Source organism: Undibacterium sp. Di26W (assembly GCF_049340265.1).
Lineage (GTDB): Bacteria > Pseudomonadota > Gammaproteobacteria > Burkholderiales > Burkholderiaceae_D > Undibacterium.
The window spans coordinates 1-53,056 of the sequence record NZ_JBMPOR010000032.1 but is presented as its reverse complement, the minus strand read 5'-3'; the positions used below and the strand labels follow the sequence as shown (position 1 = coordinate 53,056).

Below are 53,056 nucleotides of genomic sequence, written 5' to 3'. Positions count from 1 at the left end.
TTTCGGACTCCTCGCCTCAAGTAGTTGGTCATACTTCTACTTTGGCACATTGATGCCGTCGGCGCTGGAGTCCCTCTCTATTTCCAGCAGCCTCGAAGGCGGCGTCCATACCATTTGTTTACGATCTTACTGCGCGAGCGCAATCGTAATCTACGCGGGACTCATGCGCTGCTCAAAATGCTCATGTACTTAAGTACATTCCGCTTTTTGTGCTGCTCTTCATCCCGCTGACGCTCGCTCGCTACAGATCGTAAACAGGTTCTGAAACCGTTTCTGGCTACCGCGATGTTTTTATCTGCCTTTTTCAGGCACGCAGCCACAACATACTAGGCGCAAAAAAACTGGTCAACTGGTTTTATATTTATAATGCCACTTAAGTGCCAGTGCATCGTTGTCAACGCCGCGTCAGCTTTGTTTGAAGGGGGGAAAGTAAGCCTTTTTGTACAGAATTTTTTATGTCACATGCAAGTAATGAAGCTCTGTCTTGTTTGAATCCTCGGTCAATACCACTTTGTTTTATTTTAACACTGGTATTATCGCTACCGTTTTGCAGGACGGGGTTTTTCTACAAGATAGCAAGCTGGAAAAGCGAAATTGGTATGTTGGGACTGGTCTTGAGGGATATGGGTTTCTGCCGAAAATTCATTGATCGTCATTTGCCGGAAACCCATCCCCACCCTAAGCCGTCCACTGCGCCGCTTGCAAGCGGCTTAGATTCTGTCGGCACAAAGCATGCTTTGTGAAACCCCGACGCCATTCCCTTGAAAGGGAGGGGATTTGTCAGTCCTTTTTTGTCAGGCACATTCCGGACAGCAGCGTCGTAGTAGGAGATTGCATTCATCACAGTGCGTGCGCTGCCGCTGTAGTGGGGACGCAAATGAAAAAGCGTCAGCAAGCTGATAGCTGCTGACGCCTGGGATGGTGCGATGCCGGGTAATGCCCGACGCTGTTTACAGCATCAGGGCTGCGGTCAGCGAATCGATCTGTTCTTCCGAATCAGACATCACATCCTGAAAGTTGCCGTCTTCAAATTCAAAGTTGATGCGACGTGAAAAGCGGGCAATTTTGTCGCCTTCGCTATTATGCAAGGGCGACAGTACCGGTGCTATGTCATTCGCCAGGATCAAGGTATCACCCAAAGATTCAGGCGGGAAAGAACAGACACCATGCCACAAGGCTTCGACGGCCTGCATGACACTTTCGGGTATGCTCAGCCGGCGCATGATGCCGCGTCCGATCAGGCGTTCGCCATATTCTATCCAGGTAGCCGGTTCGCCATCGAGCAGGCCAGGGAATTCTTCAGCGCGCGATATCAGGTAAAAACCACCGACCTCATGCACGATGCCGGCAAAAATCGCGGTTTCAGGATCAACCTTGGTCACCTGCCTGGCAATCACTTGCGCTAGCGAGGATACATGGGCTGAATGTTCCCACAATTGTGCTGCTTTGGCCTTCAGTGCCGGGTCTTTGACCTGGCTGTTCAACTGCCGCACGATGACCGATGCCAGCATGGCTTTCAATGTACGAAAACCCAGGCGATTGACGGCCAGGCGTACATTGGTCACTTCATTGCCAGAGCGGTTATACGCAACAGAATTGGCCAGGGCCACGGTACGCGCCGACAACAGCGGGTCTGCTGCGATCATTTTGGCTGCCGCATCGACGTGGCAGTCAGGGTCATCCAGTGCCTTTTGCAGACGCAGCGATGAATCGACGCTGGTCGGGAAGACCAGGTCACCCCGGTTAACCTCGGCGGCGATGGTTTTAAATATTTCCAGCTTGTCCATGAATATCTCCCAATATGGATACGGTGATTCCTCAATGGGCTTGTAGGGGTTGAAGCCAGCAACACCCGACATTCTGTTCAAGCCACAGCCTACTTATGCGTCTTTAAGAAATTGCTGTGTGGAATCATCTGCAATCTGTATCTTAGACATAAAATTCTCAAAAGCAACTCTTAATTTAACTTTTTTTAATAATTTTACTGAGGGCTGATAACAAAACCAAGATTCAATAAAAATCCTTGTCACCCTGCCATTTCATTATGTTCAGTCTAGCAGCGCTCATGCCAAAACATAGTAAATATTACAATGTCTTTCAGATTACATAAGGCAGGATTATACCCATCAGTCCGTCGCAGAAATTGTGAACAAGGATTAACTGGAACTCATTTCAAAGCTGAGGATGAAATGAGCTCCAGATGGGTTCTGAATGCGCTGTATACGGCAAATATGTCGGTATTCAGCCTGTGCTAATTGACGGTTCAGTCATCCAGATAAGTGACATTGATATCCAGCGTGACGAACAGGTTAGGGTAATCATCCCTTCTGACCACGACATGGAATATCCCGGATTTTTGTGGTGACGTGTACATGCCCAGCAGGCTGATGGTGCCGCCATCGGGTTCCACTACGCTCCAGGTCACGGGCTGCCTGATGTTAGCGAGGTAAGTGACATTCGGCGGGTAATTAATGTTTGCCTGTAGTGTCATGCTGCTGCCTGGCATCATGGTGATCAGGCGGCCGGGCACACTCAGTACCGGTACGAAGCCGGGCGAACTGTTGTCTACCACTATCGTGGCATTCACTGAGACCGTCGGGTAATCTTCCCTTTGTGCCTGCACATGGTAGGTGCCAGCCTTGGTGGGTGCTGTGTATTCCCCATTGATGGTGATGCTGCCCCCATCGGTTTCCAGTACTACCCATTTCACGGGTTGGCGCACATAGTTGACGTTCGGCGGGTAATTCATTTCTGCGCTGAAATTCAGTTTGCCGCCAGGGGCCAGCAAGACCGCGCCGGGGGTGATATTGATCTTCGGTGCACTGGTCCAGACACCAGGTGTGCTGCATGACAGGGGCAGGCCATTCAGGTCGGTCAGCACGCAGCCAGGCTGGCCCAGGACGACGATATCTTTGCTGGTAGCGGCCTTGGTCAGCATCAGCAGGAAGGGGTCAAACAATTTGCCATCCATGTTCAGCTTCAGGTTATCCAGCGCCTTGTCGTGCGTGTCGCCAGTGCCTGCGCTGCCGGGTATGGCGGCCTTCAGTGGCGTAGTGATGAAATCGTCGATCTTGCTGGTGTCCGCCATCATGATCAGGGACTGCGTGATCTCGGTCTGCGCGGCCTTGCTGCTGTTCACGGTGACCGCCCTGGCAATGGCATCCGCATCCGGGCTGGTGAACACCGTGTTCATACTGGTGCGCATCAATCTGGTCGACAACATCTCGGTCAATGGCGTGAGATTGACGACCCCACCATTAATGCTGATGGCATGCAGTTTTCTGCTGTCGGCTGCGTTGGTGACTTCCAGTACGCAAGGCAGGGCCGCTGCTGTGCTGTTGCCGGTGCTGACAGTTAAATCAAAACTGCCGTCGGCAGCGGTCTTGGCAGTGCCGTTGCCGCTGCGGCACTTCGCGCTGACAGTGGCACCTGAAATGCCCATGCCGGTTGCCGCTGTACCACGCAAAGCCAGGCTGGCACCTGGGGTGCTGATTGCCGTACCGACACTGCCACTGCCACCACATGCCGCCAGCATGCCCGCCATCGTGCACAGGCCGAGTAGATATTGAGGTTTCATTTTGCTCCCGCTTTTTATGATGAATTGACACCATCATAGAAGCTGATGAGAAAAAAATACCGCCCGAAATGTCTGCAAATTGTCATCAATTTGTAGCGGGTGACTTGCCGGGAATAATTTCCAGTGTTCTTTTAAATACTGGACCGGACTGGCCCCAGGTTGCCATAAGAAAATCTGATGCCAGATTTTCCTGGGATGGATTCCAGTGTGGGAATTTTATTGGGTAAGCCACTTTCATTGCCGTTATCGTGCTCGTCATTATTTAATATTGACATTAATTAATTAAGCAATTAACATATTAGTTAATTACTGAATTATTGTTAAACCTTGAAGGAGTATGAAATGAGCATGGAACTTAGCTATCTGGTTTATTTAATTGTTTCCGTCGTCATGACAATATGGGTGGCAAGAACATTGTCAAAAAACGGTGAGGTATTCTTGGTAAAATGTTTTGGCCAGGATGAAGTGCTGGCAAAATCTACTAATCACTTACTGGTTGTTGGGTTTTATCTGATCAATGTTGGGTTGATTGCAATCCGTCTGGATGGCTGGCAAATCTCGCCTGGCGGAATGATCCCGTATGTTGGTAGTAAAATAGGTGTGTCAGTACTTTGTCTGGGTGCCATGCATTTTTTCAACATGGTCATGATTGCCAAGTTTGGCAGGACTGTTACAGGCTGGGTGAGAGTCAATGATATGCGGGGAGCTGAAAAATTTTCTGCACCTGCTTAATATCTTGCAGCTCGTTAAGCTGAATATTTGAAATAAAACCCTATGCCGCGCATTGCGCGGCTATGGTCTTTTGAAAATGAATAATGTCTTCTGATAAGATTTTTGAAGCTTTGGCATCGTCACCGCGCAGGCAGATTCTTGCTTATTTATCGGAGCAGGAATTGACCGCAGGGGATATTGCTGCGCGCTTTAAAATGAGTGCGCCGGCAATTTCCCGTCATTTGTCGGTACTGGAAAATGCTGGACTGATCACTGGTGAACGTCAGGGACAGTTTGTGATGTATAAATTAAATGGTGATAGTCTGGTCAATACCTTGACGCAGTTTGCCTTTTCCATCTGCCCTGTGGGGGCGCCGCTCAAGCGAGAAAGCAAGAAAGGCGCGAAGGCTGAGACTGGTAAAATCAAAGCCGTAATCAAAGCCGTAATCAAAGCCGAAAACAAGACCTGATCATCTCTTTAGCTTATTGCCTGTCCGTATGTTGTTCAACATAAATGGTTTGGACGGGTCTGCTCTTCGGTTTGGCCCTGGCTGGACTCTGGCCCATGCTCATGAGTACCACGGCCAGCAAAAGTTTCAGTAACACAAAAACGATAAACAGCGTAATGACCAGAGGGATGATGGCGATCAGCAGGGCGATGCCTACGCAGATCATCAGCACTTTTGGCAAAGGCGTACGCAACAGGCGTTCGCCGACTTTTTGTCCAATCTGACGAAATTCCTGTGCTACTTGCCTGAAAACAGAATACAGGTATTGGCGGGCGCTACTTTTCATGAGGTACTCCTGAGATGGTGCTTGCTTGGAATTAAGCGGTGTTGTCATTATCAGTATGCGGTCGCGTATAGTCTACGGTAATTTTCATTGGGAATTGCCGATAACTGATGCAGATACTTCAAGTCTGGAAGCTTATTGCGTGAGTCTGGATTCATAAAACTTCAGCGATTGCGCAAATTGCATGCAGGTTTTATGCGTGCGTCTGTCTGCCAGCCTGCGTCTGTCTATGTCATCCATTTTTTTCCATACCTCAACCATGGCCAGTTTGACTTCCGGTTTTGACAAGCCTTTGTCGTTCATCAGATGATGCTCGATGGCATTGATGGATCGATTGAGCACGCTGGCATTCTCGCGCTGCCATTTTTTCAGCGCAGGCAGGGCCTGGATGTTGAGTTTGTTTTCACAGAATTCCCCCTCATTGGCGGCTGCCTGAAAAAATATCAGATTATTGTAAGCTTCCTTTTCGGTCATCGCATGGGCATTGCCATGCAGGCCGACTGTCATCAGCAATATGATGCCTGGTATCAGATAGGGTTTCATGTTTGAACAGTCAACTAAGGGTTGATAGGGGTTGAGGGCAGATCGTATTATCTGAATTCAGGCAGATATGATCTACGGTAATCTTTGCAAAACATTACCACGGCTATAGATAATAAAAAAGCGGCTGAGTAGTTACCACTCAGCCGCTTTTTTCTGCCTATTTACCTGATGTTTACTTTATTTAGCCTTGCCCAAATGCTGCAGGAAGAAAGCTTCATATTTCTTGTGCAGGGCCTTGGGTTTGACCGCGCCGCCCAGGCCATGTTCACCGTCCGGATCAAGGAACAGGTCCACCAGGGTTTCCTTGCCGTTTTCCAGCAGTGCGCGATAAACGTTGACCGTATCCTGGTACAACACATTCGGATCTTGCATGCCGTGTACCAGCATCAGCGGCTTTTTCAGGCCGGCTGTCAAAGGCAGCAGTGAGTATTTGCGCAGGTTAGGCTTGCTGCGTTCAGTCTTGCCTATGGTGCGTCCACTGTACCAGCTATTGTAGTTTTCCCATTCTGTCGGACCAGCACCGGCGATACCGGCGGCGAAGGTGTCAGGGCTGGTATACATCGCGTACTGGGTCTGGAAGCCACCAAAGCTCCAGCCGGTCAGGCCTATGCGTTTGCCATCGACCCCCAGGTTTTTTTGCATGTACTTGGCCAGGTCTTCCAGGTCTTCTGTCTGTGGTTTGCCCGCCTGTTCCCAGTTGGCATCGCTGAACTTGCGGCCATAATTGGAATGACCGCGCGGGTCCACGGCCACTGTCACATAACCGTGCTTGGCGGCCATATACATGCCGAACATATAGGCGGTTTGCTGGAAGCTGTCTGTCTCGACGATATGTCTGTCATTCAAGGGGCCGCCATAGGTGTAGATGATGGCAGGACGGTGGTCGGAAGCGCTCAGGTTGGCCGGTTTGAAGACATACGCCTGGATTTTGTCGCCATGGCGGTTGGTGAAGCTGAAGCGTTCAGGACGTTGCAGGTCTACCGCATTCCATTGCGGGTCATGGCTTTGTGTCAGCGTAGTGGATTTGGCTTTGCTGATGTCGATGAGTTTCAATTCAGGACGGCTGGCCCATTGACCGGCCATGCTGGCCAGCTTGTCGCCGCTGTCGGTGACGGTGCTGGCGCGATGGAAATCACCAGGCTGGCCCACTGCCTTCATGTCACCCGTTGCCAGGTCCACCTTATAGGCATTCATGGCAGCGAAATCATCCCTGTTGGCGAGTACAAACATGGCTTTGCTGTCGTCACTGAAGCCGATGATGCTGTGCGCTTCAAAATCACCTTTCAGTAGCGGTTTGGCGCTGCCATTGCTGACATCAATCACATACGGCTGGCGATAGCCCTGCTCATCCAGCACGGCAATCAGTTGCTGACTGTCTGGCGTAAAGCGGGGTGCCAGCACGTTCACGACTTCGTGACCGACATTGCCGCGTCTTTCCAAAACCATTTGTGGCTTGACGCCTTCTTCTGCTTTGCCAACGTAGATGCGCAGCAAGTCTTTTTCACGTTCCCAGGTAGAGAAGGTGTAGCGGCTGCCATCCTTGGCCCAATTAATCGCACTCATTTCAAACCAGACATCACCGCCATCATTGGTGAAGACCGGTTGTGGCTGGCGTGCAGAGGCATCGCCAACGCGGCGTATGTACAGGGCAGTGGCTAGTATTTTGCGTTTGTCATCCGACACTTCACGCGGCACTTTTTTGGCAGTGGCGAAGCGTTCGCTGTAGTTCATGATTTCGACCTGGCGTTCGGTCGGTGGTGCCGGCTTGCCGTTTTCTGGCTTGGCATCTGGTGCCTCGGCAGAGATGGCCATCCATTGCTTGTCTTCACTCAGCACGGTATTGACGATGCGGTATTTTTTGTCGGCATCGTCAGGGTGTATCAGTTCACGGTTTAACTGACGGATGGCGCTGTTGTCAAAGCTGGCGCTGAACAGGCGTTTTTCATCCATGTAGATATAGCCGTTGTCATCTGCCTGGTAGGCGATGATGCGTTCTGGCTTGTCGGTCTGGGTCAGGCGTTCGATTTTTGCATCCGCCATATTCAGGCGGAACAGGTCGCCACGGTATTGGAAGATCAGTTCATTCTTTTTATTCGCCCAGACCAGGCCATCGACACCGGGGTAGAGATCGGTGGGTTTGAGTTTTTCTTTTTCCAGTTTCTTTTTCAGTTCGTCACGTAGTTCCCAGACTTCCTTGACTTTGTTGTCGTCTTTGACTTCCTTCTTTTCATCTTTCTTGTCCTTGTCGCTGTCGACCCTGGTTACACTGGCTGTGCCGGTTTTAGCGGCGGCAGCGGCGGCTTTTTCCTTGGCTGCTTCGGCATCTGTTTCTGCTTTTTTAGCGGCGTCCCTGGCTTTTTTCTCAGCCAGTTCACGCTTGACTTCTTCCAATGCTGCTTCTTCCCACTGCATCAGGTTAACTTTTTCACCGCGTAGATAAGCGGCCTGGGCTTCGGCCTTGGCCTGGCGTTCGGCTTCTTCTTTTTCTTTTTGCGCCGCTTTTTTGTCGAAGCGTTCCCAGTCTTCGGGCGCGTCGTAGGTTTTCATCAGGGCTGGTGAAGTAATGCGTTTGGTTTCACCGGTCTGGGTGTCATACACATATAAATCAAAACCATTTTCACCGAAAGGGTTCCAGGTGTAGGCCAAATAACGGCCATCCTTGCTGAACAGCATATGGCGTGCGGCCTGGCCTGCATAGCCTTTGGCGCGATATACCTGTTCCAGCGTCAGGTCGGCTGGCTTGATCTTGGCGACATTGGCAACATTGTTAATAGCCAGTGCAGCTTGCGCTGTTTCTTGTGGCAACAGCAGGCTGGCCGCAGTGCTAAAAGCAAGCGCGATACTGACGGTGAGAATTTTCGGGGACATAGTGAAAACCTTGGTTTTAGTTTAATTAGCAGGTATGGGGTGGATATAAGTGTGATGCGTACTTGCCGATTTTATTACTCGATAACAGGAATTAACGCATTTTCCATAGACAAATGCCTGTGGAAACAGTTCCTTGAGAAAATGTTTTTGATGAAAATCGGTAGAAAATTTGCTTTTGCTTTGTCTGAACGCGGATCGGTTCAGTTTTTTGCTTACATCAACGCTGATTTGCGGTATTGCTGGGGGCTTACACCCAGGCTGGATTGGAAGTGGCTGCCGAGATGGGATTGATGCGCAAAACCACAATCCATTGCGATATTAGCTATGGACAAATTGCTATTCCTGAGTAAGCGCCGGGCTCTTTGCAGCCTGCGTTCAGTGATGTAGGTATGGGGTGTGCTACCGGTGGCATGGGTAAAGCTGCGCAAGAAACGCAGTAAAGGCATGTGCGCCAGGGATGCCAGTTCGTCCAGATGGATTTGGGTATCAAGCTGATCTTCGATGTAATCCAGTATGCGCCCATGCAATGCGCGATCGGTGGCATAGGCACTGCCAGCGGTGTTGTGCATGTTTGCCAGGTTTGCCAGGTTTGCCAGGTTTGACAAGTCGAGACCGCGTTGTAAAAACAATCCTGCTTTTTCTTGCAGCAGCAGGGGATCCGGGTTTGCTTGTATTAGCAGGCGGCGTAATTGCCAGGCCAGCATGACAGCCTGTTTGTCGCCATGAAATATCTGGCGCGGCAGCCTGGTAGGCATTGCTGTCAGCAGCGCTGGCATGGTGATGTGCATGAGCAGATATTCACCCCCATGTGCAGATTCTGAAAATAGTGGCAAACCGGCCATACCAAGGGCGAGCTCACCCGGCCAGGCATCAAAGTCCTGGCGCACATCGCTGCCTATGGCATGCACCCCCGTCTGGCGTGCAAATGCCAGACCCAGGCTGGGGCAGGAGGATAGTCCGCTCACCGAGTACGGGGAGGCGGGCAATAGTTCCAGTGTGGCCCAGTTTGTTTCCATCTTCATGGTGAAAGCGTCCGGCTGAAATTTCCTGATAGCGTAGAAAAAATGCTCTGCCTATTATAGGGGCTGAATCAACCATAAGGGTTGATTCAAACTACAGGAGTTGCAATGAAAACCATAGGCCTGATCGGTGGCATGAGCTGGGAATCCACCATTCCTTATTACCGCCTGATTAATGAAACCATCAAAGAGAAACTGGGTGGTCTGCATTCCGGCAAGATCATTCTGTACAGCGTGGATTTTCACGAGATAGAAAAACTGCAAACGGCGGGTGACTGGGATGCTGCTGGTGTCATCCTGGCGCAGGTCGCCCGCTCACTGGAACTGGCGGGTGCAGATTTTCTGGTGCTGTGTACCAATACCATGCACAAGCGTGCAGCCAGTATCGAGTCTGCGGTGACGATCCCGCTGTTTCATATTGCTGACCCGACTGCACATGCCGTCAAGAAGGCAGGCTTTGGCAAGGTGGGCTTGCTGGGTACGCGCTTTACTATGGAGCAGGATTTTTATCGTGAACGCCTGCATAGTCAGCATGGCCTGGAAGTGCTGGTGCCAGCGTTGCCCGACCGTGACATCGTGCATCAGATCATCTATGAAGAACTGTGCCTGGGTAAAATCAATGCGGCATCGCGTCAACACTACCGCCGCATCATGGCAGGGCTGATAGAAAACGGTGCCGAAGCGATCATCCTTGGCTGCACCGAGATCTGTCTGCTGGTTAGTCAGGAAGATGCCGGTGTGCCCTTGTTTGATACCACGGCCATTCATGCACGCGGTGCTGCTGAATGGGCCTTGTTATGAGCGGAAGGGTGTTTTAATTTACTTTGCGCAGCGCTTCCCGCAAAGCTGGTAAGAAATTTTCTTTCATTACCGGGTCGGTGTTCTCTCTGACAGAAAAATACAGGGGCAGCAAAAAGGCGCTGACATTATGTCTTTGTGCCAGCCTTGCCATTGTATATTGGGTATTGGGGCCAGCCTGTATGCTGTTTTCCATCAATTTATTGAACCATACATTCCAGTCACGCACGCCGAAGCTGGGTGTCTTTGCCAGGAAAAACACGGCCGTCATCAAGCGCACGCCTTCGCCATATTGGTAAAAATGCGTGGATGGCGCAACCTGCGAGGCAATCGCCGCCAGCATGGTTTCATGCTGCGGTTTTTCTATTGCAGGATTCATCGCCAGTTGCAGCATCAGGTCGGCGCTATGGGCAATGCCATGACGCCAGCCGTCTTTTTCATCAAAGCCACGATAGTCGCGCAGGTGAGTCAGGTAATGGCTGCCGGCATTGACGATATCTATGCGTTCTTCGGCTGTCAGATAGGGTTTGCGTCTGTCCACGCGCACCAGTTCAGCCAGTGTCAGGATGGCAAACGGGCGCAGGAAACTGGTTTCTTCTGCGGCGGGCGCCTGCACGGCATTCAGCATCCTGATGCGCAAAGCCGTCAGGGTAGTCACCGTCAGCTTCTCGGCCCGCATCCAGGCTGACAGCGCATCAAAGGCCAGTTCATCGCGCAGTTCCGGGTTGCTCACACCCAGGCAATCTGCTGCCGACAGCGCCAGTTGCTGGCGTTTGTCATCATCGGCCAGTTTCCAGCCATCCGCTTTCAGGGCTTTCAACTCATTGTGCAGAGGTGAGTTCGGCTGACAATCGGCATAGGCGGTTGCAATTACTGCCAATAGTGTCCACAGGCAGAGCAATGACTTCAGGTGACGCATGGTGAATGTCCGTATCAAAGATGGCAGGAAAATGAGCAAGTTTGCCACGCCAAACAAGTCTTGTCATAAGCCCACAAAAAAACTTGTACATAACGATTGAGTTGGTGTTATAGTTAACTACAACACTAATCAACAAGTGATGAAGCATGGAATAAAGCGGGATTTGTGTTGCCTCGCTTGGTACATAAAGGAAGGTGTAAGCATGAGTGTTAACTGGAACGACCAGACGCCGATTTATCGGCAATTGAAACAGCGTGTGCTGGGCATGATGCTGGATGGCTTGTTGAAGCCGGGGGATGCCTTGCCCTCGGTAAGACAGGTCGCGGCAGAGTATCAGCTCAATCCGATTACCGTCTTGAAGGCATATCAGGAATTGGTAGATGAAGAATTGGTCGAAAAACGAAGAGGGGTGGGCATGTATATGACAGCAACAGCGCTCGATAAATTACTGGCGAATGAACGCCAGCGTTTCATTGACGAAGAATGGCCAGCCATGCTGGAACGCATACGCAGACTGGGGCTGGATGTGCAGCAATTACCGGGCTTGCAGGATAAGGGAGAAATGAAATGACCAGTTCAGTGAATAGCTCTGAGAACAGCACAGTAAATAGCACCGTAAATAGCACAGTAAATAGCACCGTAAATAGCACAGTAAATAGCGTCATTTCAGCCCGTGGCATTAGCAAGCACTATGGCAAGAAGCCTGTGCTTGATGGCCTGAACTTCGAGATCGCGCCAGGTCGCATCGTCGGCCTGATAGGGCCAAATGGTTCCGGCAAGACCACCACCCTCAATGCGATACTGGGTTTGGGTGATTTTGACGGCGACATGCAGGTGCTGGGTCTGGACCCGCGCACCCAGCGTGATGCGCTGATGAATGATGTCTGCTTCATCGCCGATGTCGCCATTTTACCGCGCTGGCTCAAGGTCAAAGACGCGATTGCCTTTGTCGAAGGCGTACACCCCAGGTTCAACCGTGCCAAAGCCGAGCAGTATATCGCCAATACCAAACTGAAACCGGACATGAAGGTCAAGGCCATGTCCAAGGGCATGGTGGCGCAACTGCATCTGGCCCTGATCATGGCCATCGACGCGAAAGTGCTGGTGCTGGACGAGCCGACTCTAGGTCTGGATATTTTGTACCGCAAGCAGTTTTATCAAAATCTGCTGGAAGATTATTTTGATGAAAACAAGAGCATCATCATCACCACGCATCAGGTGGAAGAGGTGGAGCATATCCTCAGTGACGTGATCTTTATCAATGAAGGAAAAATCGTGCTCGATACCAGCATGGAGCAATTGGGTACGCGGTTTGTCGAGGTCAGTTTGAATCCTGAGTCTTTGGAGCAAGCAAAGTCCCTTAGCCCCGTTGATCAGCGTTCTGTATTTGGTAGATCCATTATGTTGTTTGACGGTATTGGAAAAGACGTTTTGTGTAAACTTGGTGATTTGCGACAACCTGGAATCGCCGATATTTATGTAGCCATGATGAGGGGAGCGCGATGATTAAGAAAGTTTATTGGTTACTACGCCGTGAGTATTGGGAAAATAAAACCATGCTCGTGTGGGTGAATGCAATTCTGGCGCTGCTTGTAATTCTGGTTTTTGCATTTTCAAATCTAGGTAATTTTCGGGCTTATGGAAAAGTTGTCATTCCTGCAGATATGGATAGCGCAGAATTCCGGTATATGTTGACTATTTTGACCGAAACTTTTTCTTTATCTGCGACCTGTTTTAGTTTTGTGCTACCGCTGTTAATTGGCGCCTATTGTCTAAGTTCGCTCTATAACGACAGGCATGACAAAAGTATTTTGTTTTGGCAATCCATGCCCATTTCTGCTACCAGTACCGTCGTATCCAAATTGATTTTTGCTTTGTTAGTGCTACCGCTGGCTTCGTTTTTGTATGCCTTGTTGGCGTCGGTGTTCCTTGTCATCATCCTGGTTGTGAAGTTGAAATTCGGTGGATTACATGCAGATATTTTTACTGCTCTGCTGACCGATCCAAGAACATATTTACTACCTTTAAAGACCCTGGCACTGCTACCCATTTATGTCTTGTGGGCCTTGCCAGGTGTAGGCTGGCTAATGCTGACGTCATCTTGGGCCAGGGTGAAACCTGCATTATGGGCGATAGGGATACCAGTGGTGACCGTCATGTTGCCTACTATCATGAAGAATAGTTTAGGTATGGATTTGAATGTGCGCTGGCTACAGTTCAATCTGCTCGGACGAAGCCTGCTAAGCATCATTCCCGCTTCATGGTTTGCCTATGAAAAAGTGAGTGACGAGAAAGTAAACTTCATACATTCTTTTGCTGGCTGGCCAAATGATATGATCAGCGGCTCATGGGAGTTGCTTTACAAGTCAGAACTCTGGTATGGCGTAGTTCTTGGCGCAGGCATGATATGCATGGCAATTTACCTGCGCCAGAGGCGTGCGATGAGCTGAAATACATATTAAAGAAGTCAATCGTAGAAGTGCGGGACCCGCACTTCTATCTTCAAAAGATTTTATCTTGCTGGCCTGACCACCAGCGCCACACCAGCCAGAGCGACCACCATGCCCAGTATGGCCGTCATCGTCAGTTTTTCACCAAACATCAGCCAGGCCATGGCGGCGGTGACTGCCGGTACCAGGTACATATAGCTGGTGACCTTGGTGGCTTCGCCATGCCGTATCATGATGAACAGCACCGAGATACCAACGCCGGACAGAACAAATACCGACCAGGCCATGGCGGCAAAAAACTGTGGTGTCCAGATGATGGTCTGGGTTTCCAGCATCAGTGCAAATGGCAGGGTGACGATGAGGGAAGCGGCAAACTGTATGACCTGCCCGGTCCTGACATCAAAGTTGGGGCAGGTTTTTTTCTGGTACAGGGTGCCTATGGTCATGGCAGTCAGCGCCATGACGGCTAGTGCCACGCTGCTGCCGGATAAACCGATGACAGAAATCTTGTTGGCCACCACCAGTGCCACGCCACAAATGCCCAGTGCCAAACCAGCCCATTGTTTGCCGTAAATGCGCTCACCGATGATGGGGCCCAGCAAGGCTGTGAAAATCGGTTGGGTATTGGCGATCAACGCTGCCACACCTGCTGGCATACCCAGCTTGACGGCGCACCAGATACCACCCAGATACATGGCCTGCATCATGACGCCGGCAATCGCAATCGGCAGCCAGGCACGACGTTCTGGCCACGGCGCACGCATGGCCAGCGCCAGCACCAGCATGAAGATGATCACACCCAGATAGCGCAGACATAAAAACGTCAGCGGCTCGGCATAGGGCAGGCCATATTTGGCGACTACGTAACCGGATGCCCAGATGAAAATGAAAATGGCGGGAAGGAAGCGCAATAAGGGTGAGGCTTTGGTGTGCATGGATGTGAGTAATGAGGCGAAGAGTTGTTCAGAATGATTATCCGTCAACCCATGAAGAGGTATGATCTTCGCACAGGCACATTCAACGATGGGTGAAAAAAAACCTGCGATGCTTGTGCAAGCGCAGGTTTTTTTTCATCTGTCATGCATATGTCACGATGCTGGCATCATGACAAGTTGGCTCAGCCCAGGTTTGCTGTCGCAAATTCCCAGTTGACCAGTGCCCAGAATGCTTCCAGGTATTTTGGACGCGCATTGCGGTAGTCGATGTAGTAAGCATGTTCCCACAGATCGCAAGTCAGCAGCGGTGTGTCGGCTGTAGTCAGTGGCGTGGCTGCATTGGATGTGTTGACGATATCCAGTGTGCCATCGGCTTTTTTGACCAGCCATGTCCAGGAAGAACCGAAGTTACCTACGCAGGATTTGGTGAACGCTTCTTTGAATGCATCGAAAGAACCCCATTTGGCATTGATGGCATCTGCCAGTTTGCCGCTAGGTGCGCCACCGCCGTTAGGTTTCAGGCCATTCCAGTAGAAAGTGTGGTTCCAGATCTGGGCTGAGTTATTGAACACGCCGCCAGAAGATTTCTTGACGATTTCTTCCAGTGTAGAGTTTTCAAATTCTGTACCCTTGATCAGGTTGTTCAGATTGGTCACATAGGTCTGGTGATGCTTGCCATAGTGGTATTCCAGCGTTTCTTTGGAAATATGTGGCGCCAGAGCGTCCAGTGCATAGGGCAGTGCCGGTAAGGTATGTTCCATATCGCGTCCTTTTATCGTGAGTCTATCCATTTCCGGCAATCCGGAAAAGCCAGACCAGCATTGTATGCTTTTGTACAAAAGCTTGCACGCAGACTGATACAAAGTGCTCTGCCGTTTGGCAAAACGATCAATCTGGTGAGTTTCAATATAGCTGGAGCATTTTTTTGTCAGCCCACCCTCAGTCGAGACTGGCTTGCACGCTGCTGATACCTATATCTGCGGTGCCCTCTGCCAGCCTGACCTGTAGCAGGGTTTGCGGTTTTAGTTCAGCAGTGTTGCGCAAAACCTTGCCCTTATGGTCGCTGAGAATGGCGTAACCGCGTTCCAGCGTGCGCTGGGGGTTCAGCATTTCCAGTTGGGCTTGCAGGGTCTGCAATTGCTGGCGATGGGCATCCTGGCTGCGTTTGGCAGCGTTTTGCAGGCGTCTTTGCCATTCGGCCAGTATCAGCCTGGGGGTGGCGACGCCGGGGCGCTGTGCCTGCCAGGCTTGCCGCAGTTGTGCCAGCTCATGCCTGGCCTGGTTCAGGCTGGTGCTGGCGGTGTAACTGAGTGAACGTGCCAGTTGCGTGACTTGCAGGCGGCGGGCGGCAATCGCGGATTTGGGACTGATCAGACGGCGGCTTTGCCAGTCCAGGGTCTGGGCATGGTGATCCAGGCGACGATGCATGCTGCGATTGAGCAACTGTGCGTGGCGCTGTAATAGCTGCATCCATTCGCTTCGTGGTGTGGCTGCCAGTTCCGCTGCTGCCGTGGGGGTGGCGGCGCGGATGTCGGCGGCAAAATCGGCGATGGTAAAGTCGGTTTCATGGCCGATGCCGGCAATGACTGGCATCGGGCAGTTGACGATGGTGCGGGCGACCACTTCTTCATTGAAAGCCCACAGGTCTTCCATGCTGCCACCACCACGGCAGACCAGCAGCACATCGCATTCTTCCCGCGCAGCAGCAGAGGCGATGGCTTGCGCAATTTTGGAACCGGCACCGTCACCCTGCACCGGGGTCGGGTACAGGATCACATTCACATGCGGTGCACGCCGTTGCAAAGTCGTCAATACGTCACGCAAGGCAGCGGCCTGCGGGCTGGTGACTATGCCTATGGTCCGGACAAATGTGGGCAGGGGGCGTTTGCGGTCAGCGTCAAACAGGCCTTCCTGTGTCAGTTGCGCCTTCAGGCGCAAGAAGGCTTCATACAGATTGCCGACACCGGCACGGCGTATGGCTTCCACGCTGAGCTGGTAATCGCCACGCGGTGCATATAGGGTAACCAGGGCGCGTACTTCCACCTTGTCGCCTTCTTTGGGCTGGAAGTCGGCATATTGGGCTCGGCCACGAAACATGACGGCCCGGACTTGGGCCGCATTGTCTTTCAGCGTGAAATACCAATGTCCAGAAGCGGCGCGGGTAAAGTTGGATATTTCGCCGGAAACCCACGTCAGCGGCAGGTTGCGTTCCAAAAGCTGCGCCACAGCTTGGTTCAGCGCCGAAACTGTCATCACAGATGGCGTGTTTACTGGGTTTGCAAAACGAGAATCAGTGTTCATAAAGCTTGGCGGCGTAAATTCTGTCCACAGAAGCGTGGATTGGTCATCAGCATGTCATTTTGCCTCTGCAATGTCAAAACAAATGAAAGTTTAGCTTCTAAGTCATTGATTTTTAATATGAATTAATCTGCAAAAGAAAAAGGCAATATGAAAATTCTCTTTCAAATCAAAGACCTTGGCTTGATTTGCCAAGCTTGTACACAAACTTATCCACAGAAATTGTGATTAAGCTGTTGAAAACTTTTTGCCAGCGGCCAGTCCTGCCTTTGCTCAAAATACGGGCACTGAAGTAATGTTGAATAAAATCAATGACTTGCCCTGATTCCCTATGCTTTTACACAAACTTGTCCACATATTTTGTGCAGAAAGCAGCTTTGTGCTCATGAAAAATGTTGAAAAAGACAATTAAATAATTGTTTTCCACTGTTTATACCTCTTGCCACTTTTTTAGGCGTGGCAATTTTATGATTATAAATCAATGACTTGATCACATCTCCAAGGCTTTTGCACAATCTTGTCCACATAAATTGTGCAAAACATGGGGTTTTTCCCCAGAGCACTGTTTCGCTCTTGTTGTTTTACACACTTTTACATGGTCTATGGATTAAAACACGGTGTAAAACCTGATAATGAGCGATTTGCCTGTTTTTCTGGCAGGGGGTAATCCTGTATATAAATCATGGATTTAACTCTTTTCCCCCGGGTAATGCACAATCTTGTCCACAATTTTTGTGTAAAACAAACGGGTTTTCCCCAGGGATTTTTGAACTGCTGAAAACTTGTGCAGAACAGCGCCAAATAGGCGCCATGCCTAAATTATTGGCATGGCGATAATCTTCTTTGAAATCATGGGCTTGGCAATCTGTACCCGGCTTTTGCACAAACTTGTCCACAAATTATGTGCAGAACCACGCCCGGAAACTGGCTGGAAAATACCAATTTATCCACAGATTGGCTGTGCCTAATTCTTTGGCAGCGATGAAAAATCCATACAAATCATGGGTTTAGTCAGATTGCACAGACTTATCCACAAGCTTGCACACAGATTTTGTGCAAAACAGTTGTGGGAGGTGATAAATTTTGTGTAGAGTTTTTTGCTGCCTGCTATTGCCCGCAGGCAGACAACGCGCTACATTGCGGGCTTGGATTTAGGAACCTTCAAGGAGTTAATTTGTTCGCCATCATTCAAGCCGCAGGCTGGCCAATTTATTTGTTGCTGATTGCCTCAGTTATTGCGCTGACATTAATCATCGAACGCAGTCTGTCTTTGCGTCGTAGTCGTATCTTGCCACCGACACTGCTGGCTGAAGTTATCCGCGTGTACCAGGCCGGCAAGGTCAAACCCGAAGTGATACAACAACTGGCGGGCAATTCACCGCTGGGCAAGGTGCTGGCTGCGGGTTTGCGCAATGTCAATGCACCACGCGATGTCATGAAAGAGTCGATAGAAGAAGCCGGCAGTGCCGTTGCGCATGACCTCGAACGTTTCCTGACGACCCTGGGTACGATCGCTTCACTCGCTCCTTTGATGGGCCTGTTTGGTACCGTTGTCGGTATGATAGAAATTTTCGGTTCACAAAATGCATCTGGTGCCAACCCGGCGCAACTGGCGCACGGTATTTCCGTGGCTCTGTACAACACCGGCTTTGGCTTGATGATTGCGATGCCTGCGATGGTGTTCTGGCGTCATTTCCGTGCCCTGGTGGACAGTATCGTGGTGGACATGGAACAGCAGGCCATCAAGTTTGTTGACGTTGTCCACAGCGCCAGGAAGTAGTCATGAATTTTCGTAAAGGAAAGGGTAGGGAAGAGCCGGAAATCAACCTGATCCCGTTTATTGACGTCTTGCTGGTCATCCTGATTTTCCTGATGGTGACCACGACCTACAGCCGCTTTACCGAATTGCAGATCACCTTGCCGACGGCAGATGCCGAAAAGGCGCAGGACAAGCCTAACCAGATCGATATCGGTATTGATGCGCAGGGGCGCTACAAAATCAATAACCAGGCAGTGTCTTTCCTCGACACCCTGACTCTGGCAGAAGATTTGAAAAAAGCCGCAGCGGCACTCGACCCGGCGGCAACCGGCAACCAGCCTGATCCGGTCATCATCATCAATGCTGATCGTGCGGCCACGCACCAGTCAGTGATTGATGTGCTGGAAGCAGCGCGGCTGGCAGGGATGTCCAAGGTCACTTTTGCAGCGCAGGCATCGGCCAGGTCCAAGTAAGGACTAGTACCGACAGTGTCTGTATCGTTGATAGTCGTATAGTCGCATTGTCAGATAGCCGGGGAGTGTGTATCGCTCCCCGGTTTCTTTTTTTGAACATGGCATAGGAACCCGCATGGAAAGCCTGTTGTTGAAAGCCTGGCAAAAGCGTGGCGTGCTGGCCTGCCTGCTGTGGCCACTGTCAAAACTGTTCCAATTGCTGGTGATGTTTCGTTTTGGCCTGTTTGTCATGGGCTACAAGCCGCAGACCCGGCTGGCGGTGCCGGTGGTGGTGGCTGGCAATATCTTTGTTGGAGGTACCGGCAAGACACCGCTGGTGATCTGGCTGGTGCAGGAATTGCGCAAGGCAGGCTGGCATCCTGGCGTGATTTCACGCGGTTATGGTGCTGACGCTGATAGCGTCAACCTGGTCGGCCCGCATTCAAGTGCACAAGTGGTGGGGGATGAACCACTGCTGATTGCCGAACGCAGCCAGTGCCCGGTGGCAGTAGGGCGCAATCGGGTGATGGCAGGCCAGGCATTGCTGGCAGCCCATCCGCAAGTGGATGTGATCGTGGCTGATGACGGCTTGCAGCACTATGCGCTGGCACGCGATGTCGAAATCATTTTGTTTGATCAGCGTGGTGTCGGCAATGGCTGGCTGCTTCCTGCCGGTCCCTTGCGGGAACCGGTGCAGCGCAGCCGTGATTTTACTGTATGTAATTTGCCTGCTGGCAGTAGCCTGTCAGCACCCGGCGTACCGGCAGATGCGGTACGCATGCACTTGCAGGCCGGGGCTGCCTATCGTTTGAATGACAGGCAGCAGCAAAAAGCGCTGGAAGATTTTCGTGGACCGCACCTGCTGGCCGCTGCCGGCATAGGCAACCCACAGCGGTTTTTTGACATGCTGGCGGGCCAGGGGCTGGTGTGCCAGGGGCTGGCTTTTCCTGACCATCATGCCTATGACGCACAGAGTTTTAGCCGGGTAGATGCAGAATGCATCCTGATCACGGAAAAGGATGCAGTAAAATGTAGGCAAATTGCGGCTTTGCTGGACGATACCCGTATCTGGGTCGTGCCGGTGGAAGCAAAACTGGATGCCGGCTTTGCCGCATCGCTGATACAAATGATTTCGGAGAAAAAGCATGGACGCACGTCTGCTTGATGTATTGGTTTGCCCTTTGTGCAAGGGACCGTTGGTCTACCACAAAGCCAGCCAGGAATTGATTTGCTATGGAGACAGACTGGCTTTCCAGATTCGGGACGATATTCCCATCATGTGGGCAGACCAGGCCCGTGCGCTGACGCCAGAAGAAGTCTCGGCAAGAGTCTGAGTTTGAATCTGTATAGGCTCAATAGTTTGAGAATGCTGAGTATGCTAAGTGTGATAATGATGTTGGATTTACAGGCATGAGTTTTATTGCCATCATACCGGCCAGGCTGGCGTCCAGCCGCCTGCCGAACAAACCGCTGGCCGATATCGGCGGCAAACCCATGGTGGTACGCACGGCTGAACGCGCACTGGAATCCGGTGCCAGCGCCATCATGGTGGCAACCGACCATGCTGACATTGTGGCCGCCTGCCAGGCCCATGGCGTGCCCGTCTGCATGACACGGGCTGACCATCCATCTGGCACGGACCGTATTGCCGAAGTCGCTGCAGGCATGAACCTGGCCGATGATGCCGTCATCGTCAACGTGCAGGGCGATGAACCGTTGATCGACCCGGCCCTGATCGCCGCCACTGCCGCCCTGGTGAATGCCGATGTACCCATGGCAACAGCCGCCCACCCCATCCATGCAGTAGACGACGGTTTTAACCCGAATGTGGTCAAGGTGGTCCTGGACAAACATGGCCGCGCCCTGTATTTTTCGCGCGCCACCATTCCCTGGCACAGGGATGCATTTGCTGTCAGCCGTACCGGATTCCCGGCAGGCTATGCACCTTTGCGTCACATTGGTTTGTATGCCTACCGCAACGATTTTTTAAAAAAATATCCGCAACTTGCTATTTCTCCACTGGAACAAATCGAGGCACTGGAACAATTGCGGGTCTTGTGGCATGGCTACGCAATTGCCGTCCACGTGACCGCTTCCAGCCCTGCGCCAGGGGTGGACACGGCAGAAGACTTGCTGCGGGTCAGGCAATTCTTTATTGATAAGAAATAAAAAAACGGCGAACTTAGCCCGGATTTCGTGGCAAAGCATCAAGAAACGGGAAAATTGTGGTAAGTTTCGTGAAAAGATACTGTGTTATCACTGCTAAATAAGAAAAAAAGCAAAATAGCCGTGCCGACCATAAAAAATAAATGGTGGCATGTTCCATACATGCACAAAAAATTCAAACTCGTCTTAGGAAATTAAAAATGCGTCTTATTTTGTTGGGAGCGCCGGGTGCCGGCAAGGGTACACAAGCCAATTACATTAAAGAAAAATTCAATATTCCTCAAATTTCTACTGGCGACATGTTGCGTGCTGCAGTCAAGGCAGGCACACCGCTGGGTCTGGAAGCTAAAAAGGTGATGGATGCAGGCGGCCTGGTGTCCGACGACATCATCATCGGCCTGGTCAAAGACAGACTGAAACAGCCAGATTGCGCCAATGGTTACCTGTTCGACGGTTTTCCACGCACCACGCCACAGGCAGATGCGATGAAGGATGCCGGCGTCACGATAGACTATGTACTGGAAATTGCTGTCCCTGATGAAGCCATTATTGACCGTATGAGTGGCCGTCGCGTTCATCCCGGTTCTGGCCGTAGTTACCATGTCAAATTCAATCCACCTAAAGTGGAAGGCAAGGATGACGTGACTGGTGAAGACCTGATACAGCGTGACGACGACAAGGAAGAAACTGTCAAGAAACGCCTGTCCGTGTATCACGAACAAACTGAAGTGCTGCTGTCTTACTATGGCGACTGGGCTAAATCCGGTCAGCCTGGCGCGCCTAAATATCGCAAGATCGCTGGTGTCGGACCGGTAGACACTATCCGCGACAGCGCATTTGCTGCGCTGGCAGAATAAGTTTTAAAAAAGCGGACTCGATTGTCCGCTTTTTTTTGGCCAGCCCAAGCCAGGTCATGTCACTCACATGACACTCCAAAAATATGGGTAACGAACAAGTTTCGCAGTGTGCAGGTTTCATTTTTATCCAAGAGCTGATTTGGCTCTGATTTGGCTCTGATAGGGCCGTATCGTAAGAATGAAGAAATGTCCTTGTTTTACTTTGTCGTCAAAAAAACATGTTTGCCCACAAGGCAGGCGTGTCCATAACAACAGGAGGAGTCAACATGGCAGCAAGTCTTTGGTTTGTCATCGCATGTGGAGTCATTGCCGTACTGTATGGCCTGATATCGCGTAGCTGGATCTTGAAACAGGATGCCGGCAATGCGCGTATGCAGGAAATTGCCACCGCTATTCAACAGGGCGCAGCCGCCTACCTGGCCAGGCAATACCGCACCATTGCCATTGTTGGCGTGGTGCTGTTTGTTGCCATTGCCGCCATGCCCGGTCTGGGCCTGATCACCGCCATTGGGTTTTTTATTGGTGCGTTCCTGTCGGGAGCCTGCGGCTTCATCGGCATGAATGTATCGGTGCGGGCCAATGTCAGGACTGCACAGGCAGCCACCAAGGGCATGAATGAAGCCCTGGATGTCGCATTCAGAGGCGGCGCAATTACCGGCATGCTGGTAGTTGGCCTGGGCTTGCTGGGCGTGACCATTTTTTACTGGATACTGGTGGCCAATGCGGCTGGCAGTACGCTGACCCAGCATGACGTTCTCAAACCCCTGATCGGCCTGGCCTTTGGCGCATCGCTGATTTCCATCTTCGCCCGTCTGGGTGGCGGTATCTTTACCAAGGGCGCTGACGTTGGGGCCGACCTGGTGGGCAAGGTTGAAGCCGGCATCCCCGAAGATGATCCGCGCAATCCCGCCGTGATTGCCGATAACGTTGGTGACAACGTCGGTGACTGCGCCGGTATGGCCGCTGACTTGTTTGAAACCTATGTGGTGACCCTGATCGCCACCATGCTGCTGGGTGCCCTGGTGGTGACCAGCAATGTGACCGAAGCCATCGTCTATCCGCTGTTGCTGGGGGCGGTGTCAATACTGGCTTCTATCGTCGGTTGCTCGATGGTCAAAGCCAAGCCGGGCAAGAAAATCATGTCGGCCCTGTACACCGGTCTGTGGTGGGCTGCCGGTCTGTCACTGATCGGTTTTGCCGTTGTCACCTGGCAAGTCTGGCCGGATGAAGTCATGCGCATGAAGATGATGGGCTCGGCGCTGGTCGGTATCGTCCTCACCGGCTTGATGGTCTACATCACTGAATATTACACCGGCACCGACTTCAAACCCGTGCAGCATGTGGCCCAGGCATCGACTACCGGTCATGGCACCAATATCATCGCCGGTCTGGGCGTATCGATGAAATCGACGGCCTGGCCAGTGCTGGCAGTGTGTGCCGCAATACTGGTTTCCTTTCAACTTGCTGGCCTGTATGGCATCGCCATCGCTGCCACATCCATGCTGTCTATGGCCGGTATTATCGTTGCCCTGGATGCCTATGGCCCGATTACCGACAATGCCGGCGGTATTGCCGAAATGTCGGAAATGCCTGCTTCTGTGCGCGCCATTACTGATCCGCTGGATGCCGTCGGCAACACCACCAAGGCGGTGACCAAGGGCTATGCCATCGGTTCTGCCGGTCTGGCGGCACTGGTGCTGTTTGCCGATTACACGCATGCCCTGGATTCGGTAGGCAAGAGTACCTCGTTTGACCTTTCCAACCCGCAAGTTATCGTCGGCCTGTTCATCGGTGGTCTGATCCCTTACCTGTTTGGTGCCATGGCGATGGAAGCCGTGGGCCGTGCAGCAGGTGCGGTGGTGGTGGAAGTGCGCCGCCAGTTCAAGGAAATCAAGGGCATCATGGATGGCACCGGCAAACCCGAATATGACAAGGCGGTGGACATGCTGACCACCTCGGCCATCAAGGAAATGATCATTCCTTCGCTATTGCCTGTCATCGTGCCTATCCTGGTTGGCATGTTATTGGGGCCGGCTGCACTCGGTGGCTTGCTGATGGGAACCATCGTCACCGGCCTGTTTGTGGCCATTTCGATGACCACCGGTGGCGGTGCCTGGGATAACGCCAAGAAATACATAGAAGATGGTCATTTTGGCGGCAAAGGGTCGGATGCCCATAAAGCAGCAGTAACGGGCGACACCGTCGGTGATCCTTACAAGGATACCGCCGGCCCCGCAGTCAACCCGCTGATCAAGATCATCAACATTGTGGCCCTGTTGCTGGTACCTTTGTTGCCTGCTACTGGCATCACATCGGCAGCGACGACAGCGGCAGCAGCCAGCAGTCACGCTAGCCCGCCTGCACAGACGGCGGCACCGGCAGCTTCAGCTTCTGCATCGGTTGCTGCACCAGTGGTGCCCACGGCAGCAGCATCATCAGCATCGGCCCCTATGGATGTTCCACCACCACCGCCCATGGCTGAACCGGCATCTGCCAGCAAATAAGGCAGACCGCTGGCTTGCAGTTTTGCTGTGTGTATGTGTTTTAGCTGTGTGTATGTGTATGCAGCGCGATGTTTAGCCACACGACAGTAATCAGCATTGAAAATGGCAGCGAGAAAGTCGCTGCCATTTTTATTTTTGTCTTGAGAAGAATATTCGCTACAATAAGCATGTGTGACGTTTACGTAAACGTAAATAAGAGAAAATATCATCTTCCCAATAAATACTATCAACCCGCTATCAACCCGCGTCATAAAAATCATTCGCTGAGAGAGACCACCATGCAAATCCAACATCATGTATTTATCATCACCGGCGGCGCTTCCGGCCTTGGCGCAGCAACTGCAAGAATGATCGTTGCCAATGGCGGCAAGGTCGTGCTGGCCGACGTGCAGGTCGAAGCCGGTGAAAAGCTGGCGGCAGAACTGGCTGGCAAGTTCGTCAAATGTGATGTGACGTCCGAAGCCGATGGCAAAGCCGTGGTGGATGCCGCTACCTCCATGGGCACCCTGCGTGGCCTGATCAATTGCGCCGGCGTTGCCCCTGCCGTCAAGACCGTGGGCAAGGATGGCCCCCATCCGCTGGACGTATTTCAGCGCGTGGTCAACATCAACCTCATCGGTACATTCAATATGTGTCGCCTGGCAGCAGACGCCATGGGCAAGACCGACGCGGCCGAACATGGCGAGCGCGGTATCATCATCAATACCGCCTCTGTCGCTGCCTATGACGGCCAGATCGGCCAGGCAGCCTATGCCTCTTCCAAAGCCGCCGTCGTCGGCCTGACCCTGCCGATGGCGCGCGACCTGTCACGCAGCGGCATCCGCGTCATGACCATCGCCCCCGGCATTTTTGAAACCCCGATGCTGCTGGGCATGCCACAAGAAGTGCAGGATGCCCTGGGCAAGATGGTCCCGTTCCCGTCACGCCTGGGCAAGCCGGATGAATATGCGAGCCTGGCCAAGTCGATTATTGAAAATGTGATGTTGAATGGGGAAACTATCCGGTTAGACGGAGCCATTCGCATGCAACCCAAGTAGTAAGTGCTGATAAAGCTACTGCGCGGCGCGATTTTTGATCTGCGATGCTCATCGTACTTAAGTACGATTGCGCTTCTTAATCAAAACTAGCGTCGCTCGCTACGCTTTCTCAGCACTTACTGCGCTTCAGTGTGTTGAGAGAAAAAAAGCTACTGCGCTTCTTAACTCAAACTTGCGCTCGCTACGCTTTCTCAGCACTTCATGGCAATTTAATTCTGTAGTATCAGGTTGATTTGGGAAAATTATGTCAAACTTTGACAAAGTTTGTTATTCTTCTTGGGTCTGAATTTTTCTTGAGGATGCTACTATGAATGTTAGCTTGACTCCAGTGTTGGAGTCCTTGGTGAAGGCCAAGGTTGAAAGTGGCTTGTATAACAACGCCAGTGAAGTCGTGCGTGAGGCTTTACGTTTGATGGAGCAGCGTGATCAGCATACGCTTTTGCGTAAGGAGCTTGAACGTGGTGTCGACCAACTTCATGGGGGGGGAACGACCGTATTCGACATGAATGCAAGTAAAGCCAAAGCCATAAAAAACGCAAAAACAGGGCGCAAGGTGAATCCTCTTGTCACAACAGATAACCCATAATTTTGAAGTTGTTCTTTCCGATTTGGCGCAACAGGATCTGAGCGATATTTTGCAATATACCCTTCAGACCTGGGGTGAAAATAAGATGGATGCGTATGCAGACAAATTAGAGCAGGGGATATACTTGCTGGCAAACCACCCGGCTATTGGCCGTATCAGGGATGATTTGTTTGATGGCTGCCGATTACATCTGATTGGGTCTCATCTGGTTTTTTATGAAATTGGTGAGCATGAAATTCGGATTGCCCGCATTCTTCATGAGCGAGTGGATGTCGGTGGATATCTTTGAATTCCGCCATCAACTAATGACGGGATGTTGTATTTCCCGAGTGCAGCAGTTTCACTGTGCCATGCAGCATGACAAATTGTTAGTAGGCTACTACACTAGGGCACATCTGGATTTGCCCTTTTTTTATGCCTACACCATATAGCAAGAATGCTGCGACAGGATTGATCTTGACCGGGGGTGGTGCGCGTGCTGCCTATCAGGTTGGGGTGCTGAATGAAATCGCGGCGATCCTGGCGGAGGCGGGCTGGCATCCGGCGGAAAATCCGTTTGGCATTATCTGCGGCACCTCAGCCGGGGCGATCAATGCGACGGCGCTGGCTTGCGGTGCGGATGATTTTGGCGATGCGCTGAAGCGCATGCTGCATATCTGGGAAAACTTTGAAGCGGCGCAAGTGTACCGTGCCGATTCGCTGGGTGTGATGCGTAGCGGCGCACGCTGGCTGACCTTATGGTCGTTTGGCTGGTTGCTGAATAAATGGCGCAAGGCACCACCGAATTCCCTGCTTGATAATTCACCGCTGGAAGCATTGCTGACGCGCATGCTGGATCTGTCCAGCCTTGACGGCGCCTTTCAAAATGGCAGCCTGCATGCGCTGGCGGTGACTGCTTCATCCTACACTGCGGGTCAGCATCTGACCTTTTACCAGACCCTGGCCGATATTGAACCCTGGATCAGGAGTCAGCGTCTGGCGCAGCGCGATTTCATCGGCGTCCAGCATTTGCTGGCGTCGTCGGCGATACCTTTCATTTTTCCTGCGGTGCCGCTGAACTGGAGTGGCCACATGGAATATTGCGGCGACGGTTCCATGCGCCAACTGGCACCGATTTCGCCAGCCATCCATCTGGGTGCCAAGAAAATCATGATCGTCGGTGCCGGTCGCCTGGCCGAGCCACCCAGCGTCAGTACCGAAACCGCCCGTTACCCCAGCCTGGCGCAGATCGCTGGCCATGCCTTGTCGAGCATTTTTCTGGATAGTCTGGCAGTGGATATAGAAAGATTGATGCGGGTCAACAAAACCCTGTCCATGCTGCCGCCGGAACTGTTGGAAAAAACCCCCTTGCGCCCCGTGGATATCCTGGTCATTGCCCCTTCCGAAAGGCTGGATGAAATCGCCAGCCGCCATACCAATAGTCTGCCTTTGCCAGTCCGTACCATGCTGGGTGGCATCGGTGCCACCGAAGCGCGCGGCTCGGCACTGGCATCTTACCTGCTGTTTGAATCCAGCTATACGCGGGAACTGATAGAACTCGGCAGGCGCGATACCCGTGCCCGCAGCGACGATGTCTTGTGCTTTTTTAATTCCGAGGCAAAAAGGCAGGCTGCCGCCTGAATTCATTATTGTTAACTGTGGGAAACGGTCAAGCACGGCTATCGCATACACTTCGCATGCATTCATTTCTCACGAGCATTTTTCTGTCACAAATATGACAAATCCACGCATTTTTACATTGTAACAAGTGCAACAATGATTGATTCATCATGGACAAACCGTTACTCTATGCCCTGTTTAAGCACGTGCGGATTTGAAAATAATGGTAAATCCAACATTTTTTAGAAAATGGCTGGTATTTCTGGCGCTTGCTTTGCTCGCTGCTACCTCTTTTGCCAAAGACACTGGCGGCCTGTCGAATGTTGCCTATGTCAATGTGGCTGAGTTGCCAAAAGAAGCACAAACGACATTGCAGCTGATCAAGCAGGGTGGACCTTTCCCCTACGATAAAGATGGCGTCGTATTTGGTAATTATGAAGCCAGACTTCCCAAGCAGAAACGCGGTTATTACCATGAATACACGGTAAAAACGCCGCGCGCCCGTAGTCGCGGTGTTCGTCGCATCATTGCCGGCGCTAACCCGCAGACGTCGGGTGAATACTATTACACAGAAGACCATTACGAAAGTTTTCGACGAATTAAAGAGTAAATATGATCTCAGCAACAGAGGGAGAAACGAGTTTGTTGGCAACGGTGACGCCAAATGTCGTGCAGTCGATACGGGCTTTTCGCGTGCCTGACCTGCAGGCAGAGGCAGCTAAGCTGGGTCAGCACTTTCTGTATGCCTATTGCCTGGACGCCGTCACCAAGCAGCAGGTATTGGGCAAGATTGCCTTATCTTTTGGTTTCCCCAAACCACTTTGCCGGAATTTTGATGCGCTGTCCGACTGCCTGACCGATATGATCTACAAGGCCGGTGCGCAACCGGGCTTTGTGGTGGTGATTGAGCAATTGCCAAATACGCAAAAATTTGACAGGGAAGCAAGAGAAACCCTGCTCGATGTCTTCCGCGATGCTGCCGATTTTTGGGCGGAAAAAAAGGTCGCTTTCCGGGTTTTTTACTCATTTGAGTAGGTAAACACCCAATAAATACCAGATTTTGCAGGTAGGTGACATGGTGCCGACTAGCTGAAGTCGGCATTTTTATTTGGGGCTTACCCTGTGTCAGCGGTACAATGCCGCCATGAAAAAGATTGTTATCCTCATTTCTGGTCGTGGCAGCAATATGCAAGCCATCGTTGAAACTGCCGCAAAACAGCAATGGCCGGCACAAATCGCTGCCGTGATCAGTAACCGCGCCGATGCCGGTGGCCTGGATTATGCGGCCAGTCGTGGCATACCGACGGCTGTGGTTGTCAGCAAACAATTCCCCTCGCGTGAAGCATTTGATGCTGCATTGAAGGCGAAGATTAATGAATTTGCCCCTGACCTGGTGGTGCTGGCGGGTTTCATGCGGATATTGACCGCAGGTTTTGTCGAACATTATGCCGGCAGGATGTTGAATATTCATCCTTCCCTGTTGCCCAGCTTTATCGGCCTGGCAACGCATCAGCAGGCAATCGATGCCGGGGTTAAATTGCATGGTGTGACCGTGCATTTTGTGACTGCCGAGCTGGACCATGGCCCCATCGTCGCCCAGGCCGCTGTGCCGGTACTGTACGATGATACCGAAGACAGCCTGTCACACCGCGTGCTGGAGCAGGAACACCAGATTTATCCGCGTGCCGTATTGCAATTTGTCGAAGGCAAATTGCGGATAGAAGGCAATCGTGTCCGTATCAGTGATTGATGCATTTTAATCAGTAAAATTAGTAGTTGGACCTGCACAAAATTGTCAGAACCAGGGGCGGCAAAGCCGCTGGGGCTGTTTTTTGGCAGTCCAAAATAGTAACAAGACCCATCCGGGTCATATCAGCATATAGAAGGAAGCAGCATGAGATTACCTCCAGCCATTCTCGTCAACACGGAAGAAGTATTGCGTGAGATTTTGCGTTTTACCGGTCCGGCAGATGGCACTTTGTCGCGTTATTTTCGTGATCACCCACGCCTGGGTTCACGTGAACGTGGCGTGATTGCGGAGGCTATTTATGGCTTGTTGCGCAATAAATCGGTGTACACCAATTTTTCCGAATCCGGCATAGGTTCACCCATGCGTCGTCTCAGCCTGCTGGGCCTGGTCGATGCCGTCGGTGTCGATGCCCTTGGTGGTCTGACTGAAGATGAAACCGCCTGGCTGCAACGCGTGATGGAAATTGATCGCACGCACCTGCCGCTGATCATGAAGGCCAACCTGCCTGAATGGATATGGACCAAATTGCTGGAACGTTTTGGCGAAGAAGATGCGCTGAAACTGGCCATCTCTCTCAATACCCCGGCGCCACTGGATTTGCGGGTCAACACCATCAAGGGCGACCGCGATACGGTTATCGCCTCTCTGGCGCAGGCCCCCATCATTGCCGAACCTACGCCGTATTCCAGTACGGGTTTGCGTGTAATAAAAAAACCGTCGATTCAAAATTTGCCCTTGTTCAAAGATGGCACGATAGAAGTGCAGGACGAGGGTAGTCAGTTGCTGGCCCAACTGGTCGGTGCCAAGCGCGGTGAAATGGTGGCAGACTTTTGCGCCGGTGCCGGTGGCAAAACTCTGGCATTGGGTGCATTGATGCGCAATACCGGTCGCCTGTACGCCTTTGATATTTCTGAAAAACGTCTGGCCAAGCTGAAGCCCCGCATGGCGCGCAGCGGTTTGTCGAATGTGCATCCAGTGGTGATCGCGCATGAAAAAGATGCCAAGATCAAACGCCTGGCAGGCAAGCTCGATCGCGTGCTGGTGGATGCACCTTGCAGCGGTCTGGGTACCTTGCGCCGTAATCCGGATGTCAAATGGCGCCAGACCCCGGAAGGCGTGGCTGAACTCAATGTCAAGCAGGCATCCATCCTCGCCAGTGCAGCGCGCATGCTGAAGCCGGGTGGCCGTCTGGTCTATGCCACCTGCAGTATCCTTGATGAAGAAAACGAAGGCATCGTCCAGGCTTTTCTGGCTGAACACGCTGACTTCACGCTGGTACCTGCATCCCAGGTATTGGCAGAACAAAAAGTCGAGCTGGAAATGGGCGACTACCTGAAACTGTATCCGCACCTGCACCAGACGGACGGTTTCTTTGCCGCCATTATGGAACGCAACAAAGTCTGATAAGTCTGATCACCGGCATCCCTGACCACGATTCAACAGGGCAGGGATGCATCCCAAATCCACTCTTGAGCACGCACCATGAGCACGCCACTACTCGCCAGTTTATTGTCTGATTTATCGAATGATGTGGGCCAGCCAGATTTTTACTGGCAGGTAGGCGTTGTACTGTTTTGTGTTGGCCTGGCCTGGGTCTTGTCACGCACGCTCAGGCGTGGTGTGACGACCAAAGAAACCGATTCTGATGTCGTCAAGCTGGGGGTGGAAAGTTTCACCCGGGTGCTGTCACCGGCACTGGCCCTGATTTTTATACTGATTGCCAAAGTGATTTTAGGTAAATGGCAGCATACCTATCTGCTGACCTTGTTGGTCCCCATCATCGGTTCACTGGCACTGATACGTTTTGGCTTTTACGTCGTCCGCAGGACGTTTGCCCGCGACGGATATATTGGCAACCTGCTGACTGTGTTTGAAAAGCTGTTTGCCGGCCTGGTCTGGCTGGGCGTGGTCTTGCATTTCACCGGGTTGTGGCAGGAATTGTTTGCCGCCCTTGATGATGTCAGCCTGCCGCTGGGCAAGAACAAGGTATCCATGCTCACCATCTTGCAGGCATTTACGTCAGTGGTAGTGACGGTGGTGGTGGCGATGTGGGCCAGTGCGGCGCTGGAAGCCCGCCTGATGAAGTTGCCGAATGCGCATACTTCACTCAAAGTGGTGCTGTCACGCGTGGGTCGGGCCGTGCTGATCTTGCTGGCCATCCTCGTCAGCCTGACCCTGGTTGGCATAGACTTGACCGTGCTGTCGGTGTTTGGCGGTGCGCTGGGCGTGGGCCTGGGCTTTGGCCTGCAAAAAATTACCAGCAGCTATGTGTCCGGCTTCATCATCCTGCTGGATCGCAGCATGTCCATCGGTGACATGATCACGGTCGACAAATTCAGCGGGCGCGTGACCCAGATCAATACCCGCTACACCGTCTTGCAGGGCCAGGACGGCGGCGAATCCGTGATCCCGAATGAAATGCTGGTATCGACCCCGGTACAGAATTATTCCCTCAGTGATCGCACGGTTGCCATGTGGACCGACCTGACAGTTGATTACCAGACCGATATTGACAAGATTTTACCTATGCTGGGCGAAGCCGCTGCTAAAGTGGAGCGTGTGTGTGACGAACCGGCACCGTCAGCTTATCTGATGAAGTTTGGCGCTGACGGTTTTGAGATTCGCGTCGGCTTCTGGATCAGTGACCCAGAAAACGGTCGCTCCAGCGTGATGTCCGGTGTAAACCGTGCCTTGTGGCAAATTTTGCAGGAACAGGAAGTCGTCTTGCCGTATGCGCACAGGGTTATCACCTTAATTAACAATCCACCTCAAGAAACTTGAGGTCAGGCAATAAAATTAGTTCTAAAATTGGGAGACATCCTCTAAACCGGCGTACAATGCCGTCCGATGTCTATAATGGATACAGGTTGATCGTTTTTGCGAAATCAACCAAGATGCCGTCAATAACAATGGAGTACATGTCATTTTGAGCACTTTTATCGATACAGTAATGGATTTTCTGTCTAATGGCCTGACCCGGGCTACAGGATGGCAGGTATTTATTTTCACCATGGTAGTGACGCATATCACCATTGCCAGTGTGACTATATTCCTGCATCGCTGCCAGGCTCACCGTGCATTGGAACTGCATGCCATTCCTAGTCATTTTTTCCGTCTTTGGCTGTGGTTGACGACCGGCCAGGTCACCAAGGAATGGGCCGCGATTCACCGCAAGCACCATGCCAAATGTGAAACTGAAGAAGACCCGCACAGCCCGGTCACGCGCGGTATCAAGAAAGTCTTGCTCGAAGGCGCAGAGTTGTATCGCGCTGAATCCAAAAATCTGGAAACCATGGAAAAATATGGTCATGGCACACCGGATGACTGGATGGAACGTAATGTGTATACCCGTTTCAGCTGGCAGGGCGTGGCCGTGATGCTGATTATTGACTTCATCCTGTTCGGCGTGGTCGGCGTGACCGTCTGGGCTGTGCAAATGTTGTGGATACCTGTCACCGCTGCCGGCATCATCAACGGTATTGGCCATTACTGGGGTTATCGCAACTATGACTGCACCGATGCCTCGCGCAATATCCTGCCTATCGGCATTCTGATCGGAGGCGAAGAGCTGCACAACAATCACCACACCTTTGGCACCTCTGCCAAGCTGTCTTCCAAATGGTATGAATTCGATATCGGCTGGCTGTATATCCGCAGTTTGGAAATCGTCGGTCTGGCCAAGGTCAAGAAAGTGGCACCGGAACCGAAGTTTGCCGAAATCAAATCCGTGGTTGACCTGGAAACCCTGCAGGCCGTCATCACCAACCGTTATGACGTGATGGCCAAGTATGCGAAATCCTTGCGCCGCACCTGGCGTGATGAGGTTGCCAGCTTGCGCGAAAAAGCCATGCTGGAAGCGCATCTGCTGAAGTCCACCAAGAAATTGCTGCAACGCGAGCCAACCAAGCTCGAAGCGCCGCAACAGCAGCAATTGTCTGAAGTGCTGGCCCATAGCCGCGCCCTGAAAACCATGCACGACATGCGCGTGGAACTGGGCCTGATCTGGGAACGCTCCACCGTCAGCCGCGAGCAACTGGTACAGCAACTGCAAGACTGGTGCGTACGTGCCGAAGCATCCGGCATCCACACCCTGCGTGAATTTTCCTTAAGGCTGCGTACATACGCGTAATGCCTGACGGCGTGCAGTAGCTTTGCAAATTCAAAAAAACGGCACTTCGGTGCCGTTTTTTTTCTTTCAGTATTTGTCGCGTCAGCAGGTGCAGGATAGTCTGTGTATAAAATAGTTAACAATGGTGGCTAGGGAGCCTGGATATCATCAGTGCCGCAACTAATGGTTTTCTACTGCTGAGTTTGTTGCTAGAGTGAGTTTATATCAGGCATGCTCTGCATCCTGCCTGATCTTGCGCTAAAGCAGGAACAACTGCACGAACAACTGCACGAACAACTGCACGAACAACAGGAAAGGCCTGGTATGGTTGCCGCTGTCAAAGCAAAAAGCAGGATACTGCTGGTAGATGATGACCCCTTCACACTCACGCTGCTGAGCAGTATTCTTGAGCATGCCGGTTACGACGTAGTTCAGGCGCAATGCGGTGAAGATGCATTGAATGTGATCCTGATGCAAGAGCCGGATATTGCCTTGCTCGATATTAATATGCCTGGCATGTCTGGCCTGGATCTGGCAGGACATCTGCGTAGTGATACTACTGTGCCCTTCATGTTCCTGTCGGCCACTTCGGATAGCGAAATCGTCAAGCAGGCCGTCGAATATGGTGCGGTCGGTTATCTGGTCAAGCCAGTCGACGTGGCAAATATCGTCCCTACATTTGAAGCCAGCCTGGCCCGTGCCAATGAAATCAAGAAATTGAAAAAAAATGAAGTCAACCTGACTTCTGCCCTGGCTACAGGGCGCGAGACCAGCATGGCAGTCGGTTTGCTGATGGCAAAATTCCAATCCAACCGGCAAGTCGCTTTTGAAGTATTGCGTAACCATGCACGCTCCAATCGCAGGACTATCCATGAAGTGGCAGATGAATTATTGAAGGCAGAAGAAACCATCAATCAGTTCAAGCACCTGTTCAATGACAATAAATTATCCAATTAAAATTATAGTTTATGAAAGATTGCCACTGCAAAAAGGGGCGTGGCGAAGGCAATACAATAAGTGCAAGGCTTGAGAAAAAGCGAGTGTTGTAAGACGGTTGTGGTGATTTTGCCTAAGCCCTGATGAAGGTTAAATCTTGTTTCCCTTGATTGCCCGACGGAAATTTTAAGCTATCCTGTAGTTAAGACGATGTAGCACAGGCGCATAGGTTCACAGATTGTTAACCATATATGCGATCTCATCACCACTCCCCCGTCATGAGATGCCACATCGACAGCTGTCGGTTGTCGCCCATCTACTGCGACTTGCAGACAGTTTTACCGGCCCAGAACCGCCGCCTTTCCCTGATCACATAGTGTCGTTTTATCTCGCATGCATATGTCTTGCGCGCAAACGAACCATGTTTTGTCTTACGCATCACAGCGTGAGCGGATTGAAAGGAACAGCAATGTTCACAGCGACTCAACTCCTCACTACGGTGAAAATGAATCTCAAAAACATGAAAACTGGCCAAAAATGGGGCCTGATTTTCAGCGTGATCATTGGCTTGCTGCTTATCCTGACCAGCCTCTCGTATATGCGAGTGAATCAATTGGCGCTTGATATTGATGGCATTGCGAATGACCGTTATCCCAAAATTGTACTGGCGCATACCATCAGAGATGAATTGGGTGAAATCACCAGAAACATGCGCAGTATTTTGCTGACGACAGATGCCCTCGCTCTCAAGAAAGAGTATGCCAGCATCGAAGAAAGCAATCGCATCATAGGCAAATCCCTGGAAACCCTGAACCAGACAGTCAATTCAGCCAAGGGCAGGGAACTATTGCATGCAACTGTCAATGCGAGAGAAGAATTTTTGTTGATGACTTCCAGCTTCCTGTCATTGGTACGTGAGGGTGAAAAAGAACTGGCGCAAGAGCTGTTGCTGAATCAATTGTGGCCCGTGCAAAGAGATCTGACGGATGACGTCGACAAGCTGTTTAAGTTTCAGTCAGGGCGCATGACGGCCATGGCAGAAGAAACAGCAAGGCAGGTCGCCAGCACCAGGCTCTTGATAACGATCATGATCCTGGCCCTCACCATCTGCACCGTCAGTGCATTGCTGGCTTATTTTTCTTCTCGCAACTTCCAGCATCCATTCGGGGATGCCGCGATGCTTCCCCCTGATGCAGCGGACGATGATCTCAAGCATATGCCCACACCAGAGGTGCACTACGACCACGGAGAAAAAACTGCTACCGGCATGCTTGTTTACCTGGATGAGTACAAGAAAAAAAAGGCAGCACAAACTGGACAGCAGACGCAGGAAAATCGTTTTTCTGCTGCCGGAGTTAAAACAGATGAATGAGAAAAACCCAGATTTTGTTTTGTGAACCTGACGAATAATTTTAAATCATCTGCAATGAGTGAAATTGGTGGAGCATCGACTATGAAAACAGCAAAAAAACGCCTTCGCCATCAGTTGATACTGATGTGCGGCCTGACGCTGTTGCTGACCTGGAGCCTGGTGGCCTATGACCTGATACGCAGTCGTACCCACTATCTGGAACAGGCGAACTTGCGTACCAACCTGCAGTCACAGGTATCTGCCGACTATGCACAGTCCGTGGTTAAACGCGTCGACGAAATCTTGATGGACATGCGCAATGTCTGGAATGGCAACGGCCGTGAATTTTCAGACCTGGTATTGCGTCGCCAGGAAAATTTGGAAGATATGTCTTTCCAGGTAGCGGTGCTGGACAAAGATGGCATGATGCAGTTTTCAAGCCTGTCCAAACAGAGGGACAAAATGGACCTGAGTATGCGCGAGTATTTTCGTGTGCACAGGGACACGCCTGACAGTGACACACTTTTCATCAGTAAACCTGTGAAAGAAAACCTGTCCGACAAATGGTCCTTGCAATTTACCCGGCCCCTATTAAAACAAGGCAAGTTCGATGGCGTGCTGGTGGTATCTGTCAGCCCTGAGCAATTAACTTTTTTTGCCAAGAAATTCAATGTGTCCGGAGGAGTAGTAGTATCCGTGCTGCGCGATAATGGTGAGTTAATGGCACGCTATCCCGCTGCTGAAGCCATGCTGGGGAAAGTGATAGATACCCGTTTGCTGACATCCCTGGCATCCCTGGCAGCGCCCAGCCTGTCTGGAAACTTCCATCGTTTAGCCAGCAGTGATGATGTTGAGCGCATTTACGCTTACAACCGCCTACCCGGATATCAACTGACATTTTTAGTTGGTGAATCAGTTGACAAGGTATTGACGCCGTATGTCGCACACAGAAATGAGGTACTGGGCGGTGCCACCCTTATCAGTTTGTGCGCCATGTTGTTGTTTGGCATGCTGCATAAAGCATTGAATGCCAAGGATGAGATGCAACAGCACCTGTCGCAGCAATTATCGCAGCAAGAAACCATCTTGCGCCAGTCGCAAGAGCTGGCGCAAACAGGCAGCTATTCGCTGGATATCGAGAGCATGAGGTTTAACTGCTCTGACAGCATGACCGGCATTTTTGGCTTGCCCTCTGGTTTTGAAAAAACCTTTGAAAACTGGCTGCAGGTGGTGTCGCCTGCAGATCGGCTTACCGTCTGTAAAATCATGACCGAAGCCATAGTACAAGTGGGCAGGTATAGCTGTGAATACAAAATCGTCCGGCCAACAGATGACAGGGAATGCTGGATACAGGCCTTTGGAGAAATCATACAGGACGCAGCGCATCAATCCAGTTATCTGGCCGGTATCGTGCTGGATGTCACAGAACAACGGCAGCGTGAAGAAGAATTGCAGGCGGTAAAAGAAATGGCCGCGGAAACAGATATTGCCCGCAGCTTGTACCAGGCAACCGTGTCCCATGAAATCCGCACACCCATGAATGGCATCCTGGGAATGACTGATCTGGTACTCGATACCAACCTGAATCGCGACCAGCGTCAGTATCTGAATATGATCAAGTCATCGGCTGAATCACTGATGACCGTGATGGACGATATTCTTGATTCATCCAAGATGGCGGCGGGCAAGCTGGCACTGGAAAGTGTCGTATTCGACCTGCCTTCCCTGTTAGATGAGACGGTCAGGGCGCTGGCCATACCGGCAGAACAGAAAGGTCTGGAACTGGTTGCCGATATCGATGTAGTGCGCAGCCATGCCGTGAAAGGTGATCCAGCCCGCATCCGCCAGATTTTATTTAATGTGGTGACCAATGCCATCAAGTTTACCGACCATGGTTCAGTGGTGATACATGTCAGGCAGGATGCATTGCCAGGCGGTGATGTGCTATTGCATTTTAAAGTGACTGATACCGGCATTGGCATCGCGCAAGACAAGATAGCCAGTATCTTTGATTCATTTTCCCAGCTGGATAAATCCATCACCAGGAAACATGGCGGTACCGGGCTGGGTTTATCCATCTCTTCACGTCTGGTGAAGATGATGCAGGGCCGCATCTGGGCCGAAAGCGAACCGGGACATGGCAGCACGTTTCATTTCGTCGTGCGTCTCATGAAAGGCGGTCCGAGCCAGTTAATGCCGACACCTGTTAGTCTGCCCAATCGCAAGGTATTGCTGGTGGATGACAGTCCAGCTAACCGACAGTTTTTGGTCAGCTGTTTGCAAAAAATCGGGATTCAACCAGTCACGGCAGAAACTGCCCAGGAAGCCTTGAATGAGATGGGGCGCGCCCGGCGGGCCGGTAGCGCCTACGACCTGGTCTTGCTGGATGCGCATATGCCCGACATGGATGGCTTTGCACTGAGAACAAGAATGGCGGAAGTGATACCACCGCTGGCGCCAAAAATCATCATGATGACTTCTGCCATTGTGAGTGCTGATGCTGATCGCTGCCGCAAGGCAGGCATAGAACTGTACATGAACAAGCCTGTCAGGCCACATGATTTGAGTACCGCGCTGATGCACGCGTTCGGCATGGACAGAGATGATACCGCCAGCACCTTGGCTAAGCCAGACAGCAAGCCATGGTTCACCAAAAGCTTGTCTGTCCTGGTGGCCGAAGATAATTTGATCAACCAGCAACTGGCAGCCAGGCGTCTGGAAAATGCCGGGCATAGCGTCAAGATCTGCAACAACGGCAAAGAAGCATTAAGTCTTATTGAAACAGAAAAATTTGATCTGGTGCTGATGGACGTGCAAATGCCAGTCATGGATGGCATACAGGCATGCATGGCCATACGTGCGCGAGAAGCGACGCATGGCGGCCATCTGCCCGTCATTGCCGTGACTGCCAATGTCATGGAAGGTGACAAGGAACGTTGCCTGGCTGCAGGGATGGATGAGTATTTGTCCAAGCCCATACAAGCGAAGAAACTGATGGACTGTATTGCAAGCGTATTAAAACAGCAAACCTTCGATAAGGAAAATACTATGATACCTGGCGATGCCGTACCGCTTTTGCCTGATTTTGATTATGCCCGCGCCCTGGATGAAACCGAAGAGGAGGTGTTGGAAATCGTTGGCAAACTGGCACTCAGCAATATTCCCATGCAAATCGCTGACATTGCCCATGCGCTGGGTGTCGGCCATTTGCAGGATACCCAGCGCGCTGCCCATACGATGAAAGGTATCATCGCTTACTTTGGGGCGACGCCAATTGTTGAATGCGCAGGGAAAATGGAGTTATGCGCGATGGAAGGGGACCTGGACAAGGCTGGTCAGCATTTTCAGTTACTGGAAACCGAGACAGAAAAATTCTTGCCGCATTTGCTGGCCAAGCTGAAAAAAAGTAATAACATCTGATGCGCGCCGGGGATGACGAAGCGATGTCAAGTATGTTAAAGTTCCGGCCATGAGTAAGCTCTTCATCCAGCGCCTGGCAATTTTGATGCTCGTCATTTTTATGATGAACCTTGGCGCATGGAATTTGAGTTCAACGCGGATCAAGCATGAACTTGAACACGATGGCCGCCCTGAGGTGAGTGCTGCTTCCCATCAGCATGCGTTTTTATTGCATGATAAAAACGCCAGCCAGGACGCCGAGCGGGCGACGGTAGAACATCAGATGTTGCATGCGGTAGACCATCTGCAGTTTTTCCCTGATACCACATCCCTGCTGGCTTTTCACGCACCGTTGGCAAGTGCTGCCAGTTGGTATTTTACTCCACAAACCCTGCCATTCTCCACCTACGACACCCCTTATCGTCCACCTTGCGACGAGCGCTCTCTGGCGTAAGCCGTCCTTGGTTTTCCAGTTTTATTCAGGCAGCATATCGGCATGCAATGCGGTATGCAATTCAGTAAAAATTGCGAATGGAAATGATTCCGTTTGCTGATTTTCTGCTGCTGCCTGGTTACTAAGAACGTGTTTACGATCTGTAGCGAGCGTCAGCGGGGTGAAGAGCCGCGCAGAAAGCGGAATGTACTTCAGGTACATGAGCATTTTGAGCAGCGCATGAGCCCCGATCACGCACGCGCAGTAAGATCGTAAACACGTTCAAGGACCTGCAGGCAAATACTTGCCTGTACACGCCAGACTCTTCCAATCGATCTATCGATGACGTTAATGCCACCTGGTTTGCGCATGCCTTTGTGCGGCCGCTTGCACTAACAATCTGATCAATCTGATCTATTTGATCTCTCCGATGCCGTCTCAGGCGCATCGTCCTATGCAATATTTGGGAATGAATCATGACAAACAGAAATTTCTTCGCGCCCTTGCTCTGTGCGCTGGCAGTGGCATCCGCTCTCCCTGTCCTGGCCGCCGAAAGGCCAGCCAGATTTGCTGTAACGGAACAGCAAATGCAGGCCCTGAATATTCAGGTCAAACCATTACAACGCGATGCCGCTGCGCTGACCTTAAGCCTGCCCGGCCAGGTCACCGTGCCTTCGCATCGCGAACAGATCGTCAGCTCACCGCTGACCGGCCTGGTCGTACAGTTATATGTGCAAGCTAATCAACAGGTGAAGCAGGGCACGCCCTTGCTGCGTATCAGCAGTCAGGAACTGGGGCCCATGCAATTGCAACTGATGCAGGCTGTCAGCCGCACTACGCTGGCCCGTCAGGCTGCCCAGCGTGAAAAAGCCTTGTTCGATGAAGGCATCATTGCCCAGCGCCGCGTGCAGGAATCGCAAGCGGCACAGGCCGAAAGCGAAGCTGTATTGAGTCAGGCTAAAGCCGCATTACGTCTGGCTGGTCTGTCAACTGCCAGTATAGAGCGCATCGCCAGTTCCGGCAAACCGGAAGATGGCCTGACCCTGCATGCAAGCCGGGCTGGCATCGTCACCCAGATGGAAGTGAAGCCCGGTCAGCGGGTGGACCCATCCATGGCCTTGCTGCACCTGGCACAGACCGACCGTCTGTTGCTGGAGATACAGGCACCACTGGCGGATGCCATAGCCTGGCGCGCTGGCAGTAAATTACAGGTACAGGGACGCACGGCTACCGGTCATATCGTCAGTATCAGCCCGATGGTTGTTGCAGGTAGCCAGACGGTCAGCCTGCGTGCCGAGGTGGATGGCAATTCAGATTTGCGGCCAGGTGAGTTGGTGACCGTACTGTTGCCGCTGGCCCACAGTGCGGGTGGCGACAGCTTCGATGTGCCTTTGGCTGCCGTCGCCTATGATGCGGCGCAGGCGCTGGTGTTTGTCCGCACGGCAGATGGTTTTGAAGCGCGGGCAGTCAGGGTACTCAGCAGTGCAGGACAGCGCGTGCGCATACAGGGTGCGCAAGGTGCACAGGGTACATCAGGTACATCAGGTACATCAGGTGCACAGGCGCCATTGAAGGCGGATGAAAAGATCGCCGTCAGCGGTGTGATCGCCCTCAAAGGTTCCTGGCTCGGTGAAAAAGGAGGTAGCTGATGTTAGCCCGCCTCATACAATTTTCTTTGTCACAGCGGCTGTTCATTTTGCTGATGACCTTATTGTTGGCCGGTGCCGGTTGGCTGGCATTCAAGCAATTGCCGATTGATGCTTTTCCTGACGTATCCAGTACCCAGGTCAAAGTCATCATGAAAGCACCCGGCATGACGCCGGAAGAAGTCGAAACCCGGATCGCCGTACCCATAGAAGTAGAGATGCTGGGCATACCCAAAACCCGCATCTTGCGTTCTGTCACCAAGTATGGTCTGGTGGATGTCACTATCGACTTTGAAGATGGTACCGACATTTACTGGGCACGCCAGCAAGTCAGTGAGCGGCTGGCCGGTATCAGTGAAAACCTGCCAGCCGGTATCAGCGGCGGCATGGCGCCGATTACCACCCCGCTGGGTGAAATGTTCATGTTCACCGTTGAGGCAGATCACTTGCCCCTGGCTGAAAGAAGGCGCCTGCTTGATACCGTCATTCGCCCTGCCTTGCGCACGGTGACGGGTGTGGCGGACGTTAATTCCCTCGGTGGTGTGGTGCGTGCTTTTGAAGTGATACCTGATCCGGCAAGCATGGCGGCAGCAGGCATCGGCATTGCCCAATTGAAGGAAGCCATACGTGCCAATAACCGCAACGATGGTGCCGGTCGCCTGGGCGAAGGCGATGAAGTCTTGCTGGTGCGCAGTGAAGGCAGTATCAATACCCTGGAAGATTTGCGTGCCGTGGTGTTGATGGTCAAGAACAATCATCCTCTACGCCTGGGTAGCGTGGCCGAAGTCAAAATAGGGGAGATGACACGTTACGGTGTCGTCACCAAAAGTGGCAAGGCCGAAGCGGTAGAAGGCCTGGTACTTGGCCTGGCCGGTGCCAATGCACAGCAGGTGGTAACAGGGGTACGCAACAAGATCGCCGAGCTGACACCAGGCTTGCCAAAAGGCGTGCGTCTGGAAGTGTTTTATGACCGTGCCGCACTGGTGGACAAGGCGGTAGGGGCAGTATCATCGGCCTTGCTCGAAGTCACGGTCATTGTCATGATCCTGCTCGGCTTTTTCCTGGGGAATGTGCGGGCTGCGCTGACTGTGGCGCTGGTATTGCCGCTGGCTGCACTGATCACCTTCATCCTCATGCGCCTGTTTGGCATGTCAGCCAATCTGATGAGCCTGGGCGGCCTGGCAATTGCCATTGGTATGCTGGTGGATGCTGCCGTGGTGGTGGTCGAAAACATCGTGCAACGTCTGGCCCACGACCCAACTGCGGGCAAGTTGCCGCGTCTGCATAGCATCTATCGTGCTGTGCGTGAAGTAAGTGTGCCGGTGACATCGGGTATTTTGATCATCATCACGGTGTTCCTGCCATTGCTGACGCTGGAAGGTCTGGAAGGTAAATTTTTTGGTCCGGTCGCCTTGGCCATCGTGTTTGCATTGGCAGGGTCCCTGCTGTTGTCATTGACGGTCATACCGGTGCTGGCTTCCTATCTGCTGCGTGAAGTTAAACACGAAGAACCCTGGCTACCACGCAAATTGCTGGGCCTGTACGAACCTTTGCTGGACTGGGCCATGCGCCAACAGAAAGTGGTAGCGCTGCTTGCCATCGTGATGCTGATTGGTGCCGGTGCGGTCTATACCCAGGTGGGTAAAACATTCATGCCCACCATGGATGAAGGTGATCTGATCGTCGGCATAGAAAAGCTGCCTTCTGTCAGCCTGGAACAAAGCGCCGCACTGGATTTGAAAATCCAGCAAGCCATCATGCAGGCGATTCCTGAAGTGACGGGCATCGTCGCACGCGCCGGTTCGGATGAAATCGGGCTTGACCCCATGGGGTTGAACCAGACCGATACCTACCTGTTATTGAAGCCGCGCAAGGAATGGAAGCTGAAAAACAAGGAAGCCCTGATGGATGAAGTCCGCAAGGTACTTGATCCCTTGCCCGGCATTAAATACAGCTTTACCCAGCCGATAGAAATGCGGGTGTCGGAAATGATCATCGGTGTGCGTGGAGATATCGCCGTGAAGATTTTCGGACCAGAGCTGGATCAACTGAACCACTATGCCAGTCAGGTCGAAGCGGTACTGAAAACCATCAACGGCAATCAGGATGTCTATACCGTGCAAAATGATGGCGTGCAGTATTTGCGCGTGGTGGTGGACCGTTTACAGGCCGGTCGTCTTGGCTTGTCGGTGGAAGAAATTCAGGATGCCTTGCGCATGCAGATAGAAGGCCAGCAGGCCGGCATGGTGATAGAGGGTAATCGCCGCACACCCATCCTCTTGCGCGCCAGCAAATCCGTGCGTTTGTCGCCGGCTGAATTTGCCGCCACCCGCATCACCACCAAAGAGGGTGTCAGTGTCCCTTTGTCCAGCGTCGCTACACTGGAAAGAGCCGCCGGCCCGGTCAAGATTGATAGGGAAATGGGTAGCCGCTATAGCGTCGTGATTGCCAATGTCAGTGGACGCGACCTGGTCAGTTTTGTAGAAGAGGCGAGGGCAGAGGTCGCCAAAAAGCTGCCCTTGCCCAGCGGCTATCACATCCGTTGGGGCGGGCAATTTGAAAACCAGCAGCGTGCAGCCAGTCGTCTGATGGTGGTGGTGCCGGTGGCGCTATGCCTGATTTTTGTCTTGCTGTTTTCTACCTTCCGTTCCGTCCGTCAGGCCTTGCTGATTTTATCCATCATTCCGTTTGCGCTGGTGGGTGGCATTCTGGCCCTGTGGCTAACCGGTGAATATCTGTCGGTGCCGGCGTCGGTGGGCTTCATTGCCCTGCTGGGGATCACGGTCTTGAATGGCGTGGTCCTGGTCAGCTATTTCAATCAATTGCTGGAAGAAGGTATGGCACTGGCCGAGGTCGTCATCCAGGGCGCACGTCGCCGCCTGCGCCCCATCATGATGACGGCGTCCATCACCGCATTTGGTTTGATACCGCTACTGTTTTCCACCGGCCCCGGTTCTGAAATCCAGCGGCCTCTGGCCATCGTCGTCATCGGTGGCCTGATTACGGCCACGGCATTGACGCTGATGTTGCTACCCATACTGTATGCGCGTTTTGCTTTTGCCAAACCCACCGAGAGTACGCCTATTGAGGAGAAATCCCATGTCTGAATTATGTGTAAACCTGTTGTGTCCGGCTAGGCTGGAAGAAAAATTACTCGACAGTTTATTGGTGTTCCCGGGCATCAGCCTGTTCACCAGCACACCCACCGCCGCCCACGGCATGTCGCATGAACGCATGAGCGCCAGCGAACAAGTGATGGGGCGCTCTTTCGTCACGCTGGTGCAGGTGTTGTTGCCAGCGCAGGGCAAGGCGGCATTGCTGTCCTGCCTGCAAGAACAATTTGCAGGTGCTGGTTTGCGTTACTGGGTCAGCCCGGTCATAGAAGCAGGAGAAATTGTATGAAAACCGTATTGTTTATCACCAGTGTATTGAGCCTGTTGTTTGCCTCGCAATCAGCCAGCAGTCAGGCGATCACGCCGGAAACACCAGGCCTGCTACCCACGCCCGTAGTGCGGGCGTTGCTGGAACAAGACCCCAGCGTCAGCGCTACACTGGCCGGACTGGAAGCCGCCCGGCAGGAAGCCGGCTTGCTGGAAGCATCCCCCTATGAGTGGACCGCAAAAGTGACCGCCCAGCGGCGTGCGGTTCAACATGAATCCACTTATCGTGAATGGAATGCCGGCATAGAACGCGGCATACGCCTGCCCGGCAAGGCGGCAGCAGATCGCAAGATGAGCAAGGCCGTGCTGGCCGAGGCCGAGGCAAATTATGGCGAAGCCCTGCACGAAACTGCCCGTGATTTGCTCAAGCTGTGGCTGGACTGGCTGGCGGCGGAACAGGCATTGCAACTGGCCAGCCAGCATCGTGCGTCGATACAGGAGAATCTGGCTATTGTCGAAAAACGCGTCAAGGCAGGGGATGTCGCCAGGCTGGATTTGAACCTGGCACAAGCTGAACTGGCGGAACAAAAACGCAGCGAGACCGACGCCAGGACGCAGGCGCAGATTGCCTGGGGACGCTTGCAGGCACGCTTCCCCAACTTTGACCGGCAATTCAATCGCTTGCCGACCGCTGTCCAGGTCAGGCAGGAAGCCAGTTTCTGGCGTGAACGCATCCTCGGTGAAAGTGATGAATTAAAAATAGCCATCGCACAGTTTGACAAGGCGCAAGCCCATGCAGAACGGGGTCGTGCCGAGCAAACGCCTGACCCTACTGTCGGTGTCTTCACGTCGTCAGAGGTGGGTGGGCGCGAGCGGGTGACGGGTATTTCCATCAGCATTCCACTATCGCTGGGATCAGTGGGGCCGCAGAGTATACGCAGCCAGCGTTCTGCCAAATCCAGCCATCTGGCGACGATGAGCAGGCATGAACTGGAGCTCAGAAAGCGTCAACTGACAGCCGACATCAACGCCACCATCGTGAATGCCGAAGGATATTACGAAAGCCAGCAACTGGCTGAAAGCAGCCTGGCCGCAGCGCAGACGAATGCCAAACTGGTACAGCGCGCCTATGCCCTGGGGGAAGTGGAGTTGCAAGCCTTGCTGGCAGCCAGACGCCAGGCCACGTCGGCAGCACAAAATGCACTTGGCGCCAAGGTCGCGGCCAGCATGGCTTACTACTTATTGCTGGTAGATGCACATCTGGTGTGGGATCTGGATCATGAATAGGGTAGCAGACTAACCGGGGGGCTTGGGAGAGGGCCGCCAGCCCAAGCCGGCATGATTTTGCTATCCAGTTCAAAATATCAAAAAAAAGGTATACTATTCTACAAATTAGTAGAATAATCTACTTCATGAAATGGATATTACTGATTATCAGCCTGCCAACAGAGAACGCGACCGTCAGGATGCGTGCATGGCGTGGCCTGAAAGCCACGGGGGCGGTTGTTTTGCGCGACGGTGTCTACCTGATGCCGGAGCGTGCCCCCTGCCGTGCAGCGCTGGAGGCGATTGCTGCCGATGTGTCAGCTGGTGGTGGTTCTGCCACTGTGCTGCGGGTAGAAGAGCCAGAGCAGGCACATTTCGCCAGCCTGTTTGATCGCAATGAAGATTACGCCGGCCTGCTGGCCGATATCGCCGTGGCCAACCAGGCCATGACTGCCGACACCCTGGCGGAAGGTATCAAGCAGGCACGCAAGCTGCGCAAGGCATTTGCCAGTCTGGCAGAAATCGATTTTTTCCCCGGCGCGGCACAAGCGCAGGCCGATGCCGCCTTGCAAGAGCTGGAATTGAAGATTGCCCGTGTACTGGCACCGGATGAACCCCATGCCGTCCATGCGCAGATAGCGCAACTGTCCATCGCTGCCTATCAGGGGCGGGTATGGGCAACCCGTTGTCGCCCCTGGGTCGACCGGCTGGCCTGTGCCTGGTTGATACGTCGTTTTATTGATAGCCATGCCCAGATATTGTGGTTGGCATCTCCCAACGATTGTCCTGCAGATGCGCTGGGTTTTGACTTTGACGGTGCCAGTTTCAGCCACGTGGGTAATCGCGTCAGCTTCGAAGTGTTGCTGGAAAGCTTTGCGCTGGAGACCCCAGCCTTAAAGCAACTGGCGGCCCTGATCCATTACCTGGATGTGGGCGGGGTACAGCCACCCGAATCAGTGGGTATAGAAAGTGTACTGGCGGGCATGCGCGCCGCCATTCCCGATGATGACCAGTTACTGGCGGCAGCCAGTGCCGTGTTCGACGGCTTGCTGGCATCGTTCCAAAAAATATCACCAAAGGAGATCTGACCATGTCTGCCATGCCTTCTGCAAGCTACACGCTGTGGCAACTCATCGCCTATTTTGTGCGCCTGGGGGCACTGGGCTTTGGCGGCCCGGTTGCATTGGTCGGTTACATGCATCGTGATCTGGTTGGCGAGCGCAACTGGATCAGCGAGGCTGATTATAAAGAAGGGCTGGCGCTGGCACAGTTGGCCCCCGGGCCGCTGGCCGCACAACTGGCGATCTATCTGGGTTATGTGCATTACCGCATCGTGGGGGCGACCCTGGTTGGCATTGCCTTTGTGCTGCCGTCTTTTTTCATGGTAGTGGCACTGGGCTGGGCGTATGTGCTGTATGGCGGTTTATCCTGGATGCAGTCGGTGTTTTATGGTGTGGGTGCAGCAGTCATCGGCATCATCGTCATGAGTACCAGGAAGCTGACGGAAAAAAGTGTGGGCAAGGATAAATTGCTGTGGGCAATCTATCTATTGCTGGCTGCGGTGACGGTGATTACGGAATCTGAAATTGCCTGGCTGTTTATCGCAGCCGGTGTGCTGGTCTGGCTGTTGCGTGCCCCACCCAAATTCCTGAACCGGAATAAGTTGAACTCGGTCGGTGTTTCCTTGCCATTGATGGCAGCGATGTTTGGAATGCTGGACGTGCCGCTGCTGACGCAAATTGCCGTGTTCTTTGCCAAGGCGGGTGCTTTTGTATTTGGCTCTGGTCTGGCGATTGTGCCGTTTTTATATGGTGGCGTGGTGACCGAACATCACTGGCTGACTGACAAGCAATTTGTCGATGCCGTGGCGGTGGCCATGATCACTCCTGGCCCGGTGGTGATTACGGTTGGTTTTATCGGCTATCTGGTGGCCGGTTTGCCAGGTGCCAGCGTTGCTGCACTGGCGACCTTTTTGCCCTGCTATCTGTTCACCATTATCCCCGCACCTTATTTCAAGAAATACGGCAAGGTGCCGGGTGTGCTGGCCTTTGTGGATGGCATTACCGCTGCAGCCATCGGTGCCATTGCCGGCTCTGTGATCGTGATTGCGAGGCGCTCTATCATCGACATACCCACTGCCGCAATTGCCCTCGTCACCATCGCGCTGTTGTGGAAATTCAAGAAATTGCAGGAGCCTGTCATCGTCGCCGTGGCGGCCTTGCTGGGCCTGCTGATTTACCCGCTACTTTCCCATACTTAAAGGTGGAAACATGGACATGACATTACGCCCGCTGACGCTGGACCTGACACAACTCAAGGGGCTGAGCAGCAATCTGATACTCAGCCATCACGAAAACAACTATAGCGGTGCGGTAAAACGCTTGAATGCCTTACGCCGCCATTTATCGACGCTGGATTGGGCCGCGACACCCGTGTTTACAGTCAATGGACTGAAGCGGGAAGAATTGATTGCCGCCAATTCAGCCTATCTGCATGAACTGTATTTTGATGCGCTGGGTGGGAACGGTGTCTTGCCTTCTTGCGGTTTATCCAGTGCGCTGGAGCGTGACTTTGGCTCTGTCGCCCAATGGCAGACTGAATTTACATCACTGGCCAAGGCCATGGGTGGCGGTTCTGGCTGGGCATTGTTGTCATGGTCGGCGCGGGAAGGGCGCTTGATCAATCACTGGGCTGGCGACCATACACAATTGCTGGCAGGGGCCACACCTTTGCTGGCGCTGGATATGTATGAACATGCCTATCACATGGACTTTGGTGCCAAAGCAGCAGCCTATGTGGATTCCTTCATGCAGAATTTAGACTGGGACCGTATTTATCGACGCTATGGTGCGGCAGTGGCTGCTGATGCAGCGACCTGGGGTATCGATGTTGCAGAAAGTAGCGACATCGCACAGGACGCCCGCATCATCGATGTGCGCCGCCCGGAATTCTTCGCTGCTGGAAAAGATATATTGCCACAAGCCCAGTGGCGTGACCCTTCCCATGTGGGGGAATGGAGTAAAGACCTCAACCCGGCACAGCCCGTATTAATTTATTGTGTGCATGGACTCGACATCGGCAGGTCAACTACCTTGTCCCTGCGTGCGCGTGGCTTTGATGCGCATTTCCTGATCGGCGGCATAGAAGCCTGGCGTGCCGCAGGATTACCTTTACAGGCAAAGGAGAGTTGACATGCAATGGATTACCAGAGAACGTCCAAAGATAGACCGCATCGCCTGCCCCTGGCTGGTTGCCCGTTTTATCGACAAGACAGCAGAATTTTTATATGTCCGTGCCAGTGAGATTACCGGCATTGCCGCCAGAACCGGTGCCATTCCCTATGATATCCCCGGTGTGGAACTGACACACGTTGGTGAATTGTGCAGTTTTGATGCCTTCCTCGACAAATACCAGCTTAGCGACCCGGCGCTGCAACAACTGGCAGTGATTGTTCGTGGTGCCGACACCTCACGACTGGATTTGACGCCACAATCGGCAGGGCTGTATGCGCTGTCACTGGGCTTGTCGCAGAATTTCAGTGATGATCATGAGATGCTGAAACAGGGAATGGTCATGTATGACGCCCTGTATGCATGGTGTAAAAGCTGTCAGGCAGAAAGTCACCAATGGCCACCAGCCATGACATGATGCGTGTTGCTGCGATGACGATGACCAAAATGAAAAAGCCCTGCATTGCAGGGCTTTTTCTTACTCAGAAAGCAAAATTACTTGATTTTGGTTTCTTTGTAGATGACGTGCTTACGTGCTTTAGGATCGAACTTCATGATCTCCATTTTTTCAGGCATAGTGCGCTTGTTTTTGGAGGTTGTATAGAAGTGACCTGTACCAGCAGTCGATTCCAGCTTGATTTTGTCGCGACCAGATTTAGCCATGATATTTTCCTAACTATAGTTTAGCTTAAACTTTTTCGCCGCGAGCGCGCAGGTCAGTCAAAACAGCATCAATGCCGATTTTGTCAATGACGCGCAGACCAGCATTGGACAAACGCAGAGAAACCCAACGGTTTTCTGATTCTACGAAAAAGCGACGATTTTGCAGATTAGGCAAAAAGCGGCGTTTTGTTTTGTTATTAGCGTGGGAAACGTTATTGCCAACCATTGGCCCTTTCCCAGTCACTTGGCAGACACGTGCCATGTTTAACTCCTCAGTGCATTCCGAAATTGGAAAAACGCAAGTATAAACAAAATTCCATGAATTATCAACGACTTGCGAAAAACAAATGTGTCTTATTTAAAAAATTAATTTAACAATTTGATTTTGACCGGGGAAAAGCTGCTACTTCCACAGGCAGCAGACCTGCTTTCCGTCTGAAAAGTCCGGTTTCAGCCTTGTCAGCGACAGATCAGGAAACAGCGTAGTGCCGCGACAACAAACAGTCTGCTCTTCAAACAATCACTTCAGAATTAGCCGTTTTCAGCAAAAGAATACATATTGAGATTCGCCACGATGAAGCATCCGCACGCCCGACGTGATGGCTAACTGATACAAAGCCCCTGAGACCATGGCCATCTTAGAACGTGTTTACGATCTGTAGCGAGCGAGCGTCAGCGGGAGTGAAGAGCAGCGCAAAAAGCGGAATGTACTTAAGTACATGAGCATTTTGAGCAGCGCATGAGCCCCGATCACGCTCGCGTAGTAAGATCGTAAACACGTTCTAACAAACCAGTTCAAAGTCGCGCCTTGCCAAGAGCTTTTGTTTTAGATTCCTGAGTGCGGATTGATGGATTTGCGCTATCCGTCCCTTACTTAATTTCAAGATATCGGCAATTTCTTCAAAAGGAATATTCTGCAGGTAATGATAGCGAATCACCTTCTTTTCTTGTTGCGAAAGCTGATCAACCCGAGCTTGAATTTGTTTCTGCAATTGTTTTAGCTCTACTCGCTGGTATTGTGTCGGTTCGGTGATACGCTCTTGCATCTCCGCAACCATGCCACTGTTTTCCAGCAACCATGAAAGTGCCAAACCCAGCCCCACATCTGCCAGACGACGGAAAACATCGTCGCTATCTGTCGTCGTGTCGTCCGGCGTTTCTGCCATTTTTTTACTGGCTTGTAGTCGTTGCAATTTCAGACGCTGGTGAACCGTGATTTGCTGTTGCCTTTCCGAGAAAACTTCAATGCCATCCAGCACGGTGCCGCGTATGCGTGAACCGGCAAAGGTATTGAACTGCATACCCAACTGCGGATCATAACGATCCATGGCGTCAAGCATACCAACCAGGGCAAGTTGCTGGTATTCCTCGAAATGGATGTCATTGCTAAACCGCTTTGCGTACAGCGATGCAGCAAGTGTTTTTGCATAGGGATGGTAAATGGCGACAAGGTCTTCCCGTGCCTGTATGTCGGCGTCGTCACGCCACCGTTGCCAAAGCGCAGCTTCGGCATCGTTGTCAGACGCTTGCGCTAAAGCGGAAAATACCCTGTCTGTCATTGTGCCGATTGCTACCGAGCAAAGCCGGGTGACATCATCAAAATACAGGGCGCTACTTCAGCGATCCGCAGGCAAGAAGTGGGCGTCATGCATCCAGTCTGCAACATCACACCAGATTCAGATGGTATACAGCCGGATATTAAAGGTAAAGGCAGCTTGCCTATGACATTTGTGCTCTCGAAGCTTGCCGCTTTTGGCAATGCAATTGTCAACGCCACATCCTGTCCGCAGGTTTTTCTGGTCATGAGTGCGCAGAGTGAGGGGGAAATTTTTAGGAAGATTGCTTTTTATTATTTTCAGCGTAGTGAGTGCTTAGCTGATACTTACAATTATTTTTTTACTGATTTATTTTTAACTGATGGTTTGAAGTGTAGCTGCACTTGTTTTTTGATCACGTATCAAAAACAAAATAATCAAAAAAATGATTAAAAAGAAACAAATTTTGTGTGGTGCAATGTGGGTGAACCACAATAAAAAAAGGGGGGCTGACTATAAAGCGGTGAGCAACAGGCTTGTGAGCCTGTTATTCTGTGGGTACCAACAATAAATTGATCGCCTGTTCAATGACCGGCGCAATTTCTTCATCTGCTTCCATCTGATCCTGAATGTGGTCCACCATCTGAAAAAATCTGGGATCAGCCACCAGAACGTCGCCTAATTCATCCAGCAAGACGGATTCTAAAAACACCCTGAAAGTTTTGCGTCGTCGGTTAGGGTCTTCCAGCGGGATTTCCGCCACTTTTTGCACAATCAAACTACCCACATTTTTTTGGGCGGGAGCCTGACTCTTCTTCGCACGCAAGTTTCCTTTTTTCGCGTTGTCGCTAGGTTCTCCTTGAGACTGACTCGCTTTTCGTGCGGAACTCATTTGACTTCGTATCATTGCCGCCAGTTGTCTGGTGCTTTGAATTTTCATTTTGTTGTCTCAGGTTATTGGGAGCTGAATGTTGAATCATTGCAGCAGATTGCTGAAGCCTGCCATGAAGTTCCTGGCCACATCCTCTGCGCGCAAAACCAATAAAAGTTGCTATCGTACTATTTCCAAGGGGAAATGGCATTAAGTAATTTGTAATCATATTGTTTTTATATGCCAAATTTCCAGGAACGCGGTGCCATGGTTTGTTCTGTATTAATTAGTATTTATTGATATATAAATCGGATTTAATTAAAAATTCAAAATAATAAATGAAATTGCCAATTATTTTCGATTCCACCTAAACAATTCCTCCAATGTTTGGATAAGTTCTTTATGAAACGACACATGAGACAGAAACAACAATGTTGTCGTATAAATAATTAGTGTGAACTTTAAAAGGCAATTACATGGTAGCGATCGTCAGCGGAAACAGCACAGGCCTGAACTTAACGTCCTCCAGCAATTTGGGCCAGCGCGGTAACCTCGGTTCCGCCAGCCAGGGCAAGACCGGCGAGCAAAGCAGCGTCAATATTGCCAATGGCAACCTGG

The 53,056-nt window shown here is 51.9% G+C and carries 52 protein-coding genes; 36 read left to right on the top strand and 16 right to left on the bottom strand.

From position 1 onward, the window contains the following. Window positions 1-950: 950 nt before the first annotated feature. Together ACO0LM_RS26450 and ACO0LM_RS26445 are read right to left on the bottom strand one after the other, a co-directional pair. Window positions 951-1,787: an HDOD domain-containing protein gene (locus tag ACO0LM_RS26450; RefSeq protein ID WP_423041563.1), complete on the bottom strand. Its 837-nt coding sequence runs from the start codon at window positions 1,785-1,787 to the stop codon at window positions 951-953. A 476-nt stretch (window positions 1,788-2,263) separates the two neighbouring features. Continuing rightward, complete coding sequence (locus tag ACO0LM_RS26445; RefSeq protein ID WP_423041561.1) at window positions 2,264-3,577, bottom strand: hypothetical protein; 1,314 nt, start codon at window positions 3,575-3,577, stop codon at window positions 2,264-2,266. A 342-nt stretch (window positions 3,578-3,919) separates the two neighbouring features. Between ACO0LM_RS26445 and ACO0LM_RS26440 the strand changes: the two genes are divergently transcribed. Both ACO0LM_RS26440 and ACO0LM_RS26435 read left to right on the top strand, forming a co-directional pair. Further along, a complete protein-coding gene (locus ACO0LM_RS26440; protein WP_423041559.1) occupies window positions 3,920-4,309 on the top strand; it encodes a hypothetical protein in 390 nt (129 codons plus the stop codon). 83 nt (window positions 4,310-4,392) lie between these two features. Further along, entirely contained in the window at window positions 4,393-4,758 is a 366-nt protein-coding gene (locus ACO0LM_RS26435; RefSeq protein ID WP_423041557.1) for a metalloregulator ArsR/SmtB family transcription factor, read from the top strand. A gap of 13 nt (window positions 4,759-4,771) precedes the next feature. On the opposite strand, the gene ACO0LM_RS26430 is transcribed toward ACO0LM_RS26435, so the two are convergent. From ACO0LM_RS26430 to ACO0LM_RS26415, 4 genes are all read right to left on the bottom strand, one after another. Then, a complete protein-coding gene (locus tag ACO0LM_RS26430) occupies window positions 4,772-5,083 on the bottom strand; it encodes a hypothetical protein (RefSeq protein ID WP_423041555.1) in 312 nt (103 codons plus the stop codon). Window positions 5,084-5,215: 132 nt separating this feature from the next. Beyond that, a complete protein-coding gene (locus ACO0LM_RS26425; RefSeq protein ID WP_423041553.1) occupies window positions 5,216-5,623 on the bottom strand; it encodes a hypothetical protein in 408 nt (135 codons plus the stop codon). Between the two features lie 177 nt (window positions 5,624-5,800). Then, window positions 5,801-8,491, bottom strand: a complete 2,691-nt coding sequence (locus ACO0LM_RS26420) for a prolyl oligopeptidase family serine peptidase (protein ID WP_423041551.1) — start codon at window positions 8,489-8,491, stop codon at window positions 5,801-5,803. A 212-nt stretch (window positions 8,492-8,703) separates the two neighbouring features. After that, entirely contained in the window at window positions 8,704-9,513 is an 810-nt protein-coding gene (locus tag ACO0LM_RS26415) for a helix-turn-helix domain-containing protein (RefSeq protein WP_423041549.1), read from the bottom strand. A gap of 105 nt (window positions 9,514-9,618) precedes the next feature. Here ACO0LM_RS26415 and ACO0LM_RS26410 point away from each other — a divergent pair, with 105 nt between their 5' ends. After that, window positions 9,619-10,311 (top strand): aspartate/glutamate racemase family protein, encoded by a 693-nt coding sequence (locus tag ACO0LM_RS26410; protein WP_423041547.1) that lies wholly within the window; start codon window positions 9,619-9,621, stop codon window positions 10,309-10,311. A gap of 13 nt (window positions 10,312-10,324) precedes the next feature. Here ACO0LM_RS26410 and ACO0LM_RS26405 read toward each other — a convergent pair whose 3' ends face one another. Then, window positions 10,325-11,227 (bottom strand): DUF2785 domain-containing protein, encoded by a 903-nt coding sequence (locus ACO0LM_RS26405; RefSeq protein WP_423041545.1) that lies wholly within the window; start codon window positions 11,225-11,227, stop codon window positions 10,325-10,327. 202 nt (window positions 11,228-11,429) lie between these two features. Between ACO0LM_RS26405 and ACO0LM_RS26400 the strand changes: the two genes are divergently transcribed. The 3 genes from ACO0LM_RS26400 to ACO0LM_RS26390 are packed head-to-tail and all read left to right on the top strand — an operon-like array spanning window position 11,430 to window position 13,677. Further along, window positions 11,430-11,798 (top strand): GntR family transcriptional regulator, encoded by a 369-nt coding sequence (locus ACO0LM_RS26400; protein ID WP_423041543.1) that lies wholly within the window; start codon window positions 11,430-11,432, stop codon window positions 11,796-11,798. Next, window positions 11,795-12,733 (top strand): ABC transporter ATP-binding protein, encoded by a 939-nt coding sequence (locus ACO0LM_RS26395; RefSeq protein WP_423041541.1) that lies wholly within the window; start codon window positions 11,795-11,797, stop codon window positions 12,731-12,733. The genes ACO0LM_RS26400 and ACO0LM_RS26395 overlap by 4 nt, the downstream gene beginning before the upstream one ends. Next, entirely contained in the window at window positions 12,730-13,677 is a 948-nt protein-coding gene (locus ACO0LM_RS26390; RefSeq protein ID WP_423041539.1) for a hypothetical protein, read from the top strand. Before ACO0LM_RS26395 ends, ACO0LM_RS26390 begins: the two co-directional genes overlap by 4 nt. A gap of 62 nt (window positions 13,678-13,739) precedes the next feature. Here ACO0LM_RS26390 and ACO0LM_RS26385 read toward each other — a convergent pair whose 3' ends face one another. The 4 genes from ACO0LM_RS26385 to ACO0LM_RS26370 all read right to left on the bottom strand — a co-directional run bounded on the left by ACO0LM_RS26385 (window position 13,740) and on the right by ACO0LM_RS26370 (window position 17,794). After that, a complete protein-coding gene (locus tag ACO0LM_RS26385) occupies window positions 13,740-14,612 on the bottom strand; it encodes a DMT family transporter (protein WP_423041537.1) in 873 nt (290 codons plus the stop codon). A gap of 182 nt (window positions 14,613-14,794) precedes the next feature. After that, the gene (gene sodB, locus ACO0LM_RS26380) at window positions 14,795-15,373 is read right to left on the bottom strand and encodes a superoxide dismutase [Fe] (protein ID WP_423041535.1); all 579 of its coding nucleotides are present in this window, start codon (window positions 15,371-15,373) and stop codon (window positions 14,795-14,797) included. A gap of 178 nt (window positions 15,374-15,551) precedes the next feature. Continuing rightward, window positions 15,552-16,913 carry an exodeoxyribonuclease VII large subunit gene (gene xseA, locus ACO0LM_RS26375; protein ID WP_423041533.1) on the bottom strand — a complete coding sequence of 454 codons (1,362 nt, stop codon included), beginning with the start codon at window positions 16,911-16,913 and terminating at the stop codon, window positions 15,552-15,554. Between the two features lie 677 nt (window positions 16,914-17,590). Beyond that, the gene (locus tag ACO0LM_RS26370; protein WP_423041531.1) at window positions 17,591-17,794 is read right to left on the bottom strand and encodes a hypothetical protein; all 204 of its coding nucleotides are present in this window, start codon (window positions 17,792-17,794) and stop codon (window positions 17,591-17,593) included. Window positions 17,795-18,084: 290 nt separating this feature from the next. On the opposite strand from ACO0LM_RS26370, the gene ACO0LM_RS26365 reads away from it, so the two are divergent. The 21 genes from ACO0LM_RS26365 (at window position 18,085) to ACO0LM_RS26265 (ending at window position 39,868) form a co-directional block, all read left to right on the top strand. Further along, the gene (locus ACO0LM_RS26365) at window positions 18,085-18,690 is read left to right on the top strand and encodes a MotA/TolQ/ExbB proton channel family protein (protein ID WP_422989664.1); all 606 of its coding nucleotides are present in this window, start codon (window positions 18,085-18,087) and stop codon (window positions 18,688-18,690) included. Between the two features lie 2 nt (window positions 18,691-18,692). After that, window positions 18,693-19,142 (top strand): ExbD/TolR family protein, encoded by a 450-nt coding sequence (locus ACO0LM_RS26360; RefSeq protein WP_423041529.1) that lies wholly within the window; start codon window positions 18,693-18,695, stop codon window positions 19,140-19,142. A 115-nt stretch (window positions 19,143-19,257) separates the two neighbouring features. Continuing rightward, window positions 19,258-20,286, top strand: a complete 1,029-nt coding sequence (gene lpxK, locus ACO0LM_RS26355) for a tetraacyldisaccharide 4'-kinase (RefSeq protein ID WP_423041527.1) — start codon at window positions 19,258-19,260, stop codon at window positions 20,284-20,286. Beyond that, entirely contained in the window at window positions 20,267-20,455 is a 189-nt protein-coding gene (locus tag ACO0LM_RS26350) for a Trm112 family protein (RefSeq protein ID WP_422989670.1), read from the top strand. The genes lpxK and ACO0LM_RS26350 overlap by 20 nt, the downstream gene beginning before the upstream one ends. A 76-nt stretch (window positions 20,456-20,531) precedes the next feature. Continuing rightward, window positions 20,532-21,290, top strand: coding sequence for a 3-deoxy-manno-octulosonate cytidylyltransferase (gene kdsB / locus ACO0LM_RS26345; RefSeq protein ID WP_423041525.1), 759 nt, complete (start codon window positions 20,532-20,534; stop codon window positions 21,288-21,290). A gap of 197 nt (window positions 21,291-21,487) precedes the next feature. After that, window positions 21,488-22,144: an adenylate kinase gene (gene adk, locus ACO0LM_RS26340; RefSeq protein ID WP_423041523.1), complete on the top strand. Its 657-nt coding sequence runs from the start codon at window positions 21,488-21,490 to the stop codon at window positions 22,142-22,144. A 266-nt stretch (window positions 22,145-22,410) separates the two neighbouring features. After that, a complete protein-coding gene (locus ACO0LM_RS26335; protein WP_423041521.1) occupies window positions 22,411-24,648 on the top strand; it encodes a sodium-translocating pyrophosphatase in 2,238 nt (745 codons plus the stop codon). Between the two features lie 278 nt (window positions 24,649-24,926). Further along, window positions 24,927-25,685, top strand: a complete 759-nt coding sequence (locus ACO0LM_RS26330; RefSeq protein WP_423041519.1) for a 3-hydroxyacyl-CoA dehydrogenase — start codon at window positions 24,927-24,929, stop codon at window positions 25,683-25,685. A 307-nt stretch (window positions 25,686-25,992) separates the two neighbouring features. Continuing rightward, window positions 25,993-26,271 (top strand): type II toxin-antitoxin system ParD family antitoxin, encoded by a 279-nt coding sequence (locus ACO0LM_RS26325; RefSeq protein ID WP_423041517.1) that lies wholly within the window; start codon window positions 25,993-25,995, stop codon window positions 26,269-26,271. Beyond that, on the top strand, window positions 26,249-26,560 hold the full coding sequence (locus ACO0LM_RS26320) for a type II toxin-antitoxin system RelE/ParE family toxin (protein WP_423041515.1): 312 nt from the start codon (window positions 26,249-26,251) through the stop codon (window positions 26,558-26,560). The genes ACO0LM_RS26325 and ACO0LM_RS26320 overlap by 23 nt, the downstream gene beginning before the upstream one ends. A gap of 125 nt (window positions 26,561-26,685) precedes the next feature. Then, window positions 26,686-27,891, top strand: a complete 1,206-nt coding sequence (locus tag ACO0LM_RS26315; RefSeq protein ID WP_423041513.1) for a patatin-like phospholipase family protein — start codon at window positions 26,686-26,688, stop codon at window positions 27,889-27,891. A gap of 202 nt (window positions 27,892-28,093) precedes the next feature. Next, window positions 28,094-28,480 carry a ribonuclease domain-containing protein gene (locus tag ACO0LM_RS26310; RefSeq protein WP_423041565.1) on the top strand — a complete coding sequence of 129 codons (387 nt, stop codon included), beginning with the start codon at window positions 28,094-28,096 and terminating at the stop codon, window positions 28,478-28,480. Window positions 28,481-28,482: 2 nt separating this feature from the next. Next, window positions 28,483-28,905 (top strand): barstar family protein, encoded by a 423-nt coding sequence (locus ACO0LM_RS26305; protein WP_422989688.1) that lies wholly within the window; start codon window positions 28,483-28,485, stop codon window positions 28,903-28,905. 109 nt (window positions 28,906-29,014) lie between these two features. Next, entirely contained in the window at window positions 29,015-29,620 is a 606-nt protein-coding gene (purN, locus tag ACO0LM_RS26300; protein ID WP_423041511.1) for a phosphoribosylglycinamide formyltransferase, read from the top strand. Between the two features lie 144 nt (window positions 29,621-29,764). Beyond that, entirely contained in the window at window positions 29,765-31,024 is a 1,260-nt protein-coding gene (locus ACO0LM_RS26295; RefSeq protein ID WP_422989692.1) for an RsmB/NOP family class I SAM-dependent RNA methyltransferase, read from the top strand. Between the two features lie 78 nt (window positions 31,025-31,102). Beyond that, the gene (locus tag ACO0LM_RS26290; RefSeq protein WP_423041509.1) at window positions 31,103-32,401 is read left to right on the top strand and encodes a mechanosensitive ion channel family protein; all 1,299 of its coding nucleotides are present in this window, start codon (window positions 31,103-31,105) and stop codon (window positions 32,399-32,401) included. A 169-nt stretch (window positions 32,402-32,570) separates the two neighbouring features. Beyond that, window positions 32,571-33,749, top strand: a complete 1,179-nt coding sequence (locus ACO0LM_RS26285; protein WP_423041507.1) for a DesA family fatty acid desaturase — start codon at window positions 32,571-32,573, stop codon at window positions 33,747-33,749. Window positions 33,750-33,959: 210 nt separating this feature from the next. Beyond that, on the top strand, window positions 33,960-34,685 hold the full coding sequence (locus ACO0LM_RS26280) for an ANTAR domain-containing response regulator (protein WP_423041505.1): 726 nt from the start codon (window positions 33,960-33,962) through the stop codon (window positions 34,683-34,685). A 448-nt stretch (window positions 34,686-35,133) separates the two neighbouring features. Then, window positions 35,134-36,036: an MCP four helix bundle domain-containing protein gene (locus ACO0LM_RS26275; RefSeq protein WP_423041503.1), complete on the top strand. Its 903-nt coding sequence runs from the start codon at window positions 35,134-35,136 to the stop codon at window positions 36,034-36,036. Window positions 36,037-36,117: 81 nt separating this feature from the next. Next, window positions 36,118-39,435, top strand: a complete 3,318-nt coding sequence (locus tag ACO0LM_RS26270; RefSeq protein ID WP_423041501.1) for a response regulator — start codon at window positions 36,118-36,120, stop codon at window positions 39,433-39,435. Window positions 39,436-39,484: 49 nt separating this feature from the next. After that, complete coding sequence (locus ACO0LM_RS26265) at window positions 39,485-39,868, top strand: hypothetical protein (protein ID WP_423041499.1); 384 nt, start codon at window positions 39,485-39,487, stop codon at window positions 39,866-39,868. 21 nt (window positions 39,869-39,889) lie between these two features. Here ACO0LM_RS26265 and ACO0LM_RS26260 read toward each other — a convergent pair whose 3' ends face one another. Further along, complete coding sequence (locus ACO0LM_RS26260) at window positions 39,890-40,102, bottom strand: hypothetical protein (RefSeq protein ID WP_423041497.1); 213 nt, start codon at window positions 40,100-40,102, stop codon at window positions 39,890-39,892. 221 nt (window positions 40,103-40,323) lie between these two features. Here ACO0LM_RS26260 and ACO0LM_RS26255 point away from each other — a divergent pair, with 221 nt between their 5' ends. The 8 genes from ACO0LM_RS26255 to ACO0LM_RS26220 all read left to right on the top strand — a co-directional run bounded on the left by ACO0LM_RS26255 (window position 40,324) and on the right by ACO0LM_RS26220 (window position 49,787). After that, window positions 40,324-41,496: an efflux RND transporter periplasmic adaptor subunit gene (locus tag ACO0LM_RS26255; protein ID WP_423041495.1), complete on the top strand. Its 1,173-nt coding sequence runs from the start codon at window positions 40,324-40,326 to the stop codon at window positions 41,494-41,496. Further along, the gene (locus ACO0LM_RS26250) at window positions 41,496-44,600 is read left to right on the top strand and encodes an efflux RND transporter permease subunit (RefSeq protein ID WP_423041493.1); all 3,105 of its coding nucleotides are present in this window, start codon (window positions 41,496-41,498) and stop codon (window positions 44,598-44,600) included. The genes ACO0LM_RS26255 and ACO0LM_RS26250 overlap by 1 nt, the downstream gene beginning before the upstream one ends. Then, entirely contained in the window at window positions 44,593-44,895 is a 303-nt protein-coding gene (locus ACO0LM_RS26245) for a DUF3240 family protein (RefSeq protein WP_423041491.1), read from the top strand. The genes ACO0LM_RS26250 and ACO0LM_RS26245 overlap by 8 nt, the downstream gene beginning before the upstream one ends. Continuing rightward, on the top strand, window positions 44,892-46,160 hold the full coding sequence (locus ACO0LM_RS26240) for a TolC family protein (RefSeq protein WP_423041489.1): 1,269 nt from the start codon (window positions 44,892-44,894) through the stop codon (window positions 46,158-46,160). The genes ACO0LM_RS26245 and ACO0LM_RS26240 overlap by 4 nt, the downstream gene beginning before the upstream one ends. A 125-nt stretch (window positions 46,161-46,285) precedes the next feature. Beyond that, window positions 46,286-47,227, top strand: coding sequence for a chromate resistance protein ChrB domain-containing protein (locus ACO0LM_RS26235; RefSeq protein ID WP_423041487.1), 942 nt, complete (start codon window positions 46,286-46,288; stop codon window positions 47,225-47,227). A 2-nt stretch (window positions 47,228-47,229) separates the two neighbouring features. Continuing rightward, on the top strand, window positions 47,230-48,399 hold the full coding sequence (locus ACO0LM_RS26230) for a chromate transporter (protein ID WP_423041485.1): 1,170 nt from the start codon (window positions 47,230-47,232) through the stop codon (window positions 48,397-48,399). Window positions 48,400-48,415: 16 nt separating this feature from the next. Then, window positions 48,416-49,330 (top strand): Fe-Mn family superoxide dismutase, encoded by a 915-nt coding sequence (locus ACO0LM_RS26225; RefSeq protein WP_423041483.1) that lies wholly within the window; start codon window positions 48,416-48,418, stop codon window positions 49,328-49,330. A 1-nt stretch (window position 49,331) separates the two neighbouring features. Continuing rightward, complete coding sequence (locus tag ACO0LM_RS26220) at window positions 49,332-49,787, top strand: chromate resistance protein ChrB domain-containing protein (RefSeq protein WP_423041481.1); 456 nt, start codon at window positions 49,332-49,334, stop codon at window positions 49,785-49,787. A gap of 77 nt (window positions 49,788-49,864) precedes the next feature. Here ACO0LM_RS26220 and rpmG read toward each other — a convergent pair whose 3' ends face one another. From rpmG to ACO0LM_RS26205, 3 genes are all read right to left on the bottom strand, one after another. Then, a complete protein-coding gene (rpmG, locus tag ACO0LM_RS26215; RefSeq protein ID WP_110257750.1) occupies window positions 49,865-50,032 on the bottom strand; it encodes a 50S ribosomal protein L33 in 168 nt (55 codons plus the stop codon). 25 nt (window positions 50,033-50,057) lie between these two features. After that, window positions 50,058-50,294, bottom strand: coding sequence for a 50S ribosomal protein L28 (gene rpmB / locus ACO0LM_RS26210; RefSeq protein ID WP_186947587.1), 237 nt, complete (start codon window positions 50,292-50,294; stop codon window positions 50,058-50,060). Between the two features lie 520 nt (window positions 50,295-50,814). Beyond that, a complete protein-coding gene (locus tag ACO0LM_RS26205; RefSeq protein WP_423041479.1) occupies window positions 50,815-51,591 on the bottom strand; it encodes a sigma-70 family RNA polymerase sigma factor in 777 nt (258 codons plus the stop codon). A gap of 78 nt (window positions 51,592-51,669) precedes the next feature. Here ACO0LM_RS26205 and ACO0LM_RS26200 point away from each other — a divergent pair, with 78 nt between their 5' ends. Beyond that, window positions 51,670-52,020 carry a hypothetical protein gene (locus ACO0LM_RS26200; protein ID WP_423041477.1) on the top strand — a complete coding sequence of 117 codons (351 nt, stop codon included), beginning with the start codon at window positions 51,670-51,672 and terminating at the stop codon, window positions 52,018-52,020. Window positions 52,021-52,114: 94 nt separating this feature from the next. Here the strand turns inward: ACO0LM_RS26200 and ACO0LM_RS26195 are convergent, their stop codons facing one another. Continuing rightward, on the bottom strand, window positions 52,115-52,507 hold the full coding sequence (locus ACO0LM_RS26195) for a hypothetical protein (RefSeq protein WP_423041475.1): 393 nt from the start codon (window positions 52,505-52,507) through the stop codon (window positions 52,115-52,117). Between the last annotated feature and the right edge of the window lie 549 nt (window positions 52,508-53,056).

Coding starts and splice junctions, on each gene's coding strand:
- ACO0LM_RS26450 (WP_423041563.1), bottom strand. CDS start 1,787: ATGGACAAGCTGGAAATATTTAAAACCATCGCCGCCGAGGTTAACCGG.
- ACO0LM_RS26285 (WP_423041507.1), top strand. CDS start 32,571: ATGGATTTTCTGTCTAATGGCCTGACCCGGGCTACAGGATGGCAGGTA.
- rpmB (WP_186947587.1), bottom strand. CDS start 50,294: ATGGCACGTGTCTGCCAAGTGACTGGGAAAGGGCCAATGGTTGGCAAT.
- ACO0LM_RS26415 (WP_423041549.1), bottom strand. CDS start 9,513: ATGAAGATGGAAACAAACTGGGCCACACTGGAACTATTGCCCGCCTCC.
- ACO0LM_RS26410 (WP_423041547.1), top strand. CDS start 9,619: ATGAAAACCATAGGCCTGATCGGTGGCATGAGCTGGGAATCCACCATT.
- ACO0LM_RS26420 (WP_423041551.1), bottom strand. CDS start 8,491: ATGTCCCCGAAAATTCTCACCGTCAGTATCGCGCTTGCTTTTAGCACT.
- ACO0LM_RS26315 (WP_423041513.1), top strand. CDS start 26,686: ATGCCTACACCATATAGCAAGAATGCTGCGACAGGATTGATCTTGACC.
- ACO0LM_RS26425 (WP_423041553.1), bottom strand. CDS start 5,623: ATGAAACCCTATCTGATACCAGGCATCATATTGCTGATGACAGTCGGC.
- ACO0LM_RS26400 (WP_423041543.1), top strand. CDS start 11,430: ATGAGTGTTAACTGGAACGACCAGACGCCGATTTATCGGCAATTGAAA.
- ACO0LM_RS26235 (WP_423041487.1), top strand. CDS start 46,286: ATGAAATGGATATTACTGATTATCAGCCTGCCAACAGAGAACGCGACC.
- ACO0LM_RS26195 (WP_423041475.1), bottom strand. CDS start 52,507: ATGAAAATTCAAAGCACCAGACAACTGGCGGCAATGATACGAAGTCAA.
- ACO0LM_RS26305 (WP_422989688.1), top strand. CDS start 28,483: ATGATCTCAGCAACAGAGGGAGAAACGAGTTTGTTGGCAACGGTGACG.
- ACO0LM_RS26255 (WP_423041495.1), top strand. CDS start 40,324: ATGACAAACAGAAATTTCTTCGCGCCCTTGCTCTGTGCGCTGGCAGTG.
- sodB (WP_423041535.1), bottom strand. CDS start 15,373: ATGGAACATACCTTACCGGCACTGCCCTATGCACTGGACGCTCTGGCG.
- kdsB (WP_423041525.1), top strand. CDS start 20,532: ATGAGTTTTATTGCCATCATACCGGCCAGGCTGGCGTCCAGCCGCCTG.
- ACO0LM_RS26290 (WP_423041509.1), top strand. CDS start 31,103: ATGAGCACGCCACTACTCGCCAGTTTATTGTCTGATTTATCGAATGAT.
- ACO0LM_RS26205 (WP_423041479.1), bottom strand. CDS start 51,591: ATGACAGACAGGGTATTTTCCGCTTTAGCGCAAGCGTCTGACAACGAT.
- ACO0LM_RS26310 (WP_423041565.1), top strand. CDS start 28,094: ATGGTAAATCCAACATTTTTTAGAAAATGGCTGGTATTTCTGGCGCTT.
- ACO0LM_RS26245 (WP_423041491.1), top strand. CDS start 44,593: ATGTCTGAATTATGTGTAAACCTGTTGTGTCCGGCTAGGCTGGAAGAA.
- ACO0LM_RS26395 (WP_423041541.1), top strand. CDS start 11,795: ATGACCAGTTCAGTGAATAGCTCTGAGAACAGCACAGTAAATAGCACC.
- xseA (WP_423041533.1), bottom strand. CDS start 16,913: ATGAACACTGATTCTCGTTTTGCAAACCCAGTAAACACGCCATCTGTG.
- rpmG (WP_110257750.1), bottom strand. CDS start 50,032: ATGGCTAAATCTGGTCGCGACAAAATCAAGCTGGAATCGACTGCTGGT.
- ACO0LM_RS26295 (WP_422989692.1), top strand. CDS start 29,765: ATGAGATTACCTCCAGCCATTCTCGTCAACACGGAAGAAGTATTGCGT.
- ACO0LM_RS26265 (WP_423041499.1), top strand. CDS start 39,485: ATGAGTAAGCTCTTCATCCAGCGCCTGGCAATTTTGATGCTCGTCATT.
- ACO0LM_RS26335 (WP_423041521.1), top strand. CDS start 22,411: ATGGCAGCAAGTCTTTGGTTTGTCATCGCATGTGGAGTCATTGCCGTA.
- adk (WP_423041523.1), top strand. CDS start 21,488: ATGCGTCTTATTTTGTTGGGAGCGCCGGGTGCCGGCAAGGGTACACAA.
- ACO0LM_RS26225 (WP_423041483.1), top strand. CDS start 48,416: ATGACATTACGCCCGCTGACGCTGGACCTGACACAACTCAAGGGGCTG.
- ACO0LM_RS26270 (WP_423041501.1), top strand. CDS start 36,118: ATGAAAACAGCAAAAAAACGCCTTCGCCATCAGTTGATACTGATGTGC.
- ACO0LM_RS26330 (WP_423041519.1), top strand. CDS start 24,927: ATGCAAATCCAACATCATGTATTTATCATCACCGGCGGCGCTTCCGGC.
- ACO0LM_RS26325 (WP_423041517.1), top strand. CDS start 25,993: ATGAATGTTAGCTTGACTCCAGTGTTGGAGTCCTTGGTGAAGGCCAAG.
- ACO0LM_RS26385 (WP_423041537.1), bottom strand. CDS start 14,612: ATGCACACCAAAGCCTCACCCTTATTGCGCTTCCTTCCCGCCATTTTC.
- ACO0LM_RS26390 (WP_423041539.1), top strand. CDS start 12,730: ATGATTAAGAAAGTTTATTGGTTACTACGCCGTGAGTATTGGGAAAAT.
- ACO0LM_RS26280 (WP_423041505.1), top strand. CDS start 33,960: ATGCTCTGCATCCTGCCTGATCTTGCGCTAAAGCAGGAACAACTGCAC.
- ACO0LM_RS26250 (WP_423041493.1), top strand. CDS start 41,496: ATGTTAGCCCGCCTCATACAATTTTCTTTGTCACAGCGGCTGTTCATT.
- lpxK (WP_423041527.1), top strand. CDS start 19,258: ATGGAAAGCCTGTTGTTGAAAGCCTGGCAAAAGCGTGGCGTGCTGGCC.
- ACO0LM_RS26220 (WP_423041481.1), top strand. CDS start 49,332: ATGCAATGGATTACCAGAGAACGTCCAAAGATAGACCGCATCGCCTGC.
- ACO0LM_RS26240 (WP_423041489.1), top strand. CDS start 44,892: ATGAAAACCGTATTGTTTATCACCAGTGTATTGAGCCTGTTGTTTGCC.
- ACO0LM_RS26350 (WP_422989670.1), top strand. CDS start 20,267: ATGGACGCACGTCTGCTTGATGTATTGGTTTGCCCTTTGTGCAAGGGA.
- ACO0LM_RS26360 (WP_423041529.1), top strand. CDS start 18,693: ATGAATTTTCGTAAAGGAAAGGGTAGGGAAGAGCCGGAAATCAACCTG.
- ACO0LM_RS26430 (WP_423041555.1), bottom strand. CDS start 5,083: ATGAAAAGTAGCGCCCGCCAATACCTGTATTCTGTTTTCAGGCAAGTA.
- ACO0LM_RS26440 (WP_423041559.1), top strand. CDS start 3,920: ATGAGCATGGAACTTAGCTATCTGGTTTATTTAATTGTTTCCGTCGTC.
- ACO0LM_RS26230 (WP_423041485.1), top strand. CDS start 47,230: ATGTCTGCCATGCCTTCTGCAAGCTACACGCTGTGGCAACTCATCGCC.
- ACO0LM_RS26435 (WP_423041557.1), top strand. CDS start 4,393: ATGTCTTCTGATAAGATTTTTGAAGCTTTGGCATCGTCACCGCGCAGG.
- ACO0LM_RS26445 (WP_423041561.1), bottom strand. CDS start 3,577: ATGAAACCTCAATATCTACTCGGCCTGTGCACGATGGCGGGCATGCTG.
- ACO0LM_RS26405 (WP_423041545.1), bottom strand. CDS start 11,227: ATGCGTCACCTGAAGTCATTGCTCTGCCTGTGGACACTATTGGCAGTA.
- purN (WP_423041511.1), top strand. CDS start 29,015: ATGAAAAAGATTGTTATCCTCATTTCTGGTCGTGGCAGCAATATGCAA.
- ACO0LM_RS26275 (WP_423041503.1), top strand. CDS start 35,134: ATGTTCACAGCGACTCAACTCCTCACTACGGTGAAAATGAATCTCAAA.